Genomic DNA, 54,486 nt, shown 5'->3' with positions numbered 1-54,486 from the left:
CGTCTTGCCCGAACCCGCGGGACCGGCCAGCACCACCACTGGCGATGGCCAGCCCGGCCAGCGGTCGACCAGCACCACCGCCTGGTTGTTGGTGCCGGAGACGACGAGTTCGTCGCGCGAATAGCCGGTGCCATGGCCGAGATCGAGCGGCAACTGGCGTGGCGGGTCGGTTGGCTGGGCAGTCACTTCAGCGACGCGGTTGCGTGCGGTGGCCGCCGCCGCGATCGGCTGGAAGCTGCGGCACAGGTGCCGCGCCGCGGCCCTTGTAGAGCGGCGATTCGAGATAGCGGGCAATGGCGAACCGCACCAGCACGGCGACGGCCGCAGAAGCCGGCACCGCGATCAACAAGCCGACGAAGCCGAACAGCGCACCGAAGGCAAAAAGCGAAAACATCAGCCATACCGGGTGCAGGCCGACGCTTTTGCCGACCAGCCGCGGCTGCAGGATGTTGCCCTCGATGAACTGACCGATGAAGAACACGACCGCGACGGCGACGATCATCGTCCAGTCCGGCCAGAACTGGACGAAGGCGACGCCGACGGCCAGCACCAGCCCGGTCAGCGAGCCGACATAAGGGATGAAGGAAATCAGCCCGGCGAACAGGCCGATGAGGATGCCGAAATTCAGCCCGGTCAGCGTCAGCCCGGTGGCATACATGGCGCCCAGCACCAGGCACAGCGTGCCTTGGCCGCGCACGAAGCCGGCGGTTGCGGTGTTGATGTCACGCGCGATGGCGCGCACGGTCGCGACGTTGTCGCGCGGCACCCAACCGTCGATGACCGCCACCATGCGGTCCCAGTCGAGCAGCATGTAGAAGGCGACCACCGGCGTCACCACGAACAGGCTTACCACCGAGACCAGCGCCATGCCGGAACTCCACAACGAGGTGAAGACGGTGGTGATCAGGCCGAAGCCCGAGGTCAGCAGCGAATTCAGCCCGTCGCGCAAGCTATTGGCGTTGACGCCGAACTTCTGTTCCAGCCATTTCGGATCAAACGAGGTGATCAGGCTTTGCAGCCGGGTCAGATATTCCGGCAATTTGCCGGCGAAATCGGCCATCTGCGTGGCCAGAACCGGAATGAGGATGACAAAGGCCAGCACCAGCACGATGAGGAAGGTGATGAGGATGACCACCGTCGCCATGAAACGGGACAGGCCGAGCCGCTGCAGCCGGTCGGCAACGGGATCGAGGAAATAGGCAAGCACCATGCCGGCGACGAAGGGCAGCAGGATGGCGCTGAAAACATAGAGGAAAAGCGCCAGCAGCGCGGCACCGGCCAGCCAGAAGAAGATCTGGCGGCGAAAGGTCGCGGACGCGGCGGTGTCGGCGGCCGCGGCCTCGATCGCTGCCGCTTCTGTCTCAGATGTCCGGAGTGGAGCCTTCGCCATAGCCGCTCATGTGCCTCAGCCAAGTCACGAGATAGGCTGCGGCCGAAGCCACGGTCAAGACCCCGGACAGCAATATGAGAACTGACCTCAGCGGGTCGAGGTGAACGGCAAGGGCAAGTTCTCCCAGCACAAGCGCGGCCAGCACGATCTGGATCGCGGTGTTGGCCTTCGACACGAACAACGGTTTCATCTCGACCGGATGGGTCATGACGGCGGACAACACCACCGCGCAGACGATCAACGCGTCGCGCGACACCATGATGACGACAAGCCACAGCGGCAATTGCCCGATGAAGCTCATGACAACGAACACCGAAACCAGCAGCAGCTTGTCCGCCACCGGGTCGAGATAGGCGCCGAGGGTGGATTGCTGGTTGAAACGGCGGGCGATGAACCCGTCGACGCCGTCGGAAATGCCGGCGACGAGGAACCCGGCAAAAGCCCAGTCCCAGCGCGCCTGCAGCATCGCCAGCACCACCGCCGGCACCAGGATAAGGCGCAGGATGGTGATCAGGTTGGGGATGGTCAAATGCTTGGCACCTCCTCTTGGTCGGAGATAGATGATGAAGATAGCAGGTGGCAACAAGAGAGAAGCTGCCGATCTCCCGCACGGGAGAGCGGCTTTCAGCTTGGCTTTCGCCAATCACGAGCGCCTATATGCGCGCCCTGTCCACGGTTTTATGGGCCGAAATGGCCGTTATCCTTGCGGACAGAAACCGTTCATGCGAAGAGCCCGCGACAAGGAAAATTGTTGAACGGGCACCAGAAATGAGCAAGCGCGACGTGAACAAGCGCAAGAACGGGCTCACCTATGCCGAGGCCGGTGTCGATATCGACGCGGGCAATCTCATGGTCGAGAAGATCAAGCCACTGGTGCGCGCGACGCGCCGGCCGGGCGCCGATGGTGAGATCGGCGGTTTCGGAGGCCTGTTCGACCTCAAGGCCGCGGGCTTTACCGACCCGGTGCTGGTGGCGGCCAATGACGGCGTCGGCACCAAGCTCAAGATCGCCATCGATGCCGGCAAGCACGACACAATCGGCATCGACCTCGTCGCCATGTGCGTCAACGACATCGTCGTGCAAGGTGCCGAACCGCTGTTCTTCCTCGACTATTTCGCCACCGGCAAGCTCGATCCCGACCAGGGTGCCGCGATCGTCGGCGGCATTGCCGAGGGCTGCCGCCAGGCCGGCTGCGCGCTGATCGGCGGCGAGACGGCCGAGATGCCCGGCATGTATCACGGCAATGATTACGACCTGGCCGGCTTTGCGGTGGGCGCCGCCGAACGCGGCCAATTGCTGCCCACCGACGATATTGTCGAAGGCGACGTGCTGCTGGGCCTGGCTTCCTCTGGCTTGCACTCGAACGGATATTCGCTGGTGCGCCGCATCGTCGCCGTCAGCGGTCTGTCGTGGAGCGATCCGGCGCCGTTCAACGACGAGGCCACGCTGGGCGAGGCGCTGCTCGAGCCGACCCGCATCTACGTCAAGTCGATTCTCAAGGCGATCCGCAACACGCATGGTATCAAGGCGCTCGCCCACATCACCGGCGGCGGCTTCCCGGAAAACATCCCGCGCGTGCTGCCCAAGGATTTTTCGGCCGAACTCGACCTCGAAGCGATCGACGTTCCTGCCGTGTTTTCGTGGCTGGCCAAGACCGGCGGCGTGGCGCCGGAAGAGATGATGCGCACCTTCAATTGCGGCATCGGCATGATTCTGGCAGTCGCATCCGGCCAGGCAGCACAGGTCGCCGCCGTGCTGCAGGAGGCCGGCGAGACGGTGACGCCGATCGGCCGCATCGTGCCGCGCCGCGACGCCGGGGTCATCTATCGGGGCTCGATCGGCCTATGAGCGCGCAGAGGAAACGCACCGTCGTCCTGATCTCGGGACGCGGCTCCAACATGACCGCGCTGATTGCCGCGGCCAGCGACCCGGCGTTCCCGGCCGAGATCGTCGGTGTCATTTCCGACAAGGCGGATGCCGCCGGGCTCGGCATCGCCAGGGCGCGCGGCATCGCCACGCAGGTCGTCTCGCGTGCCGACCATGGCAGCAAGCAGGCGCATGACGCGGCAATAGACGCGGCGCTCGCGGCCTTCAACGCCGAGATCGTGGCGCTGGCCGGCTACATGCGCATCCTCACCCCCGGCTTCGTCCAGAGATGGCAGGGCCGCATGATCAACATCCACCCTGCCCTGCTGCCCGCTTTCAAGGGGCTCGACACCCATGCGCGCGCACTGGCCGCCGGCATTCGCATCCATGGCTGCACCGTGCACTTCGTCACCTCAGAGATGGATGACGGTCCGATCATCGCACAGGCGGCCGTACCGGTGATGGTCGGCGACACCGCCGATACTTTGGCAGCCCGCGTGCTGAAGGCCGAGCACCGGCTCTATCCGCTGGCATTGGGGCTGGTCGCCGAAGGCAAGGCGCGCATGGAGGCCGGCCGCACCGTGCTTGCCCACTTTGCCGACGATGCCGACAACGGCACTTCGGTGGTGATGGCCCCCGACCCGCTGCGCGAAGAAACCGACCTCGAACATCTGGCGCGCATCACGCCTTGAGCCTAGATCGGGAATGACAACGGCACTTAGCCTGGAACCGCCAAATCAGACTCGGTGCCAGGCCGAAACGGACCGGCTGCGCAGAGCTTGGCTGGAAGGATGGGATAGCGGCCCGTTAGATCCCTTCGACATTGAAGCGATCAAACAAAAGGCCCGCACTCGTCTGACCAGTCTCGCTGGTCCTGACCAACATCGATGAGACAACTACTTCTTCTCCGTCACGCCAAATCGAGCTGGGACGACCCTGATCTCGATGATTTCGACCGGCCTTTGGCCGAACGCGGGGTTAAGGCGGCGTGCTTGATGGGACGCGAGCTTGCAGCGCGCGGCTGGCTGCCGGACCTGGCGCTGGTGTCGCCGGCACTGCGCACCCGCGACACCTGGCGGCTTGTGGCGGCGGAGCTGCCCGTGCCACCCCGGATCGCATTCAAGGCGCTGTACGATGCTTCAGCGGCGGACATTCTGAGCCAGATTGGTCAAACCGACGCTTCAAGCGGCAGCTTGCTGGTAATTGGCCACAATCCGGGCCTGGAACATTTGGCCAGACAGCTTGCCGGGCCGGGGTCAGACGCCAAGGCGCTCAAGAGACTTGAGGAGAAATTCCCGACGGCAGCCCTGGCCCGGGTGGTCTTCGAAGGCGATTGGTCCGTCGTGTCCCCCGCCCGGTTGACACATTGCCTGCGGCCGAAGGACCTTGGCTAGCGTCCATGGCAGGTGCGGCAGGCAAAGCCCACCGCACGCCCGCTTGAGCCGTCAGTTTCCCCAGTTGCCCTGGCCGGATTCCGGCTGGACCGAATCGGGCCTCAGCGTGAGGTCGCGGTGCTTGACCAGCCTGTGGGTCGAAGCCGTGTAGCTGTGGTCGACATTGAGCGCGTGCGAGGTGACGGCCGGCTGATTGACATTGTCCGAACCATAGTTGTCGCTGCCGGCAAAAGCGGTGCCCGTGGCAACGAGGATGGCGGCGGCGGTAAGAGCGATCCTGGTCATTTTATTTACTCCGGTATTCCTGTTCCTGTCCGTCCAGTGGCGTGCCCTTGGGAGGAATTTCGCGTCGCTCGGACAGCCTCGATCTGGGTTTTTCGTGCGCCGGCTTCCAATCACGAAGACGTTCCCTCACGCGCGAAATCCGGACCTCGAACGTGGGCCAAGGTGTTGAGCTCACCCTGTTTTATCAATTGATCTCAAACACTTATAAGGGGGAATACCTGACGCATGGTGCGGCGGTTCGTCGAGCCAGCGCTCGCCATCCGTTCACGATTCGTCAACATAAATTGAACCAATTGGTTCGATTTACGATCGGCGCCCGACACTGGCGCCGTCGGCCGAAGTCCTGCTCATGCATAAAAAACAAGAGCGGCGGGCAAAGCCCACCGCTCTTTGTGGTCGCAGACTTCAGAAAATCAACGACCCCAGATGCCCTGGCCCGACTGAGCCGGCACGTTGGCATTGGCATCACCCTGCGTCTTCACGGACTTCGGGATCGAGCCGGTGTGCGTGGTGTCGATGTTGGACACGGACTGGTTCGCAACCGGCTGGTTGGCATTGTAAGAGCCGTAATTGTCGCTGCCGGCAAAAGCGGTGCCCGTGGCAACGAGGATGGCGGCGGCGGTAAGAGCGATCTTGGTCATTTTATTTACTCCAGTATTTCTCTGTTCTGTCCGTCTAGTGGCGTGCCCTTGGGAGGAATTTCGCGTCGCTCGGACCACCCCGAGATGGGCTTGCCCTGCCGCGGATTCCAATCACGAAGATGTTCCCCCGCGGCTCGAATTCGGACCTTGAAATTTGGCACAGGGCCTCGGCGGTCATAATTTTACTGTTCGAAATCAAATCGTTAGTGAGATTCTTCTCCTACCATGCGAGGCCGACAACCAAGCCAGCGTTCACCATCTGCTATACAGTCCGTCACAGAAATCGAACCGAACGGTTCGGTTTGAAGAGACCTGACCCCTCCAGCATTCTTTTTTACGGTGTGGAGGCGGACGAGATATGGGTGTGTACGTCCAACCGGGAGGACAGACCGGCCGCTATAGGCCGGTCATGCCCAGCACGTCGCGCATGTCATATTCGCCGGGCGGACGTCCAGCCACCCAGAGTGCGGCGGCGATGGCGCCGCGGGCGAACATGATGCGGTCGCCGGCTGCATGCGACAAGGTTAAGGTCTCGCCCTCGGCGCAGAAGCTGACGCTGTGTTCCCCGACGATGCTGCCGCCACGCAGTACCGCAAAGCCGATCTCGCCGGTCGGCCGCGAGCCCATGACGCCGTCGCGTGCACGCCTTGCGACCGTGTCCAGATCGATGCCGCGTCCGCCGGCTGCGGCATGCCCCAGCATCCACGCCGTTCCCGATGGCGCATCGACCTTGTGGCGATGATGCGCCTCGACAATCTCCACGTCCCAGTCATCGGGATCGAGTGCCCGCGCGGCCTGCTCGACCAGTCCGATCAACATGTTGAGCCCGAGCGAAAAGCTGCCGGAGCGCACGATGGCAATTGTTTTCGCGGCGTCGGCGATCGCAGCCGATTCATCAGCATCGAAGCCCGTTGAGCCGATGACCAGGGCCGGCCCGCCGCGTTCGGCGCAAATGCTGGCCAGATCAGCCGAGGCAGCCGGCGTGGTAAAGTCGATGACCACGTCGGCCACGGCAAGCGCCTCGTCGCGGCTCACCAGCCCTTCGCCGATACTGCCCGGCCGGTGGAAGCGGGCGGCGAGCGCCAGCCGCGCGTCGCCCTGCACGGCGGCCGCCATCTCGCGGCCCATGCGGCCCAGCGCACCCGCGATGGCGACCCTGACCGGTGGTTTCGACATGGCGCTATCCCGCGGCTATTTATTTCCACATGCCGCGCATGCGCGCGCCGATATCGACGCGCACCTCCGGCCGGGCCGCCCTGCCCTGTGCCACCTGTGCGCTCGGCCATGACACCTGCTGGAACGCCGCCAGGATCGAAGCCGGGATGAAGCGGGTGCGCGACGCATAGAGATGGCGGTCGCCGCGCGCCGCCTGGCCGTGCGGAAAGAAGCGTTGCGGCATGACCAGGTTGAGATTGTCCTTGGCCCGCGTCATCGCCACGTAGAGCAGCCGGCGCTCCTCCTCGATGTCTTCCTTGGTGCCGACGCCGAGATCGGCCGGGATACAGCCGTCGACCGTGTTGAGCACGAAGACGTTCTTCCATTCCTGGCCCTTGGCCGAATGGATGGTCGACAGGATCAGATAGTCCTCGTCGCGATGCGGCGGCCCGGCCTGGTCACTGGTGGCATCGGGCGGATCGAGCGTCAATTCTGTCAGGAAGCGTTCGCGCGAAGCATAGCCCGAACCGATCTGCTCAAGTTGCAAGAGATCGGCGCGCCGCGTCGTCGCATCTTCGTGGATGCGCTCCAGATGCGGCTCATACCACAGCCTGATCTGTTCGAGGTCGGCCGGCCATTTGGCGCCGGCGCGCAGGCCGGAATAGAGCGAGACGAAGCCCGGCCAGTCATCCGCCACGCGTTGCGGCGGACGCCAGCCGGCCAGCCCCATGGCTTCGTCCAGCGCCGTCGTCATGGTCTCGACGATCTGCGCGGCAGCCGAAGGGCCGATGCCTGGCATCAGCTGCAGCACGCGGAAGCCGGCGACGCGGTCGCGCGGGTTCTCGGCGAAGCGCAGCACCGCCAGCACGTCCTTGACATGGGCTGCATCGAGGAATTTCAGCCCGCCGAACTTGACGAAGGGAATGTTGCGCCGCGTCAGCTCGATCTCCAGCGGGCCGCTGTGGTGCGAGGCGCGAAACAGCACCGCCTGAGATTTCAGTGCCGTGCCGGCCTCGCGCTCGGCCAGAATGGTGTCGCAGACGAAATTGGCCTGCTCGACCTCGTCGCGCACGCTCACCAGTTTTGGCCTGTCGGTCGACTTGCGCTCCGACCACAGGTTTTTGGTGAAGCGCTCCGAGGCTTCGCCGATCACCGCATTGGCGGCCGCCAGGATGGTTTCGGTCGAGCGGTAATTGCGTTCCAGCATCACCACATCGGCGGCTTGCGCGAACTGGTTGGGGAAGTCGAGGATGTTGCGCACCTCGGCGGCACGGAACGAATAGATCGACTGTGCATCGTCGCCCACCACCGTCAGCCCGGCGCCGTCGGGTTTCAGTGCCATCAGGATCGAAGCCTGCAAGCGGTTGGTGTCCTGGTATTCGTCGACCAGCACATGGTCGAAACGCCCGCCCAGATGCGCCGCTATCTCGGGCTCCGCCGCCATCTGCGCCCAGTAGAGCAGCAAATCGTCGTAATCGAGCACGTTCTGTGCCTGCTTGGCCTCGACATAACCGGCGAACAATTCTTTCAGTTGCTCCGCCCAGCCGGCGCACCAGGGAAAGGCAGAACCCAAGACCTCGTTGAGCGGCGCCTGTGCGTTGACGGCGCGCGAATAGATGGCAAGGCAGGTTCCCTTGGTGGGGAAGCGCGCTTCCGTCTTCGAGAAGCCGAGTTCGTGGCGGACCAGGTTCATCAGGTCGGCGGAATCCTCGCGATCATGGATGGTGAAGGCAGGGTCGAGGCCGATCTCCAGCGCATAGTCGCGAAGCAGCCGCGCGCCGATGCCGTGAAAGGTTCCCGCCCAGGTCAGCGCATCGGTGATGACAGCTGCATCGCGGCCGAGCACTTCGCCGGCGATACGCTCGACGCGCCTGGCCATTTCGGACGCGGCGCGGCGCGAGAAAGTCATCAGCAGGATGCGGCGCGGGTCGGCCCCCTTGACGACCAAATGGGCGACGCGGTGAGCCAGCGTGTTGGTCTTGCCCGAACCCGCGCCGGCAATGACCAGCAGCGGACCGGCTATTTGGCCGTCGCCGTGCTCGACTGCCTGGCGCTGGGCATCGTTGAGCCGGGCGAGATAGGCAGGCTGGACGGTCGGGTCCCGAAAGGTCGAATCAGCAGTGGCGAGGTTCATCGCCCATCAAGCATCGTTTCTGCTTTGTTCGCAACGTCGATGCGAGGCTGGCCTCGTGCTCGACAGGCCGAAGCGTGACGTCCGTGTCTTAACGTTGCGGATCGACACCCATGTCGGCCGACTGCCGCCGCAAGGTCTCGCGATCATATTGCGATGGCGGCAACAGCAGCGGGTCGACCGTATCGGGCACGTTTTCGACCATCTTCCTGGCGATACGATAGGTGACATAGGCGAAGGCGCCGACGACGAGCAGACGGAACATGGTGCAACACTCCTTTGGAGCAGAACCAACCGGGGAAACCGCCTTTGGTTCCCTTGCCAATCGTCCACGCGCGCAGTCGAAGATGGAGGACGGCTATGGGTTTCGCCAGCGCTTTCCCGATGCATTCTCGGAGCACCGGAGGCGGAACTTGGCGTTTGCGGGGCTCGTGCACTGCCGCATGCCGCTGTGGCGTCCCGGACAGGCTTTTGGGGAAGAAGGCCGGCGCCACTTGGGAGGAGGAATGAAGCGCCGGCCAAGCGGATAATGAGGTCCGCCGCACAGGTGAGGCTAGCTGAGTCTTTCCCCTGCGTCATTGGGGGATTATCTTTGTTAAAAACGTACCGATGCGCACGGCCCTATCGGTCGCCGGTCCGTCACAAGCTTGTCTTGACCATCATCCCCGCAATCTCAATAAACTCCGGAGCTGGTTGGCAATAGCGGTGGTGTTTGGGCTAGCGGCGAGCGCGGCCTGGGGATCAAAACTCGATCATCTTCCCGCCTCGCCACTCAGCCTTTGCCTGACCACGGCGACATGGAAATTCGTGCCGAACAACAGCCCCTCATCGTTGAAGTCGTAGCTGGAATTGTGCAACGGCGCGGAAGCCTCGCCATTGCCGAGGAAGACGAAGCAACCCGGCACATGGTCGAGGAAGCGGGCGAAATCCTCGGAGGCGGTCATCGGCTCGCGGGCGACGGCGATGTTGCCGGGTTCGAAGACGTGCCTTGCGGCGGCAAATGCCGCATCGACCAGTTCGGCATCGTTGCGCAGCGGCACGAACTCCCTGCTGTAATTGACCTCGACGGTGACATTGTAGGCGACGGCGATGCCCTCGGCGATGATGCGCATTTGCCGCTCGATCTCGGCGCTGACCTCGGGCCGGAAGCTGCGCGCATCGCCGAGGATGCGGGCAAGGCCGGGCAGAGCGTTGCGGGTGCCGTCGGTGATCAGCTCGGTCACCGAAACCACCGATATGTCGGCCGGGCTCAGCCGGCGCGAGACGATGGTCTGCAGATTGGTGACCAGCGCGCAGGCGGCGACCAGCGTCTCGTTGCCCGCATGCGGTCGCGCGGCATGACCGCCGAGCCCTTTAAGCACGATCTCGAAGATATCCTCGGCCGACATTATGGGGCCGGCACGGGTCTCGAAATGCCCGATCGGCAGGCCGGGCATGTTGTGCAGGCCGAAGATCTCGTCGAAGGGAAAGCGCTGCATCAGCCCATCGTCGAGCATGGCGAGCGCGCCCCTGCCCCATTCCTCGGCTGGCTGGAAGACGAAGCGCACGGTGCCGTCGAAACCGCCCTCACCTGCCAGCAGCTTTGCCGCGCCGAGCAGCATGGTTGTGTGGCCGTCATGGCCGCAGGCATGCATGATGCCAGGGTTGCAGGAACGGTAGGATGCGTCCGACTGCTCTGATATGCGCAACGCATCCATGTCGGCCCTGAGCGCAATCGCCCGGTTGCCGCTGCCGCGCTTCAGCGTGCCGACGACGCCGGTGCCGCCGACACCTTCGGTGACATCGTCGAGGCCGAACTCACGCAGTTTGGCGGCGACGAAGGCCGCGGTGCGCTTCTCCTCGAAGCCGAATTCCGGGTGAGCGTGCAAATCGCGCCGCCAGAAAATCATCTCCTGCTTCAGCGCGTCACGATCCAGTTCAGACATTCTTCTGCCCCTCCTGACCTACTTTGCCAGTTGCGCGGCCACATCAAGCAGGATGTTGGCACCGGCAACAAGCTCGGCATCTTCGGTGTGCTCGCGCGGACTGTGGCTGATGCCGCCGGTGCTCGGCACGAAGATCATCGCTGCCGGGGCGATGCGCGCCAGCATCTGTGCATCGTGGCCGGCGCCGGACGTCATGCGCCGGACGCCGAGGCCACGGTTCTTCGCGGCGGCCTCGATCAGCTCGACGATGCGAAGGTCGAAGATCACCGGTTCGAAGCGGGCCAGTTGCTCGACCGAGATCGTCACGTTCCCATCGGTGGCAAGCTGCTCGAGATAGGCGGCAAGCGCCGCCTCCTCCGCCTGCAGGCGCTGTTCGTCGGGATCGCGCAGATCGATGGTGAAGACGGCGCGCGAGGGAATGACGTTGATGGCATTCGGTTCGAAGCGGATCGTACCCACGGTCGCCACCGTCGGCGCGTTCGAGGCTTTGATCCGGTCGAGCACGAAGGTGATGGTCCGGGCGGCGGCATGGCCGGCATCGTTGCGCATCGACATCGGCGTGGTGCCGGCATGATTGGCGACGCCGTCTATGGTGATGCGCTGCCAGGAGATGCCCTGCAGATTCTCCACCGCGCCGATCGGCACGCTTTCACGCTCCAGCACCGGCCCCTGTTCGATGTGCAGTTCGAGATAAGCATGCGGTTTGAGGAAGCCGGGTTCCCGGTCGCCGGCATAGCCGATGCGGGCGAGCTCCTGGCCCAGCACGCTGCCGTCGGTGCCGACAGCCGCCAGCACCGTTTCGGCATCGATGCCGCCGGCATGGACCAGCGAGCCCATCATGTCGGGAGTGTAGCGCACGCCCTCTTCATTGGTGAAAGCGGCGACCGCGACCGGACGCGATGGCGAAAGGCCTGATGCCTTGAGCGTCTCGATCACCTCCAGCCCGGCAAGCACGCCATAGCAGCCGTCATAGATGCCGGCATCGATGACAGTGTCGATGTGCGAGCCGATGAGCAGCGGCGCCAGCTCCCTGTTGTCCGGGCTTTGCCAGATGCCGAAAATATTGCCGACCCGGTCGATGGCGACATCGAGCCCTGCCTGCCGCAGCCAGCCGACGAAGAGATCGCGGCCCTGCTTGTCGGTGTCGGAGGCGGCCAGCCGGATCAGCCTGCCCTCGCCGTCGCGACCGACGGCACCGAGTTCGCGGATACGGCCAAGCAGGCGCTGTGCATCGATCGCGGTCATGCCGTTGCCTCGGCTTTCATCTTGCCTTCCAGCACATCGGCCGGGCTCATGCCAACCAGCTCGGCATAGCGATGCGGGTCGGTGGCACCTTCGGTGTTGATCACCAGCACCCGCGATTTGCCGTCCAGTCCAAGCTCGGTCGGGTTATCGGCCATCGCCCGGATCAGCCCGGCAAGACCAACACCGCCGCTTTCGCCGGCGACGATCACCGGATCCCCGGCGTCCGGCCGGGCCAGCCGCCGCATCACCGCGACGGCGTCGGCCTCATCCACCGTCATGAAGGCATCGGCGGCGCGCGCCAGCACCCGCCAGGCGACCGGAGAGGCCTCGTAGCATTCGAGCATGGCCATCACCGTCGGCCGGCCATGCGCGACCTTGACCGGGCGCCCGGCCTGGGCGGCTGCAAAAACACAGGCGGCACGCGCCGGCTCGACCACGATGAAGGTCGGTTTGGCGTCACCGAGCACGATGGCGAGATGACCGGCGACCGCGGCGGCAATGCCACCGACACCAGCCTGCACGAAGACGTGGGTTGGCGTCCGAGAGAGCTGACGCAAGGCTTCGCGCACGATCGCCGTATAGCCCTGCATGACCAGGCCAGGAATCCGTTCATAACCGGGCCACGAGGTGTCGGACACAACGGTCCAGCCCTTCTCGGCCGAAACCTGAGCGGCTTGCCTGACCGAATCATCATAGTTGCCGTCGACGCGGATCATCTCGGCGCCATAACGGGCGATCGCGGCGATGCGCTCCTCGCTGACGCCGGCGTGGACGAAGATCGCCGCCCGCGCACCGAGGAGTTGCGCGCCTTGCGCGACGGAGCGGCCATGGTTGCCGTCGGTCGCACAGGCAAATGTCATCGCCGCGGCGACGGCCCGCACATCAGAGCGATCGAGATCGGCCACGTCGACGGGGCGACCAAGCCGGCTGCCTGCCTCCTCCAGCACCAGCCGGAAGACGGCATAGGCGCCGCCAAGCGCCTTGAAGCTGCCAAGGCCGAGGCGAAAGCCCTCATCCTTGATGTGGACGGCGCCAAGTCCGAATTCGGCGGCGAGCGCCGGCAGCGCATGCAGCGGCGTCATCAGGTGATTGTCGCGCTGGCTGAGAAAACGCTCGACCGTGTCGGCGCCGGCCACGCCAAGAGTTTCGGCATCGGTTGGATCGAGTGGCAGGCGATGCAAAGCATTACGGTTGAGCAGGAACACTGGCGGCCTCCTTGGCATTCAGCGAGAATATATTGCAGGATCGGCGCAAGGAGCGCTGTAATATGGCCTCCCGAATGCAAATTTGTTTCGTCAGGAAGATCTCATTGCCTGCAATCCCGCCCTCGCTCGACAGTTTCGATCTCGCCATCCTTGCCATCCTGCAGCGCGACAACACGACGCCGCAGCGGCTGATCGGCGAAGCTGTGAACCTGTCGGCGCCGGCGGTGCAGCGCCGCATCAAGCGCATGGAGCAGACCGGCGTCATCGCCGGCAATGTCGCGATCATCGAGCCGGCGGCGGTCGGCCAGCCGATCACCATCTTCGTCGAGGTGGAACTCGAGAGCGAACGCGCCGAACTGATCGACGCGGCCAAGCGGCAATTCTCGGCGACCCCTGAAATCCAGCAATGCTACTATGTCACCGGCGAGGCCGATTTCATCCTGGTCATCACCGTGGCCGACATGGGCGCCTATGAAGCGCTGACGCGAAAACTGTTCTTCGACAGCAACAATGTCCGCAAGTTCCGCACGTTTGTTGCGATGGACAGGGTCAAGGTCGGGTTGACGGTGCCCTTGCCCGGCTGAGCGTATCCCTGAACGGTGTGATCTGGCGCGAGGCGAGCGGAATTCTCACCTATCTCAGCTTGCCGCGCGCAGCCACACCTTGTTGTCGTGGAAGGCAGCCCCCCCATAGGGTGCCGGCGCGTCGGCACCGGTCAGGACATTGATCCCCTCGCCGCGCTCATGGGCGCTGTTTGGCCAGATGCCCTCGGCGATCACCACGCCGCGCTTGATACCGTCAAACAGCTTTGCATGCAGGACGACTTCGCCGCGCGTGTTGCCGACCTCGACGCGATCGCCGTCGGCGAGCCCAAGGGCTGCGGCATCGTCGGGATGCAGAAGCAGTTCCGGGCGGCCCTCCCTGGCCTTCGACACCGGCGTTTCCGAGAATGTCGAATTGAGGAAGTTGCGCGCCGGCGACGTCGTCAGCCGGAACGGGTGCGCCTCGTCGGCAACCTCGATCAGATCGACATGATCAGGAAATTCCGGCAGCCGCGCCACCGGGCCGAACAGGCCCATGCTTTTCGGCGGCCGATTGGGCGCTGCCTGTCCCGTCCAATCGGCGCGGAAACGGAACTTTCCATCCGCGTGGCCAAATCCATTGATGAAGTGTGCTGCCTCGAAATCCGGCTGCAGGTCGATCCACTTGTCTTCCTTCAAGCTGTCGAAGCTGCCCAGCCCACGCTTGCCCAGGATGATGTCGATATGCTGCTGCTCGGTCAGGCCGAAGCCCGGGCGATCGGCGACGCCGAGGCGATCAGCCAATTGCTCGATGACGAAATGGTTGGTGCGCGGCCCGTCCGGCGGCTCGATCAGCTTCGGGCCGAGCGTGATGTGCTGGTTGCCGCCGCCCTTGTAGACGTCGTCGTGCTCGAGGAACATCGTCGCCGGCAGAACGACATCGGCGAGCTTGGCCGTGTCGGTCATGAACTGCTCGTGCACGCAAGAGAACAGGTCGTCGCGCATAAAACCCTGTTTCACCAGCCGCTGCTCCGGCGCGACATTTACCGGGTTGGTGTTCTGGATCAGCATCGCCGTCACCGGCGGGCCGCCATAAAGCGCGTCGCTGGCTCCGGTCAGCACCGGGCCGATGCGCGAATGGTCGAGATAGCGGATCGAGGGATCGCGCATCCTGGTGCCTTCCAGCACTTCCTGGTTGAGCTTGAAGATGCCGGAGTTGGAATGGAAGGCGCCGCCGCCCTCATATTGCCAGCTGCCGGTGACAGCCGCAATGCAGGACGCTGCATGCATGTTGACGGCGCCATTGCGCTGGCGCGCGAAGCCGTAGCCGAGGCGGAAATAGGTCTTTTTCGTCGTGCCGACGAGGCGGGCGAAGGCCTCGATCTCGGCGACCGTCAGGCCGGTGATCCCGGCCGCCCAGTCCGGCGTGCGCGTCTTGAGATGCGCTTCCAGTCCTCTCGGGTCGTCAGTATATTTTTCGAGATAGGCGCGGTCGGCCATGCCTTCCTTGAACAGCATATGCATGACCGCGCAGGCCAGCGCGCCATCGGTGCCCGGCTTCAGCACCAGGCCGAGATCGGCCTGCTTCATCGTCGCATTCTCATAGACGTCGATGACGACGATCTTCGCGCCCCGCTCTTTGCGCGCCTTGATGGCGTGCGTCATGACGTTGACCTGCGTCACCACCGCATTGGTGCCCCAGATCACCACGCAATCGGATTTCGCCATCTCGCGCGGGTCCGGCCCGCGCAAGGCGCCGGCGCCCATCATCCAGCCGGTCCAGGCGAGATTGGTGCAGATCGAACCAAAGAAGCCCGAATATTTCTTGGCGTGGCGCAGCCGGTCGATGCCGTCACGCTGCACCAGTCCCATCGTGCCGGCATAATAATAGGGCCAGACCGTCTCCGAGCCGTATTTCTCCTCGGCCGCGATGAATTTTTCGGCGACGAGGTCGAGCGCCGCCTCCCAGCTTGCTTCCTTCCAGGCGCCATCGCCCTTGGCGCCGGCGCGAATCAGCGGCTTCAGCAAACGGTCGGGGTGGTGGACGCGGTCGGCATAACGCGCGACCTTGGCGCAGACGACGCCGGCCGTGTAGCTGTTGGACTTGGCGCCATGGACGCGGCCGATGCGATTGCCGTCGAGCAGCTCGACCTCGAGCGCACAGGTCGAGGGGCAATCATGCGGACAGGCGGAATGGCCGATGCGGAGGTGCGCGTGCTGGTTCATTCTGCAAGACTAACGGGTTCAGAACGCCGCGTGTAGGGCCAGATGCGGCGCACGGTTTTGCCTCGGCGAGCAAGCCCCCTGCCTTCTCCTCTTTGGAAGAAGGCAGGGGTACTGCAAAGCCGATCGGCCACTCAATGCTGGGGCAGTCATTGCTTCAGGAGACTTCCGCCAGGGGCACGCCTTCCAGGCAGAGCCATTTGTGCTTCCTGTTGGGCCAATGGAGAATTGCCGGAGCCGGAAATTCCAGGTCCTCCAGACAGCCGACAGATACCGACAGCGCTTCCGTCAGGCCTTCTGCACGCATGAAGACGATCGATCCGCATGTGGTACAAAATGTCTGCTCCAGCCATTGCCCCGACGAACCGGTTCGTCGCCAGGATTTCGTCTCGCCTTTCTGGGCGACTATGGCGGAGTCGGCATAGATGGCTCGGTATGAGAACGCTGCCCCGGTGCATCTCTGGCATTCCAGGCAACTGCAGGCATAGACGCGCCGAGGCTCTCCGGCGAGAACCAGTTCCGCGCCGCGACACGAGCAGGTCGCCCTTCGCTCCGTCTTGCCATCACGCATTCGCGGGCTCCCTGCCCGGACGGGGCGAGCCATTTCCAAACAGGGGTGAGAGAGATGCAAAATCATCATCCGCGCGCCCGCGCGCGAGCGCCTGCTGAAAAATCCCGTCCATTGCGCGCGGCATGGCCGCGTCAAGACCTCGCTCCTGGCATGCTTCGAGAAGATGCCGGAAGGCGCTGTAGTGGGCGCCCAATGACGCGAGCGTTGCGTCGTCGCCGGCAAAGAGGCGCGCCTTTGTCCGGTCAACCACATCGAACAAAGCGGCATCGACAACCGGCTTGAATGCGGACAGATGGCTCCTGAACGTATCCAGATCGAGACCTTCGGCCTCGGCGACAGCCATGCCCTGGAGCGCGCCGAACAGCCCGCCCCACATCTGGGTGAGCAGCGCGGTGTCAAGCGCGGAGGCTTGGCCAGGCACCTCGCCGACATAACTCGTGCCGCCACCAAGGGCAAAAAGCAGGGTCTTGTTTGCTTCGTAGACGGCGTGGGATCCTGAATACAGCAATGCGGTGTCCGGTTTGCCAATAAAATCCGGAGTCGCCAGGATCGCGCCGTCCAGATAGCCGGCGCCATGCGCTTCGATCCAGCGCGCCTCCTCCCGCGCCAAACGCGCTGAGCCGGAGGTGAGTTGTATGACGGCTTTGCCGGCCAGCGCCGAAGCGACGTTGCCCTGCTTGAGCAGTGCATCGCTGGCGGCATAATCCAGAACGTTTATGATCAAGACATCGGCCGACCGGATTCCGTCCTCTACTGAAGAGGCCAACCTCGCGCCAAGAGCAGCCAGGGGCTGGCACTTGGCCGCAGTGCGATTCCAGACGGATGTTGGATAATTTCGGTCGAGCAACGTTCGAACGATGGACGAGCCCATGCGGCCCGCGCCGAGCACGCAGACATTGGATTTCATGGTGACTTCTCCGATAGCCCTCTCGACGAGGGATTGGTTTGTGTTTGGCGCGCTGATCCAAAGATATATATTCTTGCTGTGTTGAGAAGTACGCACCTTGAGGTAAGCTATTGGAATCATGTCAGGAGTTGTCACATGAGGAGCAAGGAGCCCGACAGTTGCGGCTTTGCCGCCGCGATGCAGGCAATCGGCGGAAAGTGGAAAACCTCGCTATTGTGGAAATTGCACCTGCGGCCGCACCGCTTCGCCGAACTGCACCGGCGGTTGCCTGGAATCAGTGAGAAGATGCTCGCGCAACAATTGCGACAGATGGAGGCCGACGGACTCGTCAGCCGGCGCGCCTATGACGAGGTACCGCCACGCGTGGAATACTCGGTCACGACCCTGGGCATGAGTCTGAACGATGCGGTCACCGCTATGTCGGCATGGGGAAAGCGGCACGAGACATGGAAAGACGAGCGGAAAGCCGCCTGAAAAAAGCAGGAACTCGTGCATGGTCGCGGAAGAGTTTGTGATCCGCGGTCCGCTTCTAAACGCCAAAGGCGGCAATAGATGCCGGGCAGCGTCGTCCGGTCGAGCAAAATAGCCGCAGCAAGTGCATCTGTGCCACAGGCCTTTCAGCCATCTGCCGGATCCGCCGCTACTCTACACCGTCCCGGCGTTCACAGGCAATTCATCGTGCGGCTGGCACGATGAATTCGCTTGCATAGCCGGCTGCTCACTCCGCCGTGCCTTCCTCATACTCGGCCGACATGGTCAGCCATTTTTCCTCGTGGCCGGCCAGTGTCTGGGCCAGTTGCGAGCGCTCCTTGGCCAGCCGGGTCGCCGTCGAGGGATCCTTTTCGTACACCGCCGGATTGGACAGTTCGTCCTCGATGCCGTCGATTCGCTTGCGAATGCGGTCCATCAGCGCTTCGGTGGCGCGGATCTCCTTGGCGAGCGGCTCGAAGGCGGCGCGGCGTGCCGCTGCATCGCGGCGGCGGTCGGCTTTTGACGCCTTGTCGGCCTCGCGCTTGCCGCGGCGGTCGCCGGAGACGCCGGTGACCAGCGACTTGTAGTCTTCCAAGTCGCCGTCATACGGGTTGACCGCGCCGTCCTTGACCAGCCACAGCCGGTCGGCGGTTGCCTCCAGCAGATGGCGATCATGCGAGATCAGGATGACGGCGCCGGGAAATTCGTTCAGCGCATGGATCAGCGATTCGCGGCTGTCGATGTCGAGATGGTTTGTCGGTTCGTCGAGGATGAACAGGTTTGGGCCCTCGAAGGCCGACAGCCCCATCAGCAGCCGCGCCTTCTCGCCGCCCGACAGATCCTTGGCGGCGGTGTTCATCTTCTCGGTCGTGAGGCCGAACTGGGCGACGCGGCCGCGTACCTTCGATTCCGGGGCCTCCGGCATCAGCCGGCGGACATGCTCGTAGGCGTTTTCGTCCGGCCGGAGATCGTCGAGCTGATGCTGGGCAAAGATCGCCACCTTCAACCCGGGCGCCACCGTCATGGTGCCGCTCTCCTGCTTCAGCCGGCCCGACAGCAATTTGGCGAAGGTCGACTTGCCGTTGCCGTTGGCGCCGAGCAGCGCGATGCGGTCGTCGGCGTCGATGCGCAGCGTCATCTTCTTGAGGATCGGCTGACCCTCGGTGTAGCCGACATTGACGTTGTTCAGCGCCACGATCGGCGAGGCCACCGTCTTCACCGGCTCGGGGAAGGAGAACGGCCGCACCGAATCGTTCACGAGGGCCGCGATCGGCTTCATCTTTTCCAGCGCCTTGATGCGCGACTGCGCCTGTCTCGCCTTGGAGGCCTTGGCGCGGAACCGCTCGACGAAGGATTCCATGTGCTTGCGGGCGGCCTCCTGCTTGACCCGGCCCTTCTCCTGCAATTCCTTCTGCTCTGTATATTGACGCTCGAACTGGTCGTAGCCGCCGCGCCAGAAGGTCAGCTTTTTCTGGTCGAGATGGACGATCGAGTTGACGGCGCGGTTGAGCAGGTCGCGGTCATGCGAGATCAAGAGCACTGTGTGCGGGTATTTCGACACATAGTTTTCCAGCCACAGCGTGCCTTCGAGATCGAGATAGTTGGTCGGCTCGTCGAGCAGCAGAAGGTCGGGCTCGGCAAACAGCACCGCAGCGAGCGCCACGCGCATGCGCCAGCCGCCGGAGAAGGACGATGCCGGACGCCTCTGGGCAGCGTCGTCGAAGCCGAGGCCGGCGAGAATGGTGGCGGCGCGGGATTCGGCTGAGTGCGCGTCGATATCGGCCAGCCGCATATGGATGTCGGCGATGCGGTGCGGATCGGTCGCCGTCTTTTCTTCTTCGAGCAGCGCCGTGCGTTCGAGATCGGCCTTGAGCACGATCTCGATCAGCGCATCCTCGGTGCCCGGCGCTTCCTGCGCCACCTGGCCGATGCGGGTGCTCTTCGGCAGGCTGATCGATCCTGTCTCGGACGGGAAATCGCCGGTGATGGCCTTGAACAGTGTCGTCTTGCCGGTGCCGTTGCGGCCGACAAGGCCGGCCTTGGTGCCGGCCGGCAAGGTCAGCGAGGCATGGTCGAGAAGCAAGCGTCCGGCCATGCGGAGCGATAGGTCGTTGATGATCAGCATGGCCGCGCTTTTGCACCGGACATCAACGCTTCGCAAGGCCTTGCGGGCCAGTTGGCCGCACAAGGCCTCGAAACGACGCCCGCTAGGGCGCCGTCAAAGCAGCCGAACAGTGGCTTGCCTGCTCTCAGGCAGTCGCCTTGCGCTTCGTTGCCTTGGCGACAGCGGCCGGCGCTGCTGCCGGCTTGCGGCCAAGTCCCGTCGACTTTGCCAGCGCCGATCGCGTCGCCGAGTAGTTTGGTGCAACCATCGGATAGTCCGGTGGCAAGCCCCATTTGGCCCGATAGTCGTCCGGGCTCAGGCCGTAGTCGGTCCGCAGATGCCGCTTGAGCGACTTGAACTTCTTTCCGTCCTCAAGGCAGATGATGTAGTCGGGAAACACCGACTTCTTCGGATTGACGGCCGGAACCAGGTTTGGGACTTCCGCGACAGCCGCGCCGGCGAGCTTGCGAACCGAGGCGCTGACGCTGGCAATCAGCTCGGGCAGGCCGGCAGCCGGAAGCGGATTGTTGCCTACATAGGCCGAGACAATATCGGCCGTCAGCTCGATAACGGTCTTATCATCGATATTTGACAATTCTTTCACCTTATTTGCGACAAAATCATCCACCCCAGCGAAGACTTGTGTCGATGTATCTCTTTAACCGCGTCCCCCAACGGACCGCCAAGCCTCATAAAAGAATCAAGAATCAGCAAAAATAGCATTCATGCAAAATCGACGCTGTGCAAATTAGAAAATCTAATACTTGGAACCAGCAGACTTAGAGGCAGGACTTTCGTCCAATATCTCCAGAATACGCTTCCAGCGGGCGCAACGCGCGAAATCCTTTTGTTCTATCGCCTTTTCGGCCCTCATCGCGGCGTAAAGCGGTGCCTCGGCGCCGAATTCATCGATCAGCCAATTCGCTTCCTGAATAGCCAGACGCTCATTCTCGTCAAACATGGTTTTCGGCCTCCGAACGTTCCACACCGACCGCGACACAACTGCCGATGACGAGGATAGCTCCGACAATGGCCGTCACCGTCAGCCGCTCGCCGGACAAGGTCAAAAGCAGGGTCGAGGCGATCGGCGTGAGATAGGCGACCACCGCGACCCTGCCGCTGCCTTCAAGCTTCAAGGCGCGCGACCAGAAATAGTAGCCCAAGCCCATCGGACCGGCGCCGAGATAAAGGCCGAGAGCCAGGTCCGCGCCGACGGGCCAGGTGAAACCGTCGCGAGCGCACCATAGAAACGTCAAAGCGACGCCAATCAAAGACGATGGCAGCAACAGGCGATCCGCTGGGGTGGCGACCCGTCCCACCATGATCGAGTAGAAGGCCATGCACAGCGCCGACCCGAATGCGGCGAGATAGCCGACCAGATCGCCCTGGAACCAGGATTGGCTGCGCCCTCCCGAAATCACCAGTGCGACGCCGATGAAGCCTACCACCGTGGCGAGACCCAACAGGGCCGGATGCCGCGGATTTTCCAAGGCGATGACTGCCACCGCGACCATCAACGGCCAGGTGTAGGCCATCAGATTGGCCTCGATGACCGGCATCGAAGCGAAGGCGATGTATTGCAGCACCATGGTGCCGACCAGACCGATGAATCCGACTGCGACAGAGATGAGCGCCGCCCCGGCCGTGACCGGTGCTACTCTTTCCCGGCTCATCAATCGGATGGCGGCGAAGACGAGTGCAGCGCCTGCAAATTGCAGGAACTGGACCTGCGACGCCGGGTGGCTGGCCAGCAGGGATTTGCCGACCAGCGCATTGGTGGACCACAACGCCACCGCACCGGCAGCGAAGACCAACGCGGATATCGAGCCGGATCCCTGCCGAAACAATCGGCATGGGATTCTATTTTGCTGTTCGACCATGATCCTGTCCGAAAACCGGTTCCGACTTTTCGGGATCTTGGTTCATTACCATGATTCCCTGGCGCCGCCCGGAACCGGTGCATCGACGGCCGCGGGCACGGGATGCTCTGCCTCGAACCGACGATAGGCCGGCAACTGGTTGGTCCAGACATCTTCGGCCAGTTCGCTGACCCACTCACGGTCGTGGTCATTGTCGGCGGCGAGATAGAACATTCTGTTGTCGTCGACATAGGGCTTGGCCACCGAGCGCTGGTTGAGCACCAGCGTGACGCGCTCGCCGAACCGGATCGGAGCGGTGCGATGCAGGACGCCCAGGAATTGCCCGAGCGTCGCGTAGTTCATCTTGTGATCGATGCGCATGACACTGTTGCGCGGGATCTCGCGGCCGGCTTCGAGAATGGCGCGGCCGGTTTCGGAGTCGTCGCAGTAGATTTCGAGGTGGCCGCCGACCAGCGGATTGCTGATCGACAATGGAATGAGCTCGGTGACCGGAACGCCATCGCAATGCCACTCCACGGCGCCGTCCTTGGGATTCATGAAGGTGACCGTCGAGCCGACGATCGACAGCGGATAGGGCTCCAGCTTGGTGCCCATCATGTCGGACAGCCGCTCCAGGCGCAGCTTGTCATGCAGCAATTCCTTGATCTCGGGGATGAAACGGTCGGCCCCGGTGATGAAGGTCAGATCGAGGTGCTTGTGCACGGCATGGCTGGCCTTGAGCTTCAGGGCAGCCTCCTCGATCGCGGCAAGCAGTGCCGGGTCATAGCCGTGCAGATATTGCGCGACACCGAAACTCGACACTTTCCAGGCGGTTTCATGGCCTATAATGGCTTCGCGGCTCATCGCATAACGCAGTTCGGGAATGGTATGGGCGTTCATTGTACTTCTCCAGGATGGGGGCAACACTTGGTAAACAGTCGATTAATTCACCCACCCCTGTAAAATTAGGAATGCTGGTGCTAGTGTAAGCCAAGCTTAAGGTCGAAACCGTGCGTCTGCTCAGTCAGGTCAACCTCAATTCGCTTAAAATCGTGGAAAGTGCTGCAAGGCACGGTAATTTCACGCGTGCCGGCGAAGAACAGTTCATTACCGCTTCAGCGGTCAGCCAGCGGGTGAAAAGCCTGGAGGATCAGCTTCGTTTCAAGATTTTCCAGCGCGGCGGCAATGCGGTCTCGTTGACGCCGGAGGGTGAGACCTATGTCTCGCGCGTTCGCGAGGCGCTGGAGCGAATCGTCGCCGCCAGCATGGAAGCGACCGGGCAATCGCAGGAGCATGTGCTAAAAATATCGGTGCTGCCGACCTTTGCCGCACGCTGGCTATTTCCACGCCTGCCGCTGTTCCAGCAGCAATATCCCGATATCGTGATGCGGGTCTCGACCTCCTACGCGACGCATGAGTTCACGGCCTCGGAATTCGATCTCGAAATCCGTTATGGCGACGGTCACTTTCACGGGCTGCAATCCGATCTGCTGTTTCGCGAAGACCTGACACCGGTGTGCAGCCGCAAGCTGTTCCACGAAGTCCTCGGCGATAAGCGGCTGTCGAAGGTGACACCGGACGACCTCAAGCACTTCACCCTGCTGCATTCCGACACCTGCACCCAGAATTGGCAATCCTGGCTTGGTTTCGCCGGCGCCAGCTTCGTGCTCAGCGAGACCAAGAGCATCTATTTCGACTCGTGCATGATGTCCTACGAGGCAGCCAATTCCGGGATGGGATTTGCGGTGGCCAACCGTGCCTATATGGCCAGCGACATCCGCGCCGAAAGGCTGGTGGCTCCCTTCGCCGTCCACCATCCCAACACGGCTGGCTGGTATTTTGTCTCTCCGCAGAAAGGCCTTGCCGCACGCAAGGTCCAGTTGTTCAAGCAGTGGGTGATGGCGGAAGCGGCTCTGACGCAGTGCCAGCTGGACAGCGAAATCAGGGGCGAAGCTTCGACGGCTGCCTGAAATGGACGTGCAATCCGTACAGCCCGCCTTGGTCGGAAAGATTGTTGAGCTCACGCCACTTCAGCAGGCACATTCGTCGGGGCTTCTGAGCGCGGCAGCGGATGGTGCGTTGTGGAACCTGAGGGCCACCGTGGTCCCCGGGCCAGACACGATCGATGGATATATTGCCAATGCCCTGGCTGGACGACGGGCCGGCACTGTCATGCCTTATGCAATCGTCATGCGCAGCACGGGAGTGATCTGCGGAAGTACGCGGTTTTGGAAGATCGATCGCACGAATAGAAAGCTGGAGATCGGGCATAGCTGGCTCAGCAGTTCGGTTCAGCGGTCCGGGGTCAATACCGAGGCGAAGTATCTTCTCCTGGCCCATGCATTCGAGTTCATGGGATGTGTCCGTGTGCAATTCACCACAGACGAACTGAACGACGCGTCAAGGGCAGCCATCCTGCGAATTGGCGCCAAGCAGGAAGGGATCGTTCGCAACGAGCGGATCATGCCGGACGGTCGGAAGCGCAATTCCGTCCGGTTCAGCATCATCGATTCCGAGTGGCCCGAGGTAAAGACGATGCTGCAGCACAAAATGCAGCGATAGTGGCGCAAGCTCTTCAACCCCGGACCGACTACGCAAAACGCCACCGGATCAGGCGAAAGCCCTGCCCTCCTCGGTCCGCTGGAAAAGCATCAGGTCCAACCCCAGGCTTGGCCGTCCCAGGATGGTCAGGATCGTATGCGCCTGGCCGCGATGATGGGTCTGGTGGTTGAAGACGTGGTCCAGCGCCGGCGCCAGCCTTTGCGAGACGGTGCGCATATCCGAGACGGTCATGTAGGTGAAGCGGCCCGTCAACGCCTTGTCATTGAGGCCGCCGACCCAATCGATGATCCTCCTGTCCTCGGCTTCACGCGCCGCCCGCAGGCCGGTCAACCCCCGATGCAGGATGGCATCCAGTGTCGTCGGCGCGTCGCCCTCGCCGGTGAAGCGCTTCATCCAGATGCGGTCGGCAGTCAAAAGGTGGTTGAGCGTGCCCATCATCGAGCCGAAGAAGGCACCGACATCGCGGTTGAATTCCTCATCATCGAGCTCGGCGGCGGCCTCATAGATGCGGCCATTGGCCCATTGATTATAGGCCGCAAACATCATGAAATGCTGTCTCATGGCTTCCCCTCGGCTCGCGTCGATGCGGGGCCTACCTAACGCTTGAAGGGCCTGCCGCCAATGACCATTCTGCTCTATGATCTCGTCGGACGCGACAGCACACGTCCGTTCAGCCCGCATTGCTGGAAGGTGGCGATGGCGGTCGCCCACAAGGGGCTCGACATATCGACCGTGCCGACGCGCTTTCTCGAGGTGCCCGCTGTCGAGGGCGGCGTTTCGAAAACCGTCCCGGTGATCCGCGACGGCGAGACGGTCCTCGCGGATTCCTTCGCCATCGCCCTCTATCTCGATGAAGCCTATCCGGACCGGCCGACGCTGTTTGGCGTGAAGGCGGCAAGGCGATGGCTCGTTTCGTCGAGCGCTGGTCGCAACTGACCATCCATCCCTACGTGACCACCGCCGCGATCATCGACCTCCACACCATGCAGGACGAGGAGAACGCCGCTTATTTCCGCCGGAGCCGCGAGCAACGCTTTGGCAAGACGCTGGAGGACGTCGTCACCGCGCGCGACGCCGGGCTGGCGACATTCCGCGCCGCGCTGGAGCCGCTGCGTTCAATGCTAGGCTATCAGCCATTCATCGGCGGCGCGTCGCCGCTGTTTAGCGACTATATCGTCTTCGGCGCCCTGCAATGGGCGCGCATAGCCTCGCCCTACCAACTGCTCGACGATGGCGACGTGGCGGCGCAGTGGTTCGCCCGCTGCCTCGACCTGCATGGCGGGCTGGGACGAATGGTCGCCGCCGCGGCCTGACGCCGTAAAGCTTACTTGGCCGCCGCTTTCTTCGGCTTGCCGGCCTTCGTGGCAGCCTTTGCCTCCTTGGGGGCGGCTTTTGCCTTGGCGGCGCCAGATGTCTTCTTGGTCGGCTTTTTGGCCGCCGACTTGCCCGCGGCGTCCTCCTGGTCGACATCGGTGGCCGCCTGATGCCAATGGCGCTCATGATGGCCAGCCGGCTGGCCCTCCTGCAGCCAGATCTGGTGTGCGCGGTTGCGAATGCGTTCCTGACGATCGTCTGTCATGGTCATGGTGTCTCCATACGGCCCGACCTCAGCGCGGCGCCGACACGCGACTATAGCAAGCAAAGCGTTGCTGTGCAGCCGTCTGAACGGGGCCGGCTTGCCGCAGAAACGCGCAGCCGTCCGGCCCTTCGCTCTCGCTCCCTGCCCTTCGGGCGTTCAAACCTTTGAAAGGTCCACTGGACCTTTCAATCCGCCCGAAGGCGGACCGGGCTTTCACCGTTCGTCACTCGGAAAGCCAAGCAGTTGGCTTTCCGTCCGCCGCGCGGACCGTTCCTCACCCCTTGGCAATGGGCCGGGCGGCTTGTATAGAGCCCGCCACTCTCAATTCCATTCTCAGACAAGGACGACCCATGGCGCTCGAACGCACATTTTCCATGATCAAGCCGGACGCAACCCGGCGCAATCTCACCGGCGCCATCACCAGGATGCTGGAAGAGGCAGGCCTGCGCGTCATCGCCTCGCGCCGGGTCTGGATGAGCCGCCGCGAAGCGGAAGGCTTCTATGCCGTCCACAAGGACCGCCCTTTCTTCGGCGAATTGGTGGAATTCATGTCGTCGGCACCGACGGTCGTCCAGGTGCTGGAAGGCGAGAACGCCATTGCCAGGAACCGCGAAGTGATGGGCGCCACGAACCCAGCCAACGCCGCCGAAGGCACCATCCGCAAGGTTCATGCGCTGTCGATCGGCGAAAACTCCGTGCACGGCTCCGACGCACCGGAGACCGCGGCAGAAGAGATCAAGTACTGGTTCTCGGACACCGAGATCGTCGGCTGAGCCGATAGTCCAGACCTTGGACTACGTGAAAAGGCCGGCGTTTCGCCGGCCTTTTTTCATGACCCAGCTATCGGGTTCCCTTGCGAACTGCCTTTACTAGGGTGAGACATTGAACTGATGTGACCGACAATGGAGCGGACCTCAGCATGACCAGTGCCATTCCGGGCTTCTTTCAAGGCACAGAAATGCCGGACAGCGGCTGGTGGGAGGCGCTGTGGCCTGACCCTGCCGCGGTGCTTTCGGCAACGGGGATCAAGTCAGACATGGAAGTGATCGATCTCTGCTGCGGCGATGGCTGGTTCACGCTGCCGATCGCCAAAGTGGCCCGCCATGTCGTAGCCATCGATATCGATGCCAACCTGCTCGCAGCCGCCAGACACAGATTGGTCGAAGGCGGCGCGACGAATTGCGACTTTGTCGCAGGCGACGCCTACGAGCTTGCAGGACTTGTGCCTCGACCTGTCGATTTCATCTTCATGGCCAACGCCTTTCACGGCGTGCCTGACCGGCCGCGTCTCGCCCGTGCCGTACGCGCGACGCTTAACCCGGCCGGCCGTTTCGCCATCGTCAACTGGCACCAGTATCCGCGTGACAAAACCACCGTGCTGGACGGACCGCGCGGACCGAAGACCGAATTGAGGCTGTCGCCAGAGGAGACTATAGCAGCCGCCGAGGCGGGTGGCCTCAGGCTTGCCGAACTGGTCGAGGTGCCGCCCTATCACTACGGCGCCGTATTCGAACAAACAAAGGTTTGAGAGGAGGCCCGCCGCCCCTCCGGCGGGTTCTTGGTCATTTCGGCTGGCGATCTTTTACGTTCGCATGGTCATTCGCCGCCGCCGTATCGGTGGCTGGTGTCTGTGTATCCTCACCGGCAAACGGGCTACCCTGCCCAGGCGCGAGGTCGCCGCTGTGGCCGGCCTTGTTGGTCTGGAACGGGTGGCCATCGTCGCTGAGACCATGCTGCAGGGCGTTGACCAGATGGTCGTCCGCCTTTGCGAGGCCGGTGAGAGCAAGGAGCGATGCGCCTGTGACAGCGAGGATAAGCGCGTGCGTTTTCATGTCTGGACTCCTTTGAGTTAAGCCAGAACGAGCCGCAGCAGGTCTGGCGGCTTCAACGAAGGGACATTCGAAAATATCCCTTTTGCCTTGCCCGCCATATCTGAGAGAAACGCTTCCCTTGCCCGAATTATTCCGGAAAAGTGTTGGAGATCGAAATACGCTGGACTAGCTCGCGGCGCTAAAGCGCAGGATCTCGCGGCCGTCCTTGTCCGATATGATGAGCTTGCCGGCATCGACACGGTATGACGCCGCCTTGGCCAGCGCATCGAACAGCGCCTTTTCCTCGGCCATCACCTCGGGCGCACAGGCCTTGTAGGTAGAACCGATGTCTCTGATCACGATCGTTTGGCCATCGAGTTTGGCAGTGGCGAAATAGGTGTTGCAGGGGCCGCTGCCGCCCGCCTTGCCGGCCTCGCTGACCCTGAATGTCGCTTGCGGGGCAGCAATGGCGCCGATGCCGTCGACATAGTCGACCAGCCAGAGCTGATCGAAGACCGAAACCATGGGCTCGGCGCTCGGGGTGACCATCTTCAGCATGATGGTCTGCGGCACGTCGGCCAGCGGATCGACCTGATGGCGCATATCGGAGATGAACAGCAGCTTGTCATCGACGGTGATGCGGGCTTGCAACGCGTAGGTCATCTGCGACCGGATGACGGAAGGGTCGAATTTGATCTCGAAGCTGATCGGCACCTGGCCGGCCGGCTGCACTTTCTGCTCGCCGATGATGGTGGCAGGCGCATCGGCCAGCGACACATCGGCAAGTTGTACGGACAGCACGGCACTGGGCGGCAAGGCAATGCGCTCGCGATAGATGACCTCGCCCCTCACGGCCTGTTCGGCGGCAACAGACTGGTCCGGAACGGCCAATATGCCGACGACCAGAGGCACGAAACCGAAGATGAAGAACTCCGCGATCCTGTCCAGCATGACCATCTCCCTCACCCCTGGCTGCCAATGCCCCGGGCTGCCAATGCCCCAGGCTGACCAATCCTGCCAATTGGCCAAAGGATTGCGGTCAATGCATGGCTGCGGCGGATCTTATTCGGACTGAGACCAGCGTTGCGCGGCCGTTGCATCGGCCTCCTTGGCCTCGACCCAGCCACCCTCCGAGCCGTCAGCCCGATGCTCCTTCTTCCAGAAGGGCGCGCGCGATTTCAAATAGTCCATCAGAAAATTCGCCGCCTCGAACGCCGCATGGCGATGCGCCGAGGCTGCCACGACCAGCACGATGTTCTCGCCGGGCGCGATCTTCCCGTGGCGGTGGATGGCGGTGAGCCCCTGCAATGGCCAACGCTCGACCGCTTCAGCAGCGATGCGGGCGATTTCCGCTTCGGCCATGCCGGGATAGTGTTCGAGCTCGAGCGCTGAGAGCGCGCCCTGCTCGTCGCGGCAAAGGCCTGAGAAGGTCACCACGGCGCCGATATCGGCGCGGCCTTGCGTCAGTCTGGCGATCTCGGCGGCGACGTCAAAATCCTGGCGCTGAATGCGCACGACAGGTAAGACCCCGCCGCTCATGTCAGCCCCCGGTCATCGGCGGGAACAGCGCGATTTCGCGGGCGCCCGCGATCTTCTCGCGGTGCTCGACATGTTCCTGGTTGATGGCGACGCGGATCACGTCGGGATATCGCAGCGCGTGCTCGTAGCCCTCGCCGCGCGATTTCAGCCAGCGCAGGAGATCGGCGACCGTCTCGATGCCGGCAGGCAGGTCGACATCCTCCTCAGGCAGGCCGATGCGTTCGCGCACCCAGGCAAAATAAATGAGCCGGGTCGTCATCTCACTCGTCCATGATGTGCTTGAGGCCGGCGCGGAAATAGTCGTAGCCCGTATAGAGCGTAACCAGCGCCGCGATCCACAGCAGCACCAGCCCGGTCTGGGTGGTCAGCGGAAAAATCTTGTCGCCGGCCGGTCCGGCCAAGAGGAACGCTATGGCGACCATCTGGATGGCGGTCTTCCATTTTGCCAGCTGCGTCACCGGCACCGAAACTTTCAGCGCCGCCAAATATTCGCGCAGACCCGAGACGAGGATTTCGCGGCACAGGATGATGATCGCGGCCCACAACGACCAGCCGGCAATGCCCGCATGGCGATCGGTGTCGGCGGCCAGCAGCAGCAGGCAGGTGGCGACCAGCAGCTTGTCGGCGATCGGGTCGAGCATCTTGCCGATGTTGGAGGTCTGCTGCCAGGCGCGCGCCAAATAGCCATCCAGATAATCGGTGATCGAGGCGAGCAGGAAGATGATCAGCGCCGACCAGCGGGCAAAGTCGCTCGACTTCAGATGTCCTTCGAGAAAAAAGCATAGCACCACCAGCGGCACCGCGACGATGCGGGCGTAGGTGAGCATATTGGGCAGGTTGAACGCGCGCTTGGCCATATCTGGGAAACTCTTTCTGCCTGCCTACTCAAATCAGAAGCGAATGTAGGGGGTCAACAGGCGAGAATCGATTGACCAGACGAAAATAGCATCCTTGCTGTCAGCTCTCATGGAAATGATTGTAGACCAGTTTCGCCACCTGCTCGGAAATACCGTCGACTTTCCTCAAATCCTCGATGGCGGCGCGGCTGACCGCCTTGGCGGTGCCGAAGGCCAACAACAAGGCGCGTTTGCGGCCTGGACCGATACCGCTGATCTCGTCGAGCGGGCTCTTGACCATCTCCTTCTTGCGGCGCGCCCGATGCGAACCGATCGCGAAACGATGGACCTCATCGCGCAGCCGCTGGACGAAATAGAGCACGGGATCGCGAACCGGCAGCGAAAACGAGTCCCTGCCTTTGACGAAGAACCGTTCGCGGCCGGCGTCGCGGTCCTGGCCCTTGGCGATGCCGATGGCAACCACGCGGTCCTCGATGCCGAGATCCGAAAGGATCTTGCGCACCGCGGTCATCTGGCCCTGGCCACCGTCGATCAGGATGACATCGGGCCAGGCCGGGAAGCTGCCGGAGATATCGTCCTCCATATCGTCTGCCGAACCATCAGCTGCATCGCCAGCCGGGACATCGCCATGCTCCTTGAGCAACCGCGAAAACCGTCGCTCCATCACCTCGCGCATCATGCCGAAATCGTCACCAGGCGTGATCTCGGTCGAGCGGATGTTGAATTTCCGGTACTGGTTCTTCACAAAACCTTCCGGCCCGGCGACGACCATGGCGCCAACGGCATTGGTGCCCATGATGTGCGAATTGTCGTAGACCTCGATGCGCACCGGCGGCTTGGCCAGGCCGAATGTCTCGGCGAAACCCGCAAGCAGGCGTCCCTGGGTGGAGGTTTCAGCCAGCCGGCGTCCGAGCGCCTCGCGGGCATTCTGCAGGGCGTTGTCGGTCAGGTCCTTCTTCTCGCCACGCTGCGGCACGGAGATCGCGACCTTGCGGCCGGCGCGGGTGGAGAGCGCCTCGGCCAATAGTTCCTGATCCTCGACGCCATGCGACAGAAGAATGTTCCGCGGCGTCGGCTTGTCGTCATAGAACTGCGCCAGGAACGAACCTAACACCTCGGCTGCTTCCAACGCCGGATCGGCCTTGGGGAAATAGGCGCGGTTGCCCCAGTTCTGGCCGGTGCGGAAGAAGAACACCTGGATGCAGACCTGGCCGCCCTCCTGATGGATGGCGAAGACGTCGGCTTCGTCGACGGTCGCCGGATTGATGCCCTGGTGGCTCTGCACATGCGACAGGGCCGCCAACCGGTCGCGATAGATCGCGGCGCGCTCGAAATCGAGAGCTTCCGACGCCTGCTGCATGGCGGCCGAGATTTCCGTCTTCACCTTTTGGCTGCGGCCGGACAAGAAGTCCTTCGCCTCATTGACCAGTTCGGCATAGTCCTGGTGCGAAACCTCTCCGGTGCAGGGGCCGGCGCAGCGCTTGATCTGATAAAGCAGGCATGGCCGCGTGCGGTTCTCGTAGAACGAGTTGGTGCAACTCCTGAGCAGGAAGGCGCGCTGCAGGGAGTTGATGGTGCGGCCAACGGCACCGGCCGAGGCGAAGGGCCCAAAATAATCGCCTTTGCGCGAGCGCGCGCCGCGATGCTTGTAGATGCCGGGCGAGACATGGTCGCCGGTCAAGAGGATATAGGGAAACGACTTGTCGTCGCGCATCAGGACGTTGAAGCGCGGCCGCAAGCGCTTGATAAGGTTGGCTTCGAGCAGCAGCGCTTCGATCTCGGTGCGGGTGACGACGAACTCCATCGTCGACGTTTCGCGCACCATGCGGCCGATGCGGGTGGTGTGGAAGCGGCCTTGCGCGTAGTTGGTGACGCGCTTCTTCAGGCTGCGCGCCTTGCCGACATAGAGCACATCGCCGGCAGCGTTCATCATGCGGTAGACGCCGGGCGCGTTGGGCAGCCGCTTGACCAGCGTCTGGATCACCTCGGCGCCGATCATGCCTTCCGCGTCGCCGGCATGCGGCGTCCAGTCGATGGCGGTGAAGGCGACATCGGGACCGACGGTTTCAACGATCTCCTCGACTGCCTCGTCCTCGACGTCGATATCGGGGGGCAGATCGTCGGCGCCGCCGCGCGGCTTGCTTTTGTGGTCTACGGGACTCATTCCGTCATGCCTGTCACATCGGGCGTCTGCCACGCAAGATGCTGGCCGCCATCAAGCGCGATCATCTGGCCGGTGACCGAGCGCGCTTCCCAGAGATAGCGGATTGTGGCGCCGAATTCCGGCAATTCCGGGCCGCGCTTGAGGACCAAGCCATCCACCTGTGCGGCAAAATCGCTGTCGTCCTGACGCGCGTTCTTCAGTGTCGGCCCCGGGCCGATGGCATTGACGCGGATGCTGGGGCCGAGCGCTTGCGCCATCATCTGCGTGGCCGTCCACAGCGTCGATTTGGACAGCGCGTAGGAGAAGTAGCGCGGCGTTGGTCGCCAGACGCGCTGGTCGATCATGTTGACGATCAGGCCCTCCTGCCCTGCCGGCAACGCCCGGGCGAAATTCTGCGCCAGGAGCGCGGGCGCTTTCACATGGACGGCAAAGTGCCGGTCCCAGGCCCGCCAGTCGAAATCCAGAACCGAATCGTCCTCGAACAGAGACGCATTGTTGACCAGCAGCGGGATCGGTCCGAGCGCTGCTTGCGCCTGGCCGACGAGATCGCCAACGGCGTCCATATCGGTCAGGTCGGCGGCGACCACGGCGGCGCGGCCACCTCCGGCGATGATTTCGGCAGCCAACACATCGGCCTCGGTGCGCGAGCGGTTGCAATGAATGGCGACGGCAAAACCGTGGGCGGCGAGATCCTCGACGATCGCCCTGCCGATCCGCCTGGCCCCGCCCGTCACCAGCGCCGTGACAGTGGCTTTGCTCATATGGTGTCAATCCTCAATTTCGGCCCGAAAAAGCGGTGCCGGCGAAATATGGCCCGGCATGCGTTAAATGGTGTTCGCACCTTGGGCAGCATTGTGGCGAAACGGCCGTTTCGACATCCGGCCCGCCCTGGACTCGGGCGCGCCCGACCGCAATATAGGGTGCTGGAGTCCTTGCACCAAGCGGTGTGCAGCGCAGCACGGGATGGTTCCTGCCATTTCGCTGTTGCGAAGATGCAACGTCAAGGTTCTGCCTCATTCGTGCCGGGGAATGACCCAAGTTCAGGTTCGCTTCAGCCGCATTTTGACACGACATTTGGAACCGACGAACGCCAGATCCGTTTCACCCCCCGGACGGGTAGATGGCGATCGTGAGAAACAAGCCTGTGTCCTGTGGCTTAAGGAGTAAAGAACAATGCAAGCCAATCTCAAATTCGCACGGCCGCTGGCCGTTGCGCTCGGCCTCTTCGCCCTCAGCGGAACTGCCTATGCTGCTGACGTGGTTTCGGAAGAGCCGCCGGCACCTGCGCCGATCGCTGAACTTCCGGTCGCTTCGTGGGCCGGCCCCTACGCCGGTCTCAACGTCGGCTATGGCTTCAGCGGCCGGACCAAGGAAAAGGATTTCGACGTTGAAACCGATACCAAGGGTTTCGTCGGCAGTGTCTTCGGCGGCTATCAGTGGCAGCAGGAGAACTTCGTCTACGGCGCTGAAGCCGAACTCGGCTACAACGGCGTCAAGGGCGACGACAACGGCATCGACTCCAAGGCCGGCTTTGAAGGTTCGCTGCGTGCCCGTCTCGGCTACGCGGTCAGCCCAGAAATCCTGCTCTATGGCACCGGCGGTCTCGCCGGCAGAAGCCTGAAGGTGGAAGACACCGTCCTTGGGGCCAGCGATCGCGCAACGATGCTCGGCTGGACCGCCGGTGTTGGCACCGACATCAAGTTGACCGACAATGTCTTCGGCCGCGTCGAGTATCGTTACACCGACTTCGGCAGCAAGAGCTTCGACGGTATCGGCAAGGTCAAGGCCACCGACAACCGCGTCACCTTCGGCGTCGGTATGAAGTTCTAAGTCGTTCAAGCCACGACACGAAAAGCCGGGCCTCGCGCCCGGCTTTTTTGTGTCTGAGTGATTTTCCCCGGTGATCGACTGATCACCGGCAAATCAATTCCGGGGTAATCGGCTATTAACCGGGAATGCAGGGCTTCAGCTCTGGAAACTTCTCGTCGAAGCGCGCAGCCCACCGTGTCAGCCGGGCGCGGCCCTTTTCCCATTTTCCGGCAAAGCGCAGCGAGAGATAGCCAAGGCAGGCGCGCAGCGCCATCTGGCCGGCGGTGATCTTCTTCGGCAGCTTCGGCGGGTTGGCGTTGAGCAGGTCGAGTGCCGCCGTGATCTTCGCCCACTGGCGATCGAGCCAAGGCTGATAGACCATCTCCTCGGGCCGCGTGCGCCGTTCATAGACCATCGACAGCGCGCAGTCGCAAATGCCGTCGGCCAATGCCTCCAGCACTTCCGCCTCGAGCCGCTTGTCGGGATTGCGTGGAAAAAGCGCGTTCTTCGACAAACGGTTGAGATGCTGGGTGATGGCGCGACTGTCATGGATGGAGCGACCGTCGTCGAGCACCAGAACCGGGATCTTGCCGAGCGGGTTGGCGGTCATCAAGTCGGCCGGCTTCTCCTCGGTCTTGATCGGCACCAGATCGACAGCGATGCTGGCATAGGCTGCTGCCATTCGCACCTTGGAACTGTAGGGAGAAGACGACGCATAGAGCAGTCTGGGCATGATCGGTTTCCTGTTTTGCAGGCCGGCAGTGTTGACCGATCAGGCGCGATCGAGCAATGGCCAGAAGCGGAAAACCCAGCCGCCAGCGAGCGGCGCATCGGCCAGGGCCGTTTAGCGAGCGCTCCGTGAAGACGGCGCTTCATCACCATGGTCGCCGAGTTGCCGGAATCGCAGGGATCGCTCAGCCGGCAGGCAAGACCGAAGAGCCTCGCGCCGATATTTCATCACCCGCATGAATGACACAAAAAAAGCCCCACCGGACTTCGCCCTATGGCGAAGTCCTGGGAGCTGCGAAAAGATATCCTCCGTCCGCCTCTGTTCTCGCCTTCCGACTGCCTAAACAGCGAGCGGGGCGCCTGTCAGGCACCCGCCCTTGACTGTTTCGGCACCGCCCCGGCGAGGGAAGACGCGACTACTTCTTGCCGGCCTTCGCGGGCGCTGCCTTCGGCTTGGCCGCAGGTGCCGCTTTCTTCACCGGTGCTGAAGATTTCGCTGCCGCAGCCTTCTTTGCCGGAGCAGCCTTCGCAGCCGGCTTCTTGGCAGGTGCAGCCTTGGCAGCCGGTTTTTTGGCAGGTGCTGCCTTCTTCGCTGCGGGTTTCGCGGCGGCTTTCGCTGCAGGCTTCTTGGCCGGTGCCGCCTTCGCAGCCGGCTTTGCCGCTGCCTTGGCAGGTGCTGCCTTCTTCACTGCCGGTTTCGCAGCAGCTTTCGCTGCCGGCTTCTTGGCCGGTGCTGCTTTTGCCTTGGCCGCCGCGGCCTTCGGCTTGGCAGCGGGTGCTGCTTTCTTCACTGCAGCTGCGACCTTTGCCGTCGCTGCTTTTGCGGGTGCTTTCTTTGCCGGTGCCTTGGACGCCGGCGCTTTGGATGACTGCTTAGCCATGCGATGCCCCTTCCTTTGTGCCGACGGCCGTAATGACCCGGCACGCTCATGCATATCTGACTCGCGGCTTGCTAGCCAGCGAAGCAATAGACCGATTTTCGCAGCTTAAATTTCGGTTACGATCGGCACATGGTCGTGCTGACCGTCGCAGAAATTCACTGCTGATCTTCGACCAATGGCTAGAATGTGTCGCCGACATTCTCCACACTCCGCGGGACCGCTCCTCTCGTGAAGCTCCCAAGATCAGTGAACAGCTTTGCATGTCGATCGTCGGTCGCCGATATCATGACCGCCGCCTCATCGGTGCGATCATCTCGTGCAGGCGCACGATCTATACTGCAATGCGACAGCCGGTCGATGCATCGTCTTGTCAAGCACGATCGCAGATCGGCTTGCTCGTGAATTGACAGATAACTCTACATGACAGAGTATTCTGTACAGCATGCGGGAGCACTTCAATGTCGATCGCACAGGAGCAAGCGGCGCTGCCGCCGTTCCAGATTGCCAAGACGGTCCGCCACGGCGGCAGCATGGTTGTCCGTGGCCTCCGGCTTGGCTGCGCCGGAGCCAATCGATGAGTGCCGACGAAATCATCCACCAGAGCACTCGGCTCAGGATCATGGCCGCGCTGAGCATGCTGGAAAGGCGTCAAACACTGGACTTCACCGGGCTGAAGGCCATCGTGGACGTCACCGACGGCAATCTCGGCGCGCACCTCGATACGCTGGCCAGGGCGGGTTATGTCGACATCGAAAAGCTGTTCGTCGGCCGCCGGCCGCAGACGCGCGTCAAGGCGACGACGAGTGGACGGCGCGCGTTCCGCGGCCACGCCGCATTCCTGCGCAAAATCCTCGATCAGGCCGAGGCGGCGCCGCGCAGGAAATAGCATGGTGACCGGGCAATCCTGCGCGATCCGCAGTTCCGTCACGGCTGATAACCGAGGCAGATGGCGCCGAGCGCGACGATGGCGCAGGCGCCGACCCGCCGCGGCGTCAGCACCTCGCCGAGGAACAGGCGTCCGATGAAGGCCGCGAAGACGACGCTGGTTTCGCGGATCGCGGTAATCGGCCCGGCCGGCCCGAGCGCGAAGGCCGCGACCACGACACCGTAGGCCAGAAGTGCAAACAGGCCCCCGCCCAGCGCCTTCCAGGTTTCAGACGCGCGCAGGTCGACAATGAGCCGGCCACGGCAGGCGACGAAGGCCGCCGGCAGCAACGCGCCGTAGATCAGCAGGACCCATGCGGTGTAGGCGCCGGCGTTTCCCGCCGCCCGAACGCCGAGCGCATCGACCGTCGCATAGGCGGCGATGATAGCTCCCGTTGCCAACGCATAGAATATCGATGTCGTGGCGGCCCTGCCCCTTCCGAGAGAAAGGCCCATGATGCCGCCCGCAACCAGCGCGACACCAATGGTCTGCGGCAGAGTGAGCTGCTGGTTGGCCAGGAAGAACCCGCCGAGCGTGACAAGCAGCGGCACGCTGCCGCGAACGATCGGATAGACCTGCCCCAGTTCGCCATATCTGTAGGCGGCCACGAGAAACAAGCTGTAGCCAACCTGCAGGCAGGCCGAGAGCACGATATAGGACCAGGCCGGCGCGGCCGGAAGGTCGTGGAAGAAGGCGAAGGGGATGGCGAGCGCCGTGCTTGAAAAGCTCATGACGGTGACGGTCCACAGCCTGTCGGCCCCCGTGCGCAGGAACGCGTTCCAGCTTGCGTGCAGGATCGCCGCAAACAATGCGAGCCCGATGACCAGCGGGCTCATTGCGGCCTGCGCGAAGCAGCGACGATGCCCATGGCCGCCTTGCGGGCGTCGCGAATGGCGGCTTCGGCCTGCCCCATCTGCGCCAGCAAGGTCGCACCTTCGATCAGCATAAGCAGCGTCGCCGCCACGCTCTCGGCGCGGCCGCGCGGCATCATATCTTCGAGGATAGACCGCATGCGCCGCTTGAGGCCGTTCTTCTGCCTGACAACGGCTTTGAAAATCGGATGCCTGGGATCGCCGAACTCGGCCAGCGCATGTGCGAACAGACAGCCATGGAAATCCGGGCTGCGGAACCAGCGTGCATGCCAGTCGAAGATTCTTCCGATTTTCTGTTCCGGCGGAATGCCCTCTTGGGCGAGCCGGTCGAGCTGGCGGTCGAAACGCATAGCGCGATAGCCAAGCACCTCGAGGATCAGTTCGTCCTTGCTGGGAAAGTGGCGATACATCGTCATCTTGGCCACATCGGCTTCGGCGATGATCCGGTCGATACCGGTCGCATGGAAGCCGGCGCGCTTGAACAGCACGTAGGCCGTTTCAACGACGTGCTGGCGCTTATCGGAAACGGGCGATGGTGTCATGCGTTTACCGAGTGGTGAGACAGGTCTGTCTCATAGCTATGCGACGGATCGCGTCTGCTGTCAACGCGGCACAAAAAACGCCTGCAGCCGATCAAGCCACAGGCGCGAAAGAGATTGGAAGGGGAGACCGGGTTTAGCGCAGAATGCGGCAGCGGCCGTTGTAGACCATCCAGCGGTCGAAGCCCGAGACGCAAAATTCGACATTGTCGCCGATCGAGGCAAAGCCCTGGCCTTCCTCGATCAGGTACCAGATGGTGCGATCGCGGCCGTCGGACAGACTGACGGTGGCGCCGCAATAACGGCGACCGATCGGCCAGGTATCGTTGGCCGCCAGATAGCGATGCTGGTGGATGCGCCGGAAATCGGTGATCTGCACGTCAGGCAGATGCGGCACGTGATGCACCTGATAGGAAAAGCGGCTGGTGATCTTGTTCAGTACCCAGGGCTGACCGCAGACCCCGCTGTCTTCATCGGAATAGACCGTAAGATCGGCGGCCTGCACGGTCTGGGTGATACCGAGAGGCGCGGCAAGCGGGGTGCAGAGCGAAATCAGGGCGGCAAGGGCGGATTTGGCGAAGCGAGTCATGGCAGCCTCTCAAGGTCGATTGCGCGCACTGTGCGGATTCGCTCGGCGGCGGTCAAGCGGTTGCGTTGACAATGGTTTCCCAGTTTGAAACCGCTTTTTGACCAAAGCCGAGTTTGCACGCACCGGAATGGCTCTGGCACGTTCATATCCAGACCCAAGAGAGCACGGTCCCTGGGTCATCGATGAGCCCGCCTCAAGCCTGCTCGCCGGCCAGCCATTCCAACGACCAGTGCGCCGGCCGCCCCACCGCAAGCAGCCTGTGCAGGGCCGGCAGCAGCGTCCGCAGCTCGCCCTCCAGCGTGAACGGCGGGTTGACCACCAGCAGACCGCTGCCGTCGAGGCTGGGTTCCGAAGAGGCCGGCCTGATCTCGAATTCGATGTCGAGCAGCTTCGGAATGCCGGATTGCTTCAGCGCCTTGCGGAAGGCGATGATCGCCTTGCGGTCCTTGATCGGATACCAGAGCGCGTAGATGCCGCCGGGCCACCGCTTGTGCGCCCTTATAAGCCCGTCGACAAGGCGTTCGAACTCACCCGCTTCCTCGAATGGCGGATCGATGAGGACAAGGCCGCGCTTTTCCTTCGGCGGCAGATGGGCGCCGAGCGCCAGCCAGCCATCGAGCTCGATGATCCGGGCCTGGAAATCGCCGGCAAAGAACGTCCTCAGCCTCGCGGCATCCTTGGGGTGCAGCTCGATCGCCGTCAGCCGATCCTGCTTGCGCATGAGATGGCGCGCAATCAACGGCGAGCCCGGGTACTTCTGGATGCCACCCTCGGGGTTGAGCGACCGTATTGTCTCCAGATAAGGCGCGAGCAGCACCGCCACCGGCGCGGCAAACGAGGCATCGATCAGCCTGCCGATGCCGCCTTGCCATTCACCCGTCTTCTGCGCTTCGACGGACGACAGGTCGTAGCGGCCAATACCGGCATGGGTGTCGACGACCCGAAACGCCTTGTCCTTCTGCTTCAGATACTCGAGCAAGCGTGTCAGCACGACATGCTTGACGACGTCAGCGAAATTCCCGGCATGATAGGCGTGGCGGTAGTTCATGGTTTTGTACCGTTATGCACGTCGTTGTCCCAAACCGCTGCACACTTTTGGGCGACATGCATCAGCCCCTGCCCCAGCGCGGCGGTGGCGGCTGCGAGTTGGGATTTTCCGGCCGGCCGCCACGAGTGCGCAAAGTCAGCAAGAACCCGATCAGGCCGATCGCCATCAGCGCGAAGCCGACCGGCCGTGCACGGCTGTCGATCTCGCCGGCGCCGGAGCGCAGGATGAGATCGACCGCCCGCATCGGTATGTCGTCGGCATCACCCGGTCCGACGGTGAAGATGTAGGGACCCGGGCTGACGGTCGCGATCACGCCGGCCTCGTCGCGAAAGATCTTGTCGGGCAGTTGCGGGCTGGCCTGGCGAGGATTGTCGGAATGGTTGAACTGCAGCGTCGAGGCGAGCACCGTGCGGCCATTGCTTGCAGCGGTCAGCGTCAGCACGGTGCGCTGCTGCGAGACGATGCGCTCTGCTCTTGCGGTCAGGTCGACCAGCACCCGCACCGGCGCGTCGCGGCCGGAGAGCGGCACCGTCAGCGGCTTGAAGCGGCCCTGCTCATAGACCCGCCAGGTGCCGATCTGATGGCCGGAGAAGTTGCTCATCGCCCAGGGATAGACGACACCGATGCCGGCGCCGACGAGCAGGATCAGGACAAACAGAAAGCGCATTCACATCACCACATTCCATCGTGACCTTGCCAATAGCGCCCCAACGATCAAAAGGCGATGGCCAGCCGGGTCGCCACCCCAGGCGATCGAGTTAGAGGTGCGCAAGTAACAACCCGGTGGCGGCGTGGCCGCGCGCCAGTGCGGAGTTCTACCTATGCGCTTAAAATTCGTTGCCGAAGTGGCCTCTCCTCCACTATGAAATGAACACGCGCATGCGCTTTTCGGCGAAATGGGCCATCGGCGCGCCTTGCGAACCAGAGGCTTTGATGCGCAAAGATCATGAACAGCGGCACCAAAAGAGGATGAAGTCAAAATTCGTTCCTGTGAATGAATTTGCTTACAAAGCTTTAGCCCTTGCCCTTCTTCCCACTATAGCCAGCTGCGGCGTGCCTCCGATAGTTCAAGCCCTATGGTATGAATATTCGCGCCCTGGAATTTATATTTGCACTCCGAGCGGTTTCGGGCAGCAATCTCGTTGCTATCTGAAATTTTCCCGTCGCTTGGGTCGTTAAATCCACTTTCGGCTGGATCCATCCCGACCTCGCCCTGAATTGCGCAACCCCTCATTCATGGCGATCTTGGCTGCCAAGCGCTGATTCGACATAACAAACAGCGTGTGGCGCCGACGGCCAGCGACCGACCCAATACGCTGATTCAAAATGAGGAACTGCTCTGGACATCTCCCGGTTCAGCTCGGGGCCGATGCCGGCCCGTGATTAACCATTCGCAAACAGATATGGTTAAGAAACATCTAATTTAGTTGACTATGATTTCCACAGGTATATTTTCGATGCGTTGGGATGTGCAATTTGGGCGAGCAATCGACGATGGTGACACCGAGCGTGTAATCGCGATTTCGGGGCGCAGAGAATGCTGAGTGGCAGCACGGAGGTTGTGTAGTCGCACCAGCTTCGCGAAAGCCAAAGAACAATTGACGTACATCAGTGATGGCGGTTCCGCAGATGCGGAGGTTTGCCACGTTCTGAGGAACGTGGCCGGGCGATGCTTTGTCCCGGCCCGGCGGTAGCGTGTGCGGTGCGTATGAGGAAAGCATGAGTAAGCTTGTCAAGGTTCTGAAACTGGAATCCGGCAGCCAAAGGGGCGCCAACCAAAGCCGACCACGCGCCCTTGTCGCCGGAGGAGCGGGATTTTTAGGATCGCATCTGTGCGAACGTCTTTTGCGGGACGGATACGACGTTGTCGCGCTGGACAATTTCCACACCGGCAAAAGATACAATCTCAATACCCTTCTGCATAATCCGCGCTTCAGTTGCATCGAGCACGACATCGTCGATGCATTGCCTTCGGATCTTCAATGCGACGAGATCTACAATCTCGCCTGCCCCGCCTCTCCGCCGCACTACCAGGCAGACCCGATCCACACCTTCAAGACAAGCGTGCTTGGATCGCTGAACCTTCTGGAACTCGCGCGACAGAACAAGGCCAAGATATTCCAGGCCTCTACATCCGAAGTCTATGGCGATCCCTTCGTGCACCCACAGCCCGAGAGCTACTTCGGCAACGTCAACACGCACGGACCGCGTTCCTGCTACGATGAAGGCAAGCGCTCGGCCGAAACCCTGTTCTTCGATTATTCGAGGACCTATGGCCTCGATATCCGTGTCGCCCGCATTTTCAACACCTATGGTCGCCGCATGCAGCCCGACGATGGGCGTGTGGTTTCGAACTTCATCGTCCAGGCGCTGCGCGGCGAGGACCTGACCGTCTATGGCAGCGGCCAACAGACGCGCTCTTTCTGCTATGCCGACGATCTGATCGAGGGCTTTATCCGACTGATGAACGCGCCGAGCGCGCCCGCCCACCCGGTCAATCTCGGCAACCCTGCCGAATTCACCATCATGGAACTGGCGACGCTGGTCGTCGATTACACCAACGCCCGATCGAAGATCGTGCATCGGCCGCTGCCCGTCGACGATCCCAGGCAGCGCAAGCCGGACATCTCCTTTGCCAAGGCCAATCTCGGCTGGGAGCCGAAAATCAGCTTGAGCCAGGGGCTCGCGCGTACCGTCGAGTATTTTGATGCCCTGCTTTACGGAAGCCACATCGCCAGAGGAGCTGCCGCTTCATGAGCCGGCCGGCAGTCCTGGTGACGGGTGGAGCCGGTTTCATCGGCAGTCACACCTGCAAGCAGCTGGCCGCCGCCGGCTACATGCCGGTGGTTTTCGACAATCTGAGCCGCGGCAATGAGAGATCCGTCGGCTGGGGTCCGCTTGTCGTCGGCGATATCCGGGATCAGGATGCACTGCGGCGGGCTATGGAAACGTACCGGCCGACGGCCGTGATCCATTTTGCGGCGCTGGCCTATGTCGGAGAGTCCGTTCGCGAGCCGGCCGAATATTATTCGACCAATGTGACAGGCACCATCGCGGTGCTCGATGCCGCACGCGCGAGTTCGATCGAAAACATCATCTTCTCCAGCAGTTGTGCGACCTACGGCGTGCCGGAAGCGTTGCCCGTTCGCGAGACCTCCTCGCAAAATCCGATCAGCCCCTACGGGCGCTCCAAGCTGATGGGTGAACAGATCATCGGCGACTATGCATCGGCGTATGGAATGAAATTTGCGATCCTGCGCTATTTCAACGCTTGTGGCGCCGATCCCGACGGCGAGCTCGGTGAGTGGCATTCGCCGGAAACCCATCTGGTTCCCAGAGTGCTCATGGCCGCATCGGGCATCATCGACGCGATCGAGGTTTTCGGCACCGACTACGACACGTCGGACGGCACCTGCGTAAGGGATTATATCCACGTCACCGATCTGGCCCGCGCTCACCTGAAAGCGCTCATCTATCTCGAGGGTGGCGGGCGAAGTCTTGCGGTCAATCTCGGCACCGGGCGGGGCATCTCCATCAAGGAGATCGTCAAGGCGGTCGGCCGAATGACGTCGAGGCCGGTTCCGGCAGTGCTCAGGAGCCGACGCCCTGGGGATCCGGCGGAGCTCTACGCCGATCCGGGAAGCGCACGCGAACATCTTGGCTTTGTGCCGGAGCTTTCAGACATCGACACCATTGTCAGGACGGCCGCTCCCTTTTTCGGACTGAAGACCAAGCCAATGAAACTGCCGCCAGCCAGGGTGGCAGCGTCGGTCGTCGCTCGACGAGTCAGAGATAGCGGGGGTGACAGCTCGCGCGCTGGCCAAATCCGCTAGGGCTGCAGATATAAGGCGAGCCGCCCGAGAACGTGCTGCCATCGCCCGGATTGAACGAGATTTTCACCGGCGCCGGCGTGCTGGCTTTGATCCGTTGCGGTGGTGCAAAGGCGTAGGCACTTTCAGTTGCTATTGTGCTTGTCATCTGGATCGGATGGTCGGCACGGAGCGAGCGCACGAGAAATGTGGCCTGCACGGGCTGGACCGCGGACTGACTGCGGACCGGGTGGACTATGGGCCTGATAAGGACCGAACCGGTTTCAGTTGCGTCCATACCTTGACAACCTGCAACCATAGAGCTCAACGCTACGGCCGCGGCAATAGATACGACATTTTTGCTTGAGCGAAATACGCTCGCGGAATTTCTCATCCTCTGTCCCTTGCTATCAAGTATAAGCCAAGGGCGCGTTGCGACATACTATACTTGGGCCGCTTTCACGCCGCATGAGTGACCACTCGCACATCACACGCTATATTAGATATCACTAATTATTAAATTTCATCAAACCGTATGGCAGGCCATCGTCTCGTCGTCTGGCTGATGCAATTGAATGCGACTAGATGCGATCGGCGCGACGACCGCGCCTGCCGAGCCGCTGAAGGCTTCACCATAAGCGATTCGCGGGTTCCGCGACAGGCACACGGCAAGAACAGCCAGGCCATCTCAGCGCGGCTGGAAGCATGGCCTAGTTCTTGGCATCGACCAGCTTGCGGGTCTCTTCGAACTGCGCGCCCTTGGTGTCGCCTGCTTCGAATTTCTTGTATTCGTCGGAAGGATCCTCGGGAGATCGCTTGAAACCGTACCATTCCCCGTCCGGATCCTTGCGTTGCTCGATGTTCCGGCCCTGAATGCGATGGCTGTAGCAGGTGCGGTGCTGGTCGCCGGTGTAGCTCTTCGATCGCCAGGCGAGCTCCATGCACATCTTGCCGTCCTTGGTCACCAGCCATCTGCCCTCCGCGACGGTTGCCGTGTCCTGCCCGGACGTCCAGGCCCTGAGGTGTCGATTGTCCCGCGCGAAATAAGCTGCTCCGTCCTTCCATATCCATGTGCGGCCAGCATACAGAAGCTGTAGTTCGTAAGCAGTCGGAACAGCGGCGGTAACGGGTTCCGCCGTGCTTTTGTCGTTGGCGGCGGCCGCTTGCGCCGCTCCCGAAACAGCCACCTGACCGCAGAGAGCCAGGAGCAGCACAAGTTGCTTGAAACTTGCACGCAGGCGGGGCCCCTTGCGATTCCGACGGCCGACATCAAGCGGCAGCGATCTGATCAAAGCTGTCGGCATAGCTGGCACTCGCATGTTTATTCAGTCCAGGGCGGCGTCGTCAGCGCTTTGACGGCCACGCGAACCATTTAACAGTCGTGAGAAAGGCGGTGTCAACCGCCGCAAAGCATGCGGGCAACAACTATTCGCGACACGCGCATTGTCCATCAAGACGGCAACATCGCGATTGCGCATCGGGCTTATGGATCCGGACAGCCGGCCGACCTAAATCAGCAGCCATCGATGAAACCGAGGCCATAGTCGGGTCGGAAAGCAGGCCAATGCCGGAGGTTCAGCGGCCGCCTGAAGTTGCGCGGATGCGCGCTCGCAAGCCAGGCAATGCGGTCGATCGGAAAGGCTTGGGCCGCTACCAATGGCGTGGATTTTGAGATACAGCACGCCGCGGCCGACGGAATCCGATAGCGCAAGCCTGCGCAGGAATTGTTGAATTGTTGAAACGAGCTGCCTCAATAATCGTGAGCCTGGCCCTGCTGGCGTGGGTCGTCAGCGACTCGCGCTGGAAGATGGTGGGCGATGCTTTCGCGAGCATCACGCCCGGCGCTTTCGCGGCGGTGGCGCTTGCGCTGTTCGTCACCTACGTGCTGCGCGCGCTGCGCGTCTGCGACGAGTTCCGCGACGAGGTGCATGGCCGTTTCGGTGCCTGCCTGCGGATCATCCTGATCCACAATGCAATGATCAACGTCGTGCCCTTTCGCGGCGGCGAGACGGCCTTTCCCCTGCTCCTGCGCCAGGTCTTCGGCATACCAATCATGCGCGCCAGCGCCTCGCTTCTGTGGTTCAGGCTGCAGGATGCCTTCGTCGTCGGCGTGCTGGCCCTGGCGGTGTGGCCGGGCCTGCACCCGGCGACAAGGATCGCGGGCGTGGCCGCGGTGATCGCTGCCGCCTGGTATCTGCCGCGCTGGGCGCGTGCGCCGCATGACTGGGCAGGCCGCGGCAAGATCGTGGCGAAACTCGGCAGGCTGCGCGATGTCTTTACCGAGGCGACCGGCCGATCGCGCTATGGCTGGTGGTGGACGATCGCCAATTGGTCGCTGAAGCTCACCGTACAGGGATGGTTGCTGGCAATGCTGCTGGGGACATCCTTTTCGACCGCCTTTCCAGGCGTCGTCGGGGCCGAAGGCGCCGCCATACTGCCGGTGCAAGGCGTTGCCGGCTTCGGCACCTACGAGGCGGGTGCAGCGGCGGCGCTGCTCACCTCCGGCATTGCCATGAAGAGCGGCCTTCAGGCAGCGCTGGCACTGCATCTGTTCATCTTCTGCTCGGCAATCGCCACGGGTGCGATCGCCTGGCTGTTTCCCTCGAAATCGACGCTGCCGGGGAACCCGGCCGTCGGCCCTGCAAGGAAACCATCCCTATGAGCGTATTGCCCATCCCTGCTTCGGGACTGCCTGACGGCACGGTGATGCCGGACCATACACTGTCCATCGTCGTACCCATGTACAACGAAGCCGAAAACGTCGAGCCACTGCTGGCACGGATTCACCAGGCTATGGAACGCTACGAGCAGCCATGGGAGGTCGTGCTGGTCGATGACGGCAGTACCGACGCGACGGTGAGCGAGATCAGGCGCCTGGCGGCGCATTACGGCCCGCATGTGCATGCGGTCGAGCTGGTGCGCAACTACAAGCAGACCGCCGCGATGCAGGCCGGCATCGACGCGGCGCGCGGCGACGTCATCGCCACGATCGACGGCGACCTGCAAAATGATCCCTTCGACATTCCGCGTATGGTCTACCGCCTGTTGAGCGAGGATCTCGACCTGGTGGTCGGCTGGCGCAAGGATCGCCAGGAAGGGTTTTTCATGCGCAGGCTGCCCTCGCGCATTGCCAACGCGCTGATCGCGCGCGTCACCGGGGTGCGCCTCAAGGACTATGGCTGCAGCCTGAAGGTCTATCGCGGCAACGTCATCCGCAGCGTCAAGCTCTATGGCGAGATGCACCGCTTCATCCCGGCATGGCTGGCCACGGTGACGACACCCAGACGCATCGCGCAGGAGGTGGTGACGCACCATGCCCGCATCCACGGCCAGTCCAAATACGGCATTTCGCGCACCTTCAGGGTCGTGCTCGATCTGGTGTTCATGTATTTCTTCATGCGCTATCGCACACGGCCCGGGCACTTCTTCGGCGGCATCGGCATCGTGCTTGGCGCGCTGGGTTCGCTGATCCTTGCCTACCTGCTTTGCCTGAAGCTGCTTTTCGCCGAGGACATCGGAACACGCCCGATGCTGTTCACCGGCTTCTTCCTGCTCATCGCCGGGGTGCAGATGGTGACGTCGGGCGTGCTGGCTGAAATGCTGGCACGGGTCTATCACGAAGCGAATGGAGCATCGGCCTATGTCGCGCGGCCACAGCCGGCGCCCGGTGACAATGACGGCTGGCTCCCCCCCAGCCGGCCATCGTGACTTGATCGGAACGCCATGGAAGCTCCGCGCCCACAGCGCTGACCGGAGCGGTGGCTTCATCAACAGCTTGCTGGGTGGGATTTTGGTTTCAAGGCCGACAGTGGACCGGCAGGGTTCGTCGACGCCGGGAATGGCGGCCTGAGGGCGAGGCAAGGCGCAATATCCTGCGCCAACCCCTCGCCCTCGACTCGCGCCCCCGGCGAAGACAAGAGCGGCGGATCCTTCATTCAAATCGCGCCGCCACTTTTGGGTCCGATGGTCTAGTAGCGCGAACGGCAGCTGGCGCGCTGGCCGAAACCGCTCGGGCCACAAATCCAAGGCGAATGACCGAGGAACGGGCCGCCATTGCCCGGGCTGTAGGAGACCTTCACCATCGCCGGCCTGCCGACCCGCTGCGGCCGCACGAAGGCCGCATAGGTCTCCTCCCTCGTCCGCGTCACCATGGCCGTCTGAGTGAGCGGCTTGCGGTGAAGAACCTTCTTTCCGACGCGATCGAGCTTCCTGACGTGCTGGACCTTCTTGCCAAAACCTTGATCAACGATCCGTCCGTTGATTGAACTGGTCTTGGTCGTGTCCATCGTCTGGCAGCCTGACACCATCGAGGCCAATGCGATTGCAGCAACAGCATAGGCAAATTTTCTGCCTGTATCGGTCAGATTGTCCATAAACTGTTTCATTATCTGCTCCCTGCCCTGTAATGTAACGTGATTGAAAGCAAAGAATATACTTCGAATCCGTCGTTTCTAATCGCTCGTGAGTGGCCGTTTTCTACTCATATCGTTCCATCATATTAGAAGAGACTTATTAAAATTCGTGCAAACGTCATAATGAACGCAGCCTTTCACGCTTCGCTCGAATTTGAAGGAAATTCGGTTGTCGGATCGGCTGGCAGACGGAGCCTTGCCAAACGGCACATCGGCATACGCGACGGACTCGCGCCCGCGGCAAACAGAAGCCGGCGCTCGGGCTGTCAGGGATGTTGCGATGTATAAACGCTCAGCGCCGCAACCGGCGCCGGCAGGGCTGACTGCCCCAAGCTCTCTCCAGCCGACAAAAAGGGGCCGGCGATCCTTATCGCCGGAAGTGGCTGGATGCGGCGGCCCGCTTCAGGGTGCCTATGCCGCTATATGCACCCCTCGACAAATGGACCGCTGACCCACAGCGAGCCGCTGTTGAACATGCTGGTCCCGCTGTCATCGATGAACCCTACAGTCTTGTTGTCGACATGCAGCTTGCTCTTCGGCACCACTCGGCCGTCTATCTTGATATTCTTGACGAACAGGTTGCGATCGCCAGCCTTGCCCTGCCCCGCCCACAAGTCGTTGGCATAGCGGAGTTCGATTTTCCGCGGATTGGGCACGGCGCTTAGATTGAAGCGAAATGGTACGGTATGAGCGGACGCTGCCTTCAACTCCGCGACGATCGATTCTGCTGTGATCGCCGTGCTTTCCGTCCCCAGGACGTCCGCCTGTCCAACCGGCTTTCCGTCGACAAGCACGTCGAGCCGAGGGGAACCCTCGAAGCTGGTACCGGCCGCGTCGATCTCGAGGCTGGCAATGCTGCAACGCGCCGCGTCTTTCGTCGCATCGGCGATCATATCGGCAACGCGGCGCTTCTGCGACTGTACCCATCCCGCGATCGGCTGCAGGATGGCGGTGCGATCGCCGGTGCCGGCCTTGATGAGGTTGACCTTTTCCGTAGGATCCGTCTTGAGGTCATACGCCTCGATGCTGCCGGTGGTCGCGTTGAAGGTGACCTTTCGATCATCTTCGCGGTAGCCGAATTGGAAACCGCTCCAGGGAATGAAGAAGAATGTCTTGTTCGGCCGCTGCTCGCTGAACAAGCTGTGACCCTGCCAGGATCTTGGAAGCGGAAGGCCGAGTATATCGAGGATGGTCGGGGCTATGTCGATAATCCCACCGACAGCATGTGCGACGTCATCATGGAAAAGCTGCTTGTTGATCATGATAAGCGGGATATGGATATTTTCTTCGTAGAGAGCACTGGCATGAACGTAGTTCCCATGCTCTCCAAACGCTTCACCGTGGTCGCCGAGTATGACCACAAGCGTCGAATCGAGTTTGCCGGACTGCTTGAGTGAATCGAGTATCTGTCCCAGCGCCTGGTCGCCGACCTTCAGCGCGTTGAGGTAGGCGTTGAACTTCTCGTCATCGGAATAGTGAACTTTCGAGCCGTCAGAGAGGTCGGGGATCTCTTTCATCGCCGTAAACAGCGGGCTGTCGATGAGATACGGGTAATGGGTCATCGCCGTAAACATCACCGCGAAGAAGGGATTTTCGGCATCCTCATTCACCCAGTTGATGACGGATTGAGCGGTACAGAGATCGCTGTTGTAGTCGAAATTCTTCCATTCCTTGGAACTGAGCTTGAATGTGGGAATATCGCATTTCTGCCCACGGTAGTCCTGAATGACATCAAGCCCCTTGTTGAGCAGAAACTCATCCACGCGCTGGAACCGTGAATCCGCACTCCAGAAAAATCCGGTGCGAAAGCCGCTTGCGGTCAGAGTGTTGGATATTGAACTCAGCGGCAGATCCGGATGGCTCGCGGTCATTCCATAGTAAGATATGTCATTGTACATCGAGCTGAACAACGAAAATATCGAATAGTTTGTAGAGGGAGTGTGCGCATATATATTGTCGAAGCGTATCGAGTCACTTGAGTAGCTCTTTATGTTTGGTGTAACAGTATACTTTCCACCAAACGTCTCGACGTATCGGGATGGCACCGATTCCATCATGAAAACCAGCACGTTCTTTATCGGATTTGGTGATTGCACCTTGAAGCTGGACGTCTCCGCCGGACGTTCCCCAACGCTGGCGACGTCAACGTCCACCCCGGTATTCACGGCGAAAACGACGGGGGTCGGACTGAACAGAGCCGATTCAACAAAGTACACGATAGGGTTGGCAACCTTTGCCTCTGGCAAGGCCGTCGCCCGAACATGGTACCCGGTGCCGACCAGTCCAGCACCGACGCACAGGAAAAGCGTCCCCAGCAATACCGCTCGAGCAGTTCCCGCCAGCCGCACGCACAGCCCTGCTGTCGCATAACCCAAGACCAGCGCCAGAACTATGGACAACGACGAGAATGCGAAATCCCTTGGGTTGAGCGCGTCACCTATGGCGTTCTTGGCGTCGGCATTCTGCAGGAAGTCGCCATAGATCAACCACTGGAAAGTAAACGGCTCGCTCAGCATTTTGACGAGATTGATGTTGGCAAACCCCCAACATAGCGAAATCAGGATGGCGAGATAGAAAGTGATGACCACGACGACGCCGAAGAGGCGGCTGGCCTTTGCCAGGAAAAGCAGGAGCAGGGCTGCTGCCGTCAGCGACGAAATGAAAATCAGATCGTGGTAGCTTGACGCTATCCCGCTGGGGATAGAGGCCAAGCGACCCTGGAGCGTCGATTGGGGATCGATGATGAAGCCGCGGTAGACACCCAGAAGCACCCAGGAGAAAAACCCGGTGCAAGCGATCAGCAGGCCTGCGCGGAGGAAGCGCTTGGAACCTTGTGAACCGGGCTGTGTCTTCAATTCCATCTGACCGTTCCGTGCATAACCGCGATGACAACCGAAAGAGCAAAGGGCCTGATGCTACGTTGCAATCTCAAAGCCGCTGCCATTTTCCAAGTGCCAGGTTCACTCGCCCGGCGAACCGACAGATCTCGAATTAGCCACCGCTTCCACCCCTGGGGTCGAGAAATCCCCGTGCCTTGGGTGTTTTGTCATGGCAATTCCTGAGTTGGCGGGCGCCAGGCTCTTCCAGACTATCTGACGATTGGCCGATCCCAGGCGGGGTCAAGATGGAATGTGCGGGTTCCGCTCCCACCACGCCCGGCTCCGGAAACCGGGTAGGCCACGCTGACGATGCGCACACCGCCTGCTCCCTGCTGGAGCCCATATATGCCTTCCAGGCCGCGGTCATAAAACGCAGCGCCCGGGACGAAGAGCGCAACGCCAGCGAGCGAGGCCTGCAAGGCGAGTTTCGCGACGTTGCGCCGCAACGAAATTCTGTTCTCCGCCAGGTGCCTGGTGATGATTACGACCACAAGCAACCCGTAGACGAACGCATTGAAGGCAGCGAACCAGTAGAAGCCGGTGGCATCCGACGCGCGGTCCACCAGAAGGACCGGCAGCGAAGCTCCGATTGCAAGTGCCACATACGGAACGATGACGCGGGCAGGCAGCAGATTTTTCGGGCCACTGCCCTTGGGGGTAACACGAAAATCCACGAACGACTTGGTCACATAATCACGGATCGACGACAGCGTGCCCGCCAGCACCCACGGCCAACGCGCGAAGAATGAGAACAACATTCCCTCCCAACTGATCGTCCTGGCAGTGAGCGGGCGCGACAGGTCGAATGCCTTCAGCAACATCACCAGCATAATCAGGGAAATAGAGTTCGGAGCATAGTATAAAAGGAAATCAACATATGTCACATTGGCGAAGCTCTTCCCCGTCAGAAGCGCGTACATAGGCATGACGTACATGACAAGCGAAAACACGGCGAAAAGCGGATACCAGAGCTGGCGAAACAGGAACTGGAATTTCAGCCGTGGCGATAGCTTGGAAAGGTATATGGGCGAGTATTCGAGCATGATCGTCATCAGGCTCCGCGACCACTGGAACTCCTGCGTGACAAGATCGGCAAAGGTCTGCGGGCCATCGCCATGGGCAATGGCGTCTATGGCATGCACACCGCGCCAACCAGCCGCAATGAACAGCATGGACGTCGAGTGATCTTCGGCCAGTTCCGGGCCAAGGCCGCCGACCTGCTTGAGCGCTGCGGTTCTCACGGCATAGTGCGAGCCGATGCAGAGCGGCGTTCCGTCGCCCGTATGGCCGGACTGCAAGGGTCCGTGGAACATCCCTTCCGGGAACAGTCGGCCGCGTGCCGACCAGCTTTCAGCGGCATTGTTGTCGCATATGCTCGGCGCCGATACATAGCCAACCGCCGGGTCGGCAAAGGCGACCAGGATTTCCCTGAGATAGGTTGGTGTCGGGACGTGGTCCGCATCCATCTGAGCGACGAAGTGGTAGCGCTCATAACCATAGTGGTCGTAGAAGAACGCCAGGTTTCCCTCTTTGCAGCGCGTCCGGCGGGGCCACACCTTGCGGTGATAATCTTCCCGCCCGCGCCGCGTCGAAATCATGACGTTATGGGCATCGCACCAGGCAATCGTTTCCTCTGACGGGTCCTCGTCGGCCAGCCAGGTATCATGCGGACAGTCCTGCGCCAGCATCGCTTCGAGCGTTCGCGCAACCACCGAAAACGGTTCGGACGGAGCCTTGGTCACCACCATCGCGACCCGCGAACGTTCCGGGATCGTGTGAAGACTGGACGGCTTTTTCATCGCATGCACGTTCAAGAGAAAATACATCGGCATGAACGTCAGCCATACGAGCGTCAATGTCGCCAGCATGTATGGAATGACATGTTCGATGTGCCCGGGCTGCAGCCACCAGAACCAGAAAAATCCGAACGTTACCGACCAGCAGGCAAGTCCCAGCCTCCAGATCCGCCGCTGGGTGGCCGACAGCACCGGCACCAGAAAAGGAGGCTTCTCCGCCGCCTTCCCCGGAGCCGCCCCACGCCCCCGTTTCGGCATGGTCTTGCCGCTGATGATCCCCACGTCCGCGGAAACACTCATACACGTACCGCCGCCACCCGAGCATCAGCCGAACGACGGCAGACGCGCCTTGAAAACCCGCCCTTAGAATCCACTTGGGTGTCTTAGAGTCAACTAAATTAAGTGTTGGTTAACTATACTTCTTGCGAATTGGTTAACTTAACATCTTGAATCGGGAGGGTAATTCCGTGGACGCCTCCCCCGACCAGCACTGCAATCACAGCCGGCAAAAGTTTCAGCGTCGGAGAATCCGTCGAAGGGGCCGAGGCTGTCCGCAGGAAGAAGCGCCCAAGGCAGCGTTAACCATGTTGCGAACATCATGGTTAAGCAACCATTAATTGCGCTTGACTCTTTGGTCCGCCCGGCTCTTAAATTAGACCGGGATGATATATCGGAATATTGACGCGAATTTGTGAGTATCGCGGCGAAACTCTCTCGACGGCTCCTTCTGTGTTGGCGCCTTGAGAAGTAATTTTGGGTGGGCTTCGTGCGAAGGTTCGCACAACCGCCAATGATCGCTCCGAAATCCCGCAGATTCCGCCAATGGAGCCGACAGGTTTTTTGGGTAGCCGTATCGATCAGGCATCGATGCGCACGGGCGAAGCCTTAACTTCCGCGAGAAGTCGAGGCCATGGGAGAATCTATGATGACACACTCCGCGGCAAAGGCACTTGCAATCGCGCTGGTATTGGGCGGAAGCGCCGCCTTCCCTACTGCAGGAGGGGCCGGCTCCGTAACCGCGACCGACCCCGTTCAGACGAGCAGCGCTGCGTCGGCGTTCGGTTCCTATGATCCCTACGGGGACTTCAGCACCGACAAGAGCGCCAGCATCGAAGAGCTGTTCCTGCCCTGGGAAGACGTCGATCTGTCGACGCTGCCGCTTGCCGACGCTTATGCGCTGCAGCGCGGCCGTTCGCTTCTGATCACGATTGAGCCGTGGACATGGTCCAAGGACTGGCGCATCACCCCGCCCGAATTGCGCGACGGCATTTTGAGCGGCAAATATGATGCCAACATGCAGGCAATCTGCGGCCTGGTGGGACAGATGAAGAGCCCGGTGACCATTCGCTGGGCTCAGGAAATGGAAGACAAGAACGGCCGCTTCACCTGGGCCAACTGGGCTCCCAAGGACTGGATCTCCGCTTACAAGCGCGAAGTCGACATCTGCCGCAAGGCTGCCCCCGCCGCCAAGTACATGTGGTCGCCCAAAGGCGAAGAGGGTTTGGAAAAATACTACCCCGGCGACGACTATGTCGACGTCATCGGCCTGTCGGTGTTCGGTCTGCAGAAAAAAGACGGTGACGAGACCGGTCGTGACCGCACCTTCGCTGAACTGCTGAAGCCCGGCTATGACCGCGTTGCGGTGTTCAACAAGCCGATCGTCGTTGCGGAACTCGGCTATGTCGGAAAGCAGGACTATGTCTCGAAATGGCAGGAAGATTCCCGCAAATCCTACGCGGAGTTCCCGGCTCTGACTTCGGTCGTCTACTTCAACCAGAAGGAAGTGTGGCCGT

The 54,486-nt window shown here is 61.9% G+C and carries 55 protein-coding genes and 1 pseudogene (2 of these 56 only partly in view); 17 read left to right on the top strand and 39 right to left on the bottom strand.

All coding sequences use genetic code 11. The annotated features are described in order from the left end of the window. The 3 genes in view from hdaA to NKI21_RS21815 are tightly spaced (at most 1 nt apart) and all read right to left on the bottom strand, a layout consistent with a single transcriptional unit that may run on beyond the window. Positions 1-186, bottom strand: partial view of a DnaA regulatory inactivator HdaA gene (gene hdaA, locus NKI21_RS21825; protein ID WP_352867254.1) — the 5' portion only. The gene continues 519 nt to the left of window position 1, outside the view; only the first 186 of its 705 coding nucleotides appear in the window; the start codon lies at positions 184-186; its stop codon lies beyond the left edge, outside the window. 1 nt (position 187) lies between these two features. Beyond that, positions 188-1,390 carry an AI-2E family transporter gene (locus tag NKI21_RS21820; RefSeq protein WP_352723385.1) on the bottom strand — a complete coding sequence of 401 codons (1,203 nt, stop codon included), beginning with the start codon at positions 1,388-1,390 and terminating at the stop codon, positions 188-190. After that, complete coding sequence (locus NKI21_RS21815; RefSeq protein ID WP_023812594.1) at positions 1,362-1,919, bottom strand: CDP-alcohol phosphatidyltransferase family protein; 558 nt, start codon at positions 1,917-1,919, stop codon at positions 1,362-1,364. The genes NKI21_RS21820 and NKI21_RS21815 overlap by 29 nt, the downstream gene beginning before the upstream one ends. A gap of 239 nt (positions 1,920-2,158) precedes the next feature. Between NKI21_RS21815 and purM the strand changes: the two genes are divergently transcribed. From purM to NKI21_RS21800, 3 genes are all read left to right on the top strand, one after another. Beyond that, entirely contained in the window at positions 2,159-3,238 is a 1,080-nt protein-coding gene (purM, locus tag NKI21_RS21810; protein ID WP_352676696.1) for a phosphoribosylformylglycinamidine cyclo-ligase, read from the top strand. Then, positions 3,235-3,948 (top strand): phosphoribosylglycinamide formyltransferase, encoded by a 714-nt coding sequence (gene purN, locus NKI21_RS21805; RefSeq protein ID WP_352867249.1) that lies wholly within the window; start codon positions 3,235-3,237, stop codon positions 3,946-3,948. The genes purM and purN overlap by 4 nt, the downstream gene beginning before the upstream one ends. A gap of 195 nt (positions 3,949-4,143) precedes the next feature. Further along, a complete protein-coding gene (locus tag NKI21_RS21800; RefSeq protein ID WP_023812597.1) occupies positions 4,144-4,650 on the top strand; it encodes a SixA phosphatase family protein in 507 nt (168 codons plus the stop codon). Positions 4,651-4,701: 51 nt separating this feature from the next. Here the strand turns inward: NKI21_RS21800 and NKI21_RS21795 are convergent, their stop codons facing one another. The 8 genes from NKI21_RS21795 to NKI21_RS21760 form a co-directional block, all read right to left on the bottom strand. Continuing rightward, a complete protein-coding gene (locus NKI21_RS21795; protein WP_352611868.1) occupies positions 4,702-4,935 on the bottom strand; it encodes a DUF680 domain-containing protein in 234 nt (77 codons plus the stop codon). A 413-nt stretch (positions 4,936-5,348) separates the two neighbouring features. Continuing rightward, the gene (locus NKI21_RS21790) at positions 5,349-5,576 is read right to left on the bottom strand and encodes a DUF680 domain-containing protein (protein ID WP_023812599.1); all 228 of its coding nucleotides are present in this window, start codon (positions 5,574-5,576) and stop codon (positions 5,349-5,351) included. A 396-nt stretch (positions 5,577-5,972) separates the two neighbouring features. After that, a complete protein-coding gene (gene dapB, locus NKI21_RS21785) occupies positions 5,973-6,752 on the bottom strand; it encodes a 4-hydroxy-tetrahydrodipicolinate reductase (RefSeq protein ID WP_352867244.1) in 780 nt (259 codons plus the stop codon). Between the two features lie 19 nt (positions 6,753-6,771). Then, positions 6,772-8,865, bottom strand: a complete 2,094-nt coding sequence (locus NKI21_RS21780) for an ATP-dependent helicase (protein ID WP_352867241.1) — start codon at positions 8,863-8,865, stop codon at positions 6,772-6,774. 88 nt (positions 8,866-8,953) lie between these two features. Next, positions 8,954-9,127, bottom strand: a complete 174-nt coding sequence (locus NKI21_RS21775) for a hypothetical protein (RefSeq protein WP_023812604.1) — start codon at positions 9,125-9,127, stop codon at positions 8,954-8,956. 487 nt (positions 9,128-9,614) lie between these two features. Further along, the gene (locus tag NKI21_RS21770; RefSeq protein ID WP_352867238.1) at positions 9,615-10,787 is read right to left on the bottom strand and encodes a M20 aminoacylase family protein; all 1,173 of its coding nucleotides are present in this window, start codon (positions 10,785-10,787) and stop codon (positions 9,615-9,617) included. 18 nt (positions 10,788-10,805) lie between these two features. Continuing rightward, complete coding sequence (locus NKI21_RS21765; protein ID WP_352867235.1) at positions 10,806-12,032, bottom strand: Zn-dependent hydrolase; 1,227 nt, start codon at positions 12,030-12,032, stop codon at positions 10,806-10,808. After that, a complete protein-coding gene (locus tag NKI21_RS21760) occupies positions 12,029-13,237 on the bottom strand; it encodes a diaminopropionate ammonia-lyase (RefSeq protein ID WP_352867232.1) in 1,209 nt (402 codons plus the stop codon). Before NKI21_RS21760 ends, NKI21_RS21765 begins: the two co-directional genes overlap by 4 nt. A gap of 104 nt (positions 13,238-13,341) precedes the next feature. Between NKI21_RS21760 and NKI21_RS21755 the strand changes: the two genes are divergently transcribed. After that, on the top strand, positions 13,342-13,821 hold the full coding sequence (locus NKI21_RS21755; RefSeq protein ID WP_352867229.1) for an Lrp/AsnC family transcriptional regulator: 480 nt from the start codon (positions 13,342-13,344) through the stop codon (positions 13,819-13,821). A gap of 54 nt (positions 13,822-13,875) precedes the next feature. Here NKI21_RS21755 and NKI21_RS21750 read toward each other — a convergent pair whose 3' ends face one another. The 3 genes from NKI21_RS21750 to NKI21_RS21740 all read right to left on the bottom strand — a co-directional run bounded on the left by NKI21_RS21750 (position 13,876) and on the right by NKI21_RS21740 (position 17,459). Next, positions 13,876-15,984: a molybdopterin-containing oxidoreductase family protein gene (locus tag NKI21_RS21750; RefSeq protein WP_352867226.1), complete on the bottom strand. Its 2,109-nt coding sequence runs from the start codon at positions 15,982-15,984 to the stop codon at positions 13,876-13,878. A gap of 154 nt (positions 15,985-16,138) precedes the next feature. Then, the gene (locus NKI21_RS21745; RefSeq protein WP_031213540.1) at positions 16,139-16,552 is read right to left on the bottom strand and encodes a GFA family protein; all 414 of its coding nucleotides are present in this window, start codon (positions 16,550-16,552) and stop codon (positions 16,139-16,141) included. Continuing rightward, entirely contained in the window at positions 16,545-17,459 is a 915-nt protein-coding gene (locus tag NKI21_RS21740) for an NAD(P)-dependent oxidoreductase (RefSeq protein WP_352867223.1), read from the bottom strand. The genes NKI21_RS21745 and NKI21_RS21740 overlap by 8 nt, the downstream gene beginning before the upstream one ends. A 135-nt stretch (positions 17,460-17,594) precedes the next feature. Here NKI21_RS21740 and NKI21_RS21735 point away from each other — a divergent pair, with 135 nt between their 5' ends. After that, positions 17,595-17,933, top strand: coding sequence for a winged helix-turn-helix transcriptional regulator (locus NKI21_RS21735; protein ID WP_352867220.1), 339 nt, complete (start codon positions 17,595-17,597; stop codon positions 17,931-17,933). Positions 17,934-18,177: 244 nt separating this feature from the next. On the opposite strand, the gene NKI21_RS21730 is transcribed toward NKI21_RS21735, so the two are convergent. The 5 genes from NKI21_RS21730 to NKI21_RS21710 form a co-directional block, all read right to left on the bottom strand. Further along, on the bottom strand, positions 18,178-20,055 hold the full coding sequence (locus NKI21_RS21730) for an ABC-F family ATP-binding cassette domain-containing protein (RefSeq protein WP_023812615.1): 1,878 nt from the start codon (positions 20,053-20,055) through the stop codon (positions 18,178-18,180). 124 nt (positions 20,056-20,179) lie between these two features. After that, on the bottom strand, positions 20,180-20,629 hold the full coding sequence (locus NKI21_RS21725; RefSeq protein ID WP_023812616.1) for a Ros/MucR family transcriptional regulator: 450 nt from the start codon (positions 20,627-20,629) through the stop codon (positions 20,180-20,182). Positions 20,630-20,791: 162 nt separating this feature from the next. Then, a complete protein-coding gene (locus NKI21_RS21720) occupies positions 20,792-20,995 on the bottom strand; it encodes a hypothetical protein (protein ID WP_023812617.1) in 204 nt (67 codons plus the stop codon). Further along, positions 20,988-21,914, bottom strand: a complete 927-nt coding sequence (locus NKI21_RS21715) for a DMT family transporter (protein ID WP_023812618.1) — start codon at positions 21,912-21,914, stop codon at positions 20,988-20,990. The genes NKI21_RS21720 and NKI21_RS21715 overlap by 8 nt, the downstream gene beginning before the upstream one ends. Before the next feature lie 45 nt (positions 21,915-21,959). After that, complete coding sequence (locus NKI21_RS21710) at positions 21,960-22,793, bottom strand: hypothetical protein (protein ID WP_023812619.1); 834 nt, start codon at positions 22,791-22,793, stop codon at positions 21,960-21,962. Positions 22,794-22,903: 110 nt separating this feature from the next. Between NKI21_RS21710 and NKI21_RS21705 the strand changes: the two genes are divergently transcribed. Both NKI21_RS21705 and NKI21_RS21700 read left to right on the top strand, forming a co-directional pair. After that, complete coding sequence (locus NKI21_RS21705; RefSeq protein ID WP_023812620.1) at positions 22,904-23,863, top strand: LysR substrate-binding domain-containing protein; 960 nt, start codon at positions 22,904-22,906, stop codon at positions 23,861-23,863. 1 nt (position 23,864) lies between these two features. Beyond that, positions 23,865-24,455, top strand: coding sequence for a GNAT family N-acetyltransferase (locus tag NKI21_RS21700; protein WP_206535255.1), 591 nt, complete (start codon positions 23,865-23,867; stop codon positions 24,453-24,455). Between the two features lie 48 nt (positions 24,456-24,503). On the opposite strand, the gene NKI21_RS21695 is transcribed toward NKI21_RS21700, so the two are convergent. Beyond that, positions 24,504-25,016 (bottom strand): DinB family protein, encoded by a 513-nt coding sequence (locus tag NKI21_RS21695; protein ID WP_023812622.1) that lies wholly within the window; start codon positions 25,014-25,016, stop codon positions 24,504-24,506. Between the two features lie 60 nt (positions 25,017-25,076). Between NKI21_RS21695 and NKI21_RS21690 the strand changes: the two are divergent. Then, a pseudogene (locus NKI21_RS21690) lies at positions 25,077-25,768 on the top strand (glutathione S-transferase family protein). A gap of 11 nt (positions 25,769-25,779) precedes the next feature. On the opposite strand, the gene NKI21_RS21685 reads toward NKI21_RS21690, so the two are convergent. Continuing rightward, the gene (locus tag NKI21_RS21685; RefSeq protein WP_352867216.1) at positions 25,780-26,040 is read right to left on the bottom strand and encodes a DUF2934 domain-containing protein; all 261 of its coding nucleotides are present in this window, start codon (positions 26,038-26,040) and stop codon (positions 25,780-25,782) included. A gap of 344 nt (positions 26,041-26,384) precedes the next feature. Here NKI21_RS21685 and ndk point away from each other — a divergent pair, with 344 nt between their 5' ends. Beyond that, on the top strand, positions 26,385-26,807 hold the full coding sequence (gene ndk, locus NKI21_RS21680) for a nucleoside-diphosphate kinase (RefSeq protein WP_013532476.1): 423 nt from the start codon (positions 26,385-26,387) through the stop codon (positions 26,805-26,807). A 146-nt stretch (positions 26,808-26,953) separates the two neighbouring features. Continuing rightward, on the top strand, positions 26,954-27,562 hold the full coding sequence (locus NKI21_RS21675; RefSeq protein WP_352867213.1) for a class I SAM-dependent methyltransferase: 609 nt from the start codon (positions 26,954-26,956) through the stop codon (positions 27,560-27,562). A gap of 34 nt (positions 27,563-27,596) precedes the next feature. Here the strand turns inward: NKI21_RS21675 and NKI21_RS21670 are convergent, their stop codons facing one another. The 7 genes from NKI21_RS21670 to NKI21_RS21640 all read right to left on the bottom strand — a co-directional run bounded on the left by NKI21_RS21670 (position 27,597) and on the right by NKI21_RS21640 (position 33,166). After that, on the bottom strand, positions 27,597-27,866 hold the full coding sequence (locus NKI21_RS21670; protein ID WP_127289198.1) for a hypothetical protein: 270 nt from the start codon (positions 27,864-27,866) through the stop codon (positions 27,597-27,599). A 165-nt stretch (positions 27,867-28,031) separates the two neighbouring features. Next, on the bottom strand, positions 28,032-28,796 hold the full coding sequence (locus NKI21_RS21665; RefSeq protein ID WP_023812625.1) for a YbaY family lipoprotein: 765 nt from the start codon (positions 28,794-28,796) through the stop codon (positions 28,032-28,034). Positions 28,797-28,907: 111 nt separating this feature from the next. Beyond that, positions 28,908-29,384, bottom strand: a complete 477-nt coding sequence (locus NKI21_RS21660) for a molybdenum cofactor biosynthesis protein MoaE (protein ID WP_023812626.1) — start codon at positions 29,382-29,384, stop codon at positions 28,908-28,910. A 1-nt stretch (position 29,385) separates the two neighbouring features. Next, positions 29,386-29,643 carry a molybdopterin converting factor subunit 1 gene (gene moaD / locus NKI21_RS21655; RefSeq protein ID WP_023812627.1) on the bottom strand — a complete coding sequence of 86 codons (258 nt, stop codon included), beginning with the start codon at positions 29,641-29,643 and terminating at the stop codon, positions 29,386-29,388. A 1-nt stretch (position 29,644) separates the two neighbouring features. Further along, entirely contained in the window at positions 29,645-30,241 is a 597-nt protein-coding gene (gene pgsA / locus NKI21_RS21650; protein ID WP_023673449.1) for a CDP-diacylglycerol--glycerol-3-phosphate 3-phosphatidyltransferase, read from the bottom strand. Positions 30,242-30,341: 100 nt separating this feature from the next. Beyond that, entirely contained in the window at positions 30,342-32,405 is a 2,064-nt protein-coding gene (uvrC, locus tag NKI21_RS21645) for an excinuclease ABC subunit UvrC (protein WP_352867210.1), read from the bottom strand. Next, positions 32,402-33,166 (bottom strand): SDR family oxidoreductase, encoded by a 765-nt coding sequence (locus tag NKI21_RS21640; protein ID WP_352753426.1) that lies wholly within the window; start codon positions 33,164-33,166, stop codon positions 32,402-32,404. Before NKI21_RS21640 ends, uvrC begins: the two co-directional genes overlap by 4 nt. Before the next feature lie 412 nt (positions 33,167-33,578). Here NKI21_RS21640 and NKI21_RS21635 point away from each other — a divergent pair, with 412 nt between their 5' ends. Continuing rightward, complete coding sequence (locus NKI21_RS21635) at positions 33,579-34,235, top strand: outer membrane protein (protein WP_023812630.1); 657 nt, start codon at positions 33,579-33,581, stop codon at positions 34,233-34,235. Positions 34,236-34,350: 115 nt separating this feature from the next. On the opposite strand, the gene NKI21_RS21630 is transcribed toward NKI21_RS21635, so the two are convergent. Together NKI21_RS21630 and NKI21_RS21625 are read right to left on the bottom strand one after the other, a co-directional pair. Further along, positions 34,351-34,947, bottom strand: a complete 597-nt coding sequence (locus tag NKI21_RS21630) for a glutathione S-transferase family protein (RefSeq protein ID WP_352867207.1) — start codon at positions 34,945-34,947, stop codon at positions 34,351-34,353. A gap of 412 nt (positions 34,948-35,359) precedes the next feature. Beyond that, positions 35,360-35,824: a hypothetical protein gene (locus NKI21_RS21625; RefSeq protein ID WP_024504297.1), complete on the bottom strand. Its 465-nt coding sequence runs from the start codon at positions 35,822-35,824 to the stop codon at positions 35,360-35,362. Between the two features lie 574 nt (positions 35,825-36,398). Between NKI21_RS21625 and NKI21_RS21620 the strand changes: the two genes are divergently transcribed. Further along, the gene (locus NKI21_RS21620) at positions 36,399-36,710 is read left to right on the top strand and encodes a transcriptional regulator (RefSeq protein WP_352550507.1); all 312 of its coding nucleotides are present in this window, start codon (positions 36,399-36,401) and stop codon (positions 36,708-36,710) included. A gap of 38 nt (positions 36,711-36,748) precedes the next feature. Here the strand turns inward: NKI21_RS21620 and NKI21_RS21615 are convergent, their stop codons facing one another. The 5 genes from NKI21_RS21615 to NKI21_RS21595 all read right to left on the bottom strand — a co-directional run bounded on the left by NKI21_RS21615 (position 36,749) and on the right by NKI21_RS21595 (position 40,464). Then, positions 36,749-37,585: an EamA family transporter gene (locus NKI21_RS21615; RefSeq protein WP_352867203.1), complete on the bottom strand. Its 837-nt coding sequence runs from the start codon at positions 37,583-37,585 to the stop codon at positions 36,749-36,751. Then, positions 37,582-38,163 carry a TetR/AcrR family transcriptional regulator gene (locus NKI21_RS21610; RefSeq protein ID WP_352867199.1) on the bottom strand — a complete coding sequence of 194 codons (582 nt, stop codon included), beginning with the start codon at positions 38,161-38,163 and terminating at the stop codon, positions 37,582-37,584. Before NKI21_RS21610 ends, NKI21_RS21615 begins: the two co-directional genes overlap by 4 nt. 133 nt (positions 38,164-38,296) lie before the next feature. Further along, on the bottom strand, positions 38,297-38,749 hold the full coding sequence (locus NKI21_RS21605; protein ID WP_023813788.1) for a hypothetical protein: 453 nt from the start codon (positions 38,747-38,749) through the stop codon (positions 38,297-38,299). Positions 38,750-38,942: 193 nt separating this feature from the next. Further along, on the bottom strand, positions 38,943-39,797 hold the full coding sequence (locus NKI21_RS21600; RefSeq protein ID WP_128305672.1) for a 23S rRNA (adenine(2030)-N(6))-methyltransferase RlmJ: 855 nt from the start codon (positions 39,795-39,797) through the stop codon (positions 38,943-38,945). A 61-nt stretch (positions 39,798-39,858) separates the two neighbouring features. Next, a complete protein-coding gene (locus NKI21_RS21595) occupies positions 39,859-40,464 on the bottom strand; it encodes a hypothetical protein (RefSeq protein ID WP_352442189.1) in 606 nt (201 codons plus the stop codon). A gap of 1,052 nt (positions 40,465-41,516) precedes the next feature. On the opposite strand from NKI21_RS21595, the gene NKI21_RS21590 reads away from it, so the two are divergent. Next, positions 41,517-42,554, top strand: coding sequence for a UDP-glucuronic acid decarboxylase family protein (locus NKI21_RS21590; RefSeq protein ID WP_352442188.1), 1,038 nt, complete (start codon positions 41,517-41,519; stop codon positions 42,552-42,554). Beyond that, positions 42,551-43,630, top strand: coding sequence for a UDP-glucose 4-epimerase GalE (gene galE, locus NKI21_RS21585; protein ID WP_352442187.1), 1,080 nt, complete (start codon positions 42,551-42,553; stop codon positions 43,628-43,630). The genes NKI21_RS21590 and galE overlap by 4 nt, the downstream gene beginning before the upstream one ends. A 686-nt stretch (positions 43,631-44,316) precedes the next feature. Here the strand turns inward: galE and NKI21_RS21580 are convergent. After that, the gene (locus NKI21_RS21580) at positions 44,317-44,910 is read right to left on the bottom strand and encodes a DUF995 domain-containing protein (RefSeq protein WP_352867194.1); all 594 of its coding nucleotides are present in this window, start codon (positions 44,908-44,910) and stop codon (positions 44,317-44,319) included. A gap of 428 nt (positions 44,911-45,338) precedes the next feature. On the opposite strand from NKI21_RS21580, the gene NKI21_RS21575 reads away from it, so the two are divergent. Together NKI21_RS21575 and NKI21_RS21570 are read left to right on the top strand one after the other, a co-directional pair. Next, the gene (locus tag NKI21_RS21575) at positions 45,339-46,268 is read left to right on the top strand and encodes a lysylphosphatidylglycerol synthase domain-containing protein (RefSeq protein ID WP_502896766.1); all 930 of its coding nucleotides are present in this window, start codon (positions 45,339-45,341) and stop codon (positions 46,266-46,268) included. A gap of 44 nt (positions 46,269-46,312) precedes the next feature. Continuing rightward, positions 46,313-47,314: a glycosyltransferase family 2 protein gene (locus NKI21_RS21570; RefSeq protein ID WP_352867306.1), complete on the top strand. Its 1,002-nt coding sequence runs from the start codon at positions 46,313-46,315 to the stop codon at positions 47,312-47,314. 260 nt (positions 47,315-47,574) lie between these two features. Here NKI21_RS21570 and NKI21_RS21565 read toward each other — a convergent pair whose 3' ends face one another. The 3 genes from NKI21_RS21565 to NKI21_RS21555 all read right to left on the bottom strand — a co-directional run bounded on the left by NKI21_RS21565 (position 47,575) and on the right by NKI21_RS21555 (position 52,993). Beyond that, the gene (locus NKI21_RS21565) at positions 47,575-47,991 is read right to left on the bottom strand and encodes a hypothetical protein (RefSeq protein ID WP_352867190.1); all 417 of its coding nucleotides are present in this window, start codon (positions 47,989-47,991) and stop codon (positions 47,575-47,577) included. 446 nt (positions 47,992-48,437) lie between these two features. Continuing rightward, the gene (locus NKI21_RS21560; RefSeq protein ID WP_352722762.1) at positions 48,438-50,879 is read right to left on the bottom strand and encodes a sulfatase-like hydrolase/transferase; all 2,442 of its coding nucleotides are present in this window, start codon (positions 50,877-50,879) and stop codon (positions 48,438-48,440) included. Positions 50,880-51,106: 227 nt separating this feature from the next. Beyond that, positions 51,107-52,993 carry a glycosyltransferase family 2 protein gene (locus tag NKI21_RS21555; protein ID WP_352722763.1) on the bottom strand — a complete coding sequence of 629 codons (1,887 nt, stop codon included), beginning with the start codon at positions 52,991-52,993 and terminating at the stop codon, positions 51,107-51,109. 625 nt (positions 52,994-53,618) lie between these two features. Between NKI21_RS21555 and NKI21_RS21550 the strand changes: the two genes are divergently transcribed. Further along, positions 53,619-54,486 carry the 5' portion of a glycoside hydrolase family 26 protein gene (locus NKI21_RS21550; RefSeq protein WP_128305696.1) on the top strand. Its footprint extends 56 nt past the window's final position, so only the first 868 of its 924 coding nucleotides appear in the window; its start codon is at positions 53,619-53,621; its stop codon lies off the right edge, out of view.

It is taken from the genome of Mesorhizobium sp. M0715, from assembly GCF_040320355.1.
Taxonomy (GTDB): domain Bacteria; phylum Pseudomonadota; class Alphaproteobacteria; order Rhizobiales; family Rhizobiaceae; genus Mesorhizobium.
The sequence above is the reverse complement of the archived record's forward strand: the minus strand, read 5'-3'. Positions and strand labels throughout refer to the sequence as shown.

What these genes read in the sequence shown, in the direction of transcription:
- NKI21_RS21820 (WP_352723385.1), bottom strand. Translation starts at nt 1,390, where the DNA reads ATGGCGAAGGCTCCACTCCGGACATCTGAGACAGAAGCGGCAGCGATC.
- purM (WP_352676696.1), top strand. Translation starts at nt 2,159, where the DNA reads ATGAGCAAGCGCGACGTGAACAAGCGCAAGAACGGGCTCACCTATGCC.
- purN (WP_352867249.1), top strand. Translation starts at nt 3,235, where the DNA reads ATGAGCGCGCAGAGGAAACGCACCGTCGTCCTGATCTCGGGACGCGGC.
- NKI21_RS21800 (WP_023812597.1), top strand. Translation starts at nt 4,144, where the DNA reads ATGAGACAACTACTTCTTCTCCGTCACGCCAAATCGAGCTGGGACGAC.
- NKI21_RS21795 (WP_352611868.1), bottom strand. Translation starts at nt 4,935, where the DNA reads ATGACCAGGATCGCTCTTACCGCCGCCGCCATCCTCGTTGCCACGGGC.
- NKI21_RS21790 (WP_023812599.1), bottom strand. Translation starts at nt 5,576, where the DNA reads ATGACCAAGATCGCTCTTACCGCCGCCGCCATCCTCGTTGCCACGGGC.
- dapB (WP_352867244.1), bottom strand. Translation starts at nt 6,752, where the DNA reads ATGTCGAAACCACCGGTCAGGGTCGCCATCGCGGGTGCGCTGGGCCGC.
- NKI21_RS21780 (WP_352867241.1), bottom strand. Translation starts at nt 8,865, where the DNA reads ATGAACCTCGCCACTGCTGATTCGACCTTTCGGGACCCGACCGTCCAG.
- NKI21_RS21775 (WP_023812604.1), bottom strand. Translation starts at nt 9,127, where the DNA reads ATGTTCCGTCTGCTCGTCGTCGGCGCCTTCGCCTATGTCACCTATCGT.
- NKI21_RS21770 (WP_352867238.1), bottom strand. Translation starts at nt 10,787, where the DNA reads ATGTCTGAACTGGATCGTGACGCGCTGAAGCAGGAGATGATTTTCTGG.
- NKI21_RS21765 (WP_352867235.1), bottom strand. Translation starts at nt 12,032, where the DNA reads ATGACCGCGATCGATGCACAGCGCCTGCTTGGCCGTATCCGCGAACTC.
- NKI21_RS21750 (WP_352867226.1), bottom strand. Translation starts at nt 15,984, where the DNA reads ATGAACCAGCACGCGCACCTCCGCATCGGCCATTCCGCCTGTCCGCAT.
- NKI21_RS21745 (WP_031213540.1), bottom strand. Translation starts at nt 16,552, where the DNA reads ATGCGTGATGGCAAGACGGAGCGAAGGGCGACCTGCTCGTGTCGCGGC.
- NKI21_RS21740 (WP_352867223.1), bottom strand. Translation starts at nt 17,459, where the DNA reads ATGAAATCCAATGTCTGCGTGCTCGGCGCGGGCCGCATGGGCTCGTCC.
- NKI21_RS21735 (WP_352867220.1), top strand. Translation starts at nt 17,595, where the DNA reads ATGAGGAGCAAGGAGCCCGACAGTTGCGGCTTTGCCGCCGCGATGCAG.
- NKI21_RS21730 (WP_023812615.1), bottom strand. Translation starts at nt 20,055, where the DNA reads ATGCTGATCATCAACGACCTATCGCTCCGCATGGCCGGACGCTTGCTT.
- NKI21_RS21720 (WP_023812617.1), bottom strand. Translation starts at nt 20,995, where the DNA reads ATGTTTGACGAGAATGAGCGTCTGGCTATTCAGGAAGCGAATTGGCTG.
- NKI21_RS21715 (WP_023812618.1), bottom strand. Translation starts at nt 21,914, where the DNA reads ATGGTCGAACAGCAAAATAGAATCCCATGCCGATTGTTTCGGCAGGGA.
- NKI21_RS21710 (WP_023812619.1), bottom strand. Translation starts at nt 22,793, where the DNA reads ATGAACGCCCATACCATTCCCGAACTGCGTTATGCGATGAGCCGCGAA.
- NKI21_RS21700 (WP_206535255.1), top strand. Translation starts at nt 23,865, where the DNA reads ATGGACGTGCAATCCGTACAGCCCGCCTTGGTCGGAAAGATTGTTGAG.
- NKI21_RS21695 (WP_023812622.1), bottom strand. Translation starts at nt 25,016, where the DNA reads ATGAGACAGCATTTCATGATGTTTGCGGCCTATAATCAATGGGCCAAT.
- NKI21_RS21685 (WP_352867216.1), bottom strand. Translation starts at nt 26,040, where the DNA reads ATGACCATGACAGACGATCGTCAGGAACGCATTCGCAACCGCGCACAC.
- ndk (WP_013532476.1), top strand. Translation starts at nt 26,385, where the DNA reads ATGGCGCTCGAACGCACATTTTCCATGATCAAGCCGGACGCAACCCGG.
- NKI21_RS21675 (WP_352867213.1), top strand. Translation starts at nt 26,954, where the DNA reads ATGACCAGTGCCATTCCGGGCTTCTTTCAAGGCACAGAAATGCCGGAC.
- NKI21_RS21670 (WP_127289198.1), bottom strand. Translation starts at nt 27,866, where the DNA reads ATGAAAACGCACGCGCTTATCCTCGCTGTCACAGGCGCATCGCTCCTT.
- NKI21_RS21665 (WP_023812625.1), bottom strand. Translation starts at nt 28,796, where the DNA reads ATGCTGGACAGGATCGCGGAGTTCTTCATCTTCGGTTTCGTGCCTCTG.
- NKI21_RS21660 (WP_023812626.1), bottom strand. Translation starts at nt 29,384, where the DNA reads ATGAGCGGCGGGGTCTTACCTGTCGTGCGCATTCAGCGCCAGGATTTT.
- moaD (WP_023812627.1), bottom strand. Translation starts at nt 29,643, where the DNA reads ATGACGACCCGGCTCATTTATTTTGCCTGGGTGCGCGAACGCATCGGC.
- pgsA (WP_023673449.1), bottom strand. Translation starts at nt 30,241, where the DNA reads ATGGCCAAGCGCGCGTTCAACCTGCCCAATATGCTCACCTACGCCCGC.
- uvrC (WP_352867210.1), bottom strand. Translation starts at nt 32,405, where the DNA reads ATGAGTCCCGTAGACCACAAAAGCAAGCCGCGCGGCGGCGCCGACGAT.
- NKI21_RS21640 (WP_352753426.1), bottom strand. Translation starts at nt 33,166, where the DNA reads ATGAGCAAAGCCACTGTCACGGCGCTGGTGACGGGCGGGGCCAGGCGG.
- NKI21_RS21635 (WP_023812630.1), top strand. Translation starts at nt 33,579, where the DNA reads ATGCAAGCCAATCTCAAATTCGCACGGCCGCTGGCCGTTGCGCTCGGC.
- NKI21_RS21630 (WP_352867207.1), bottom strand. Translation starts at nt 34,947, where the DNA reads ATGCCCAGACTGCTCTATGCGTCGTCTTCTCCCTACAGTTCCAAGGTG.
- NKI21_RS21625 (WP_024504297.1), bottom strand. Translation starts at nt 35,824, where the DNA reads ATGGCTAAGCAGTCATCCAAAGCGCCGGCGTCCAAGGCACCGGCAAAG.
- NKI21_RS21620 (WP_352550507.1), top strand. Translation starts at nt 36,399, where the DNA reads ATGAGTGCCGACGAAATCATCCACCAGAGCACTCGGCTCAGGATCATG.
- NKI21_RS21615 (WP_352867203.1), bottom strand. Translation starts at nt 37,585, where the DNA reads ATGAGCCCGCTGGTCATCGGGCTCGCATTGTTTGCGGCGATCCTGCAC.
- NKI21_RS21610 (WP_352867199.1), bottom strand. Translation starts at nt 38,163, where the DNA reads ATGACACCATCGCCCGTTTCCGATAAGCGCCAGCACGTCGTTGAAACG.
- NKI21_RS21605 (WP_023813788.1), bottom strand. Translation starts at nt 38,749, where the DNA reads ATGACTCGCTTCGCCAAATCCGCCCTTGCCGCCCTGATTTCGCTCTGC.
- NKI21_RS21600 (WP_128305672.1), bottom strand. Translation starts at nt 39,797, where the DNA reads ATGAACTACCGCCACGCCTATCATGCCGGGAATTTCGCTGACGTCGTC.
- NKI21_RS21595 (WP_352442189.1), bottom strand. Translation starts at nt 40,464, where the DNA reads ATGCGCTTTCTGTTTGTCCTGATCCTGCTCGTCGGCGCCGGCATCGGT.
- NKI21_RS21590 (WP_352442188.1), top strand. Translation starts at nt 41,517, where the DNA reads ATGAGTAAGCTTGTCAAGGTTCTGAAACTGGAATCCGGCAGCCAAAGG.
- galE (WP_352442187.1), top strand. Translation starts at nt 42,551, where the DNA reads ATGAGCCGGCCGGCAGTCCTGGTGACGGGTGGAGCCGGTTTCATCGGC.
- NKI21_RS21580 (WP_352867194.1), bottom strand. Translation starts at nt 44,910, where the DNA reads ATGCCGACAGCTTTGATCAGATCGCTGCCGCTTGATGTCGGCCGTCGG.
- NKI21_RS21570 (WP_352867306.1), top strand. Translation starts at nt 46,313, where the DNA reads ATGCCGGACCATACACTGTCCATCGTCGTACCCATGTACAACGAAGCC.
- NKI21_RS21565 (WP_352867190.1), bottom strand. Translation starts at nt 47,991, where the DNA reads ATGAAACAGTTTATGGACAATCTGACCGATACAGGCAGAAAATTTGCC.
- NKI21_RS21560 (WP_352722762.1), bottom strand. Translation starts at nt 50,879, where the DNA reads ATGGAATTGAAGACACAGCCCGGTTCACAAGGTTCCAAGCGCTTCCTC.
- NKI21_RS21555 (WP_352722763.1), bottom strand. Translation starts at nt 52,993, where the DNA reads ATGAGTGTTTCCGCGGACGTGGGGATCATCAGCGGCAAGACCATGCCG.